Below are 56,235 nucleotides of genomic sequence, written 5' to 3' on the forward strand. Positions count from 1 at the left end.
GCGACCCACACGGTGACAGGTGCTTGGAAAGTCGGGTAGACATGTCGCCGCATCACTCTCCACTCTGCGTCGCTCGACGGTGATATGCTCCCGAGACTCGCCGGACTCCTAGACAGACACGCGCTTCTGCTCGCGGTTGTCGGCATCGCTGGCTGCGCAGACCCGCTCTCGCCGCGCGACGTGGCTGGCGTGTATGCGCTGCGCACCATCCCGCCCTCGGTGATGGATGGAGGCGACGTCCTCCGATTGCTCGCCGACACGCTTGTGCTCCACGCCGATGGAACCGGTGAACGCCGCAGCAGCCTCGAGCGCACGCTTGCGGATTCACCGGTTCCGGTGATCGAGGTGCTTTTCAGCGACCTGACGTATCGCCTCAAGGGACGGTTCGTGGGAGTCGAGCCCGTGCCTGGTCCATGCGAGGCCTGCGCGGGCGGGCCCCTCCCGCCGCTGCGGTTTGAGTTCCTCGGGCGTGCTCTGCGGTTTCGCTCGCTCCCTGGCTTGATGTTCGACCGGGTTGCGGACGCGCCGGCGCCCTAACGACGCTTGCAGCTGACGGTCGCGCTAGGGAAGCGGGAGCGGGGCGCGCGCCATATGCCCTAGGCCGGTCTGGCGCGCGCCCCGCTCCCGCATTTTGTTAGAGCGTCCGCAGCTGAAGCAAACGTTATGCTGACCACACGCACTTCACGCAGAACGCTGATCGCGCTTGGCGTCGCCCTGGTCGCGCTCGCCGGGCTCTGGTTTGGCGTCCGGCGGCCGGTCGAGCTCGTTGCTCTGGCCGATCCCTTCCTGTACAACGGTCCTGCGGCCGTCGGGCTCCCGGTTCGCGCCCGCGACGCGCTTGGGCGCGAAGTCGGGGTCGAGCTTGCCGCGACCGCGATCCGCACCGGCATCGCAGAGGTCGACGGTCAGAGGCTGCGCTGCCTAAGCGCCGGCGACACCGAGGTACGAGTGCGGTCCGGTCGGCTCACCACCTCGTTCCTGCTCCAGTGTCGGCCCGTCGCCGCCTTCGCGCCATTTCAGTCCCTCGAGCTTGTGCTCGGCGGTCCGCCACAGCTGCTCCCCGTGGTGGCCTTTGACACCCTGGGCCAGCTGGTCGACGCGCTTCGCTTCTCCGCCGTGTCGAGCGACACCTCGGTGGTCGTGGTGCACGGTGGGTACGCGGTGCCGCGGGCGCTCGGGCAGGTTCAGGTCACGGTGGACGTCGGTGGTCTTGCCACGCGGATGGCCGTCGAGGTGACCGAAATCGTCGCGCGGGAGGCCGTGCAGCTGGCGGGCGGCGAGTATCGGAGCTGGGAGCTAGGGCCCGGGCGCTATCGAGCGGAGCTGGTCGCCACCGGCTCGGAGCGCATGCGGCCCGCCGCGACGTGGCGCAGCGTGAACGCGAACTGCGCCTACGAGCCGCAGTCGCGCGCGACACTGCATTGCGTGCTGGAGGAGCCCGGTCGCGTGGTATTGCTGGCCGACGCTTCGGTGTCGGCGGCAGTGCGGATTCATCGTCGGCTGCGGTAGCGCGCAGCATAACGACGCTTGCAGCAGATGGCCGGGCTTCGGTAGCGGCCGGGCGGCCACGCCTTGATATTGGGACGGACGGGCGTGGCCGCCCGTCCGCATCTTATTTGAACGGCCACTGCTGAAGCAAACGTTATGCTGGCGGCAGACAGCTGACTCGCTACGGCTTCACCGTTAGTGTTGCCCACGCCGACCCGTTCGCAATCGTTCGAGTCGCCAGCCCGCGGAATGATTGGAAACGTCCGCGTCGAGAGCCACGCGGCTTGGGCGGCTCGGCCCGATCCGAAAGTGTGGTGCAGCGCCCGGCGAGTTCATCGGCAGTGCAGGGAACGTCCTGCCGCATAGGATCTGCAAACGCCGCAGCATAACGACGCTTGCAGCTGACGGGCCGCGGCTAGGGAAGGCCTAGGCCAAGCGGGCTGGCGCCCGCAGGGCCTAGGCCTCTTATTGAACGCGTCCGCAGCTGAAGCAAACGTTAGCCTGATGAGGCAGAGTTCGATGCGACGGCTGATTCTCCGAGTTCTGGTGGCGGTTCTCGCCGCGACGCTTGCGCCGGCCGCCGGAGGCGCCCAAGACTCGCCTGCCGCGCCTCGCGTAGAACGATATTGGCAGTCCGCGATAATGGGGCTTGGCTACGGAGCCCCCAACCGCTGGTTTCTCACAATCGGAGCGTTCGAGGGCAACGCAACCAGTATCTCTGGTCGCGTGGTGATGCTCGAGGTTGGGCAAGCAGGCACGCGCCTCGGCGCCGGGTACGCGGTCCACGCCGAGGCCGTCGGGGCACTCGCACGCGTGACTGCGCTGCGCACTTACGGGCATCCGCGCTGGGCCGCGCCGAACCGCACGATGGTCGGACCTGAGATCCGACTCGCAGTGCTCGGCTCGTTTGGGGTCGCGTGGCTGTGGGATGTCGGCCCGCGGCCGCGATCGGGTGCCCCACTTGTCGCGTACTCAATCAGCTTCTTTCTATAGGGCTCGTCACAGGCTAACGACGCTTGCAGCTGACGGGCCGCGCTAAGGAAGGCCTGGGCCAAGCGGGCTGGCGCCCGCAGGGCCCAGGCCATCTTATTGAATGCGTCCGCAGCTGAAGCAAACGTTATCCAGACGAGTCAATGCCGAGTGAGTTCTTGAAGTGGCGTCATCGCGTCGTCCTCGCAGCTGTGTGTGTAGGCGCGGCTTGTGAGCGCGCACCGAGTTCGACGGCGCCTTCGCTTGCGCTTGTGCCCATCGGCGTGGTCGAGCTCGAGGAGCCGGAGTCGGCACCTCTCGGCATGGCGGGTGGGTTCGCACGCACCGCGGACGGTCGATTCCTCGTCTCCGATCGGCAGCGCGGCACGCTGCTGGTCCACGGACCCGACGGAAGGCGCGAGGCAGAGATCGGGAGGCGCGGTAGCGGCCCCGGCGAGTGGGCGTCTGGGCCGTTCCGAATCTTCCCGTTCGACGATTCCACCGTTGCGGTGAGCGACGGGGGTCTCCTCAAGGTGTTTCCCATCGAGCGGCCAGAGAACGCGTGGATTCGCACGCAGTCTCCGACCACTCCCGCCTTCAGTGCGCGCGGAGGGACGGTTCTCGCCAGACGCATCAACCGTGACCACCGCGCGACCATGATGCGCTTCCGAGGCCCCGCCGATTCCGCGGAACTCGGCGGCCCCTTTCCAAGCCAGTTGGGGCGGAGCCGCACCGTGGACATGATGCTGGTCTTCGTCGCAGCCACTCCGCTGGTGGCAGACTCGTTCGCGGTGTTCACGCAGGGGTCGGACTTTCTGTTCATCGGTCCGTTCGCGGGACCGTATGACAGCCTGTATCTGCCGCCAGTTACCCGCCGCGGCGCCATGGCAGAGATCCTGGGTGCCGTGCGCGACGAGGACCCCGAGTCTGCTATGAAGGCGGCATACCAGGCCTCCTATCCGTTGGACGTGCAAAGGCTTGGCTCACCGGGAGTGGTCGCGGTCCTGACCATTGATCAGGAGTTTCTCGGGAATCGCATGGCGGGCACGTTGCATCTCTCCGCAGCGAACCTTCGCACACGCGTTGCGTGTGGCGAGGTGCGGGTGCCCGTGTACTCAGATCCGCAGCCGTGGGCGGTCATTGGCGGGGATACCCTGTTCGTGTTCTCGCACGAGACCGACACGCTTTCCGCGCGCACGGCGCTGCGTGTGCGGAAGTTCCGCGTGGATCGAGAGGCATGTTGAGGATTGGAGCGGCGCTGGATAACGACGCTTGCAGCAGATGGCCGGGCTTCGGTAGCGGCCGGGCGGCCACGCCTTAGGTTAGGGGCGGTCGGGCGTGGCCGCCCGTCCGCATTTCATTTGAACGGCCACAGCTGAAGCAAACGTTATGCGGATGGGAGCGGCATCATGAGCGAGCAGGCTCCTCGTCGAGGAGTAGTTGCGCGGGTATTCGCCGGCCTGCTGTCACCCCTGCTAGTGGTGGCGGGCGTCTGGTCGCTGGTTCGCGACGGCTGGCTCGGTTTCCTACCAGCACTCGGCGTGATCGCGCTCGGCGTGGCTGCCGCCGCCTTCGCATGGAGCGGCCGTGAACCGAGGTGGTTCCGACCCTCTTAGCGGTGCAGCTCTGGCATGCGGTGGCCACCGCATAACGACGCTTGCAGCTGACGGGCCGCGCTAAGGAAGGCCTGGGCCAAGCGGGCTGGCGCCCGCAGCGCCCAGGCCAGTTTATTGAATGCGTCCGCAGCTGAAGCAAACGTTAGACCGACAGAGACCATGTCGCTGCAACTCCAAACTGTGCACGTGTTCGGCGAGGACTATCCCGGTGATGCTCCGTGGCAGCTCCTCGAGTGGTGCATGCGCCAGGGTGGGACCGAGTTCACCGTCGGAGGCATCCTCGTGGAGGGCGGCTCGCGCGCCGTCTTCGACGCATTCGACCGCATCGCAGATTCTCATCGACTCCCCCGGTCACCTCGCTACGATTTGTGCGCAGGGCGGGTTCTTGTCACAGACCTCTGGCGCCTGAACCCTGACACCGTCTCGGCGCTTCGGGTGGCATTCCCGGAGGGGTACTTCTCGTATCGGCCGGCCGACGCCTGGCACGAAGATCTCAGCGTCTATCGCGCGAGCGGCGAGCTGCTCTTCGCCGTCGTCACACATGAGTCTGAAGGCGTGCTACGCATCACGGACGCCGAGAAGACATCCCTCGTCAGCGAAGGATTCTCGGTGCACCCGGAGGGCAGGTACGTGGGGTACTGATGCGGCTGCGGTCTAACGACGCTTGCAGCAGATGGCCGTGCGTCGGAGGCGGCGGCGGGGCCGCCGCCTGTTGACCTAGGGCAGGGCGTTTGCGGCGGCCCCGCCGCCGCGTCTTATTTGAACGGCCACTGCTGAAGCAAACGTTAGCCGGATGCAGTAGGGTTCGATGCAAGGGGAGGATCCATGACTGACGAATGGGCACCTGAACCAGAACCGGCCGGCAACCTGCAGCCACCGCGTCGGAATCCGCCGACCGCGGTCGGCGTGCTCACCCCGCCACCGCCGCATCGTCCGCAGCGTACTCGGTATCGAGCCTCAAGCCTGCGTCGGCGCCTGGCCCAAGCTTTTCTTGGCGCCTCCGGCGCCTTTGCCGGCATCGCGGCGGCGAGCATCGCCACTCACCCGGTGGCGGTAGCCGCTGGCTCGCTCCTGGCTCTGGCTGGCGCGCGACTGCTCGGCATCTCGGTGCGCAGCAACTCGGCTCCACGTGAGCTGGCGCTGGTCCCTGACCGCAAGTCGTCACGCAAGCGAGCGGCTTGACGCCGCGAGTTCGCCACCGGCACCGGCTAACGACGCTTGCAGCTGACGGCCGTGCGTCGGTAGCGGCCGGGCGGCCACGCCATAGGTTTGGGGCGGTCGGGCGTGGCCGCCCGCCCGCATTTCATTAGAACGGCCGCAGCTGAAGCAAACGTTATGCAGAGAGACCAGCGCCGCGATCACTTCGGCAGCTTGGCCAGGTTCGCTGAAGTTCTTGGGGTGAACTGCAACTGCACTCGGCTAGGTTCGCTCGCGCGCCGCGCTGAGTCCTTCGCGCCGGTACTTCAATCGTGGCGCGGCCCGTGTGGGCCGATGCAGGAGCACGCCGGGATCCCGTTCGCCCCCGGGGTCGCAACGGGCGGCTGTTACGGGTTCGCCGGTGCGGATTCGGTGACGGTCGTGCTCCTGCATAACGACGCTTGCAGCTGACGGGCCGCGCTAGGGTAGCGTGGGCGGGGCGCTCGCTGGTTGCCCTAGGCTGGTCTAGCGAGCGCCCCGCCCACGCATTTTGTTAGAGCGTCCGCAGCTGAAGCAAACGTTAGTACGACGGGGAGGGTCTGGCGGCGACTCATGGCAGCACACGCTTCAGTGCACCTTCTCGACGTCCTGCTCGGTGCGCTCTCCGCCAAGGGGCTGAGCCCTGACGCGCTTGAGCCCTGGAGCGCCTGGGTGGCCTTCAAGGAGTTTGCGCGCGCCGCCGCCGAGGATCCGGATCCGGGTGTGAGCGTTCAGATCGACCCCGCAGGTGATCGCGAGCCCGTCCGCCTCATCTTCGCTCGGCAGGTCGCAGTGCGCCGCGACGACCGTCTGGAGCCGGTGGGTGCTGTCGTGTGCGAGCTGACCTACGCGCCGCGGCGACGACCACCCCTGACGTGGCACGCGTGGAGCTTCGATTACCCGGACTTTGCGCACTTCATCGACTCGGTCGACCAGCATCCGCTTGTCGCGGATCTGTTGGTGACGCGCCCGCTCTCGACATCAGTGTACTGGAGAGAGGCGTGATGCCTTCCGCTTGCCGCGTACTAACGACGCTTGCAGCTGATGGCCGTGCGTCGGTAGCGGCCGGGCGGCCACGCCTTGATATTGGGACGGACGGGCGTGGCCGCCCGTCCGCATTTCGTTAGAACGGCCACAGCTGAAGCAAACGTTATACCGACGGAGCTAGCTATGAGAAGCGGTCGAACCGCACGCGAATGGGCAGCGCGCCGCACTGGCCTCGTCGGCGTGCGCTTCGGAACTGCCTCGATTGCCGCTGGAGGCAGTGTGCTCGGAGGCAGGGATCCCGGGTATCTGACGTCTGCCCGCTTCTTCGGTTCAACGCAGCTGTTGCGAAGTGTGGTATGGGTACTACCGGCGGTCGGCGTGTCCTAGAGCGGCCGCACTGATGACGGCAGCACTTAGCGCGCGAACGAGTAGTTTTGCACAGGCACACGCGCGGTCATCAGTGCGCCGCCCCTCCCTCCCCCGGAGATTGTATGGCTGAAGAGGATCGCCTGCGCGTGCACCCGCACGAGCGATTGGCTGGCAACGCGCAGCACATCGACTTGGCGGCCGTGGCCGCGCAGTTGCGCGCCGAGCCCCACGCAGCGAAGAATGGACACCGTCAGGTCGCGCTCGCGCGGCATGGTTCACTCGCCCATCTGCTGTTCGTGTTCGAGCCGGACGGTAAACTCAAGGCGCACCGCACCGACGGCGAGGTCACCATTCACGCGCTTTCCGGAGAGCTCGTGGTGACACTGGAGGATGGTCCGCGCGTCGTCAGCGGTGGGCAACTGCTTTGTCTCGCAGGGAATGTTACACACTCCGTGCGCGCGACGAAGGCGAGCGAGATGCTCCTGACCATCTGTCACCATACCCGCGCGTAGCTTGGCATCATCATTGACGCCGCCGAGCGAGAGCCGAGCGCCATCGTGAGCCCACTGGTCCGTCGCTATCTCAAGACGGCCATCGCCTTCCTGCTGATCGGGTTGGGCCTGGGATTCTGGATGCTACTCGGCCGGGAGTTCGGTGTACCGGTGGCTTGGCGGTTGCGCAGCGCACACACACACGCGTTGCTAGTGGGATTCGTGCTGATGATGATTGCCGGCGTCGCACTGTGGATGTTCCCGCGCCCTCGCGCCGGTGAGGCCAAGCATCATCCGCTGCTCGCGGAGATTGCCTGGTGGGGTATCGCGGGAGGCACCGGAGTACGCGTGCTGCTGGAGTCGTGGCCAGGAACACATCAGGGCGTAGCGTGGCGCGCGACCATTGTCGTGGCGGCGGCGCTGCAGGTTGCCGGACTCGGACTGTTCTTCGTGGCACTGTGGCCACGGATCCGGAGTTCCGGCGCGAAGACCGAAGTGCGCTAGGTGGACGGACAGGCGACTGCCAGCACGCGCGGCTCGCACAGCGGCGGCGGTTGGGCTGGGCTCTTGGGCTTAGTGCTCATCGGCCTCTTCCAGCCCCAAACTCGGCCTAGTGTGCGTCCATATTCACGCGCCGCCCGCCAGCAGCACGTACCGTTTTGACCTGGTCGGGCGTGACACGCGTGCCGTTGTTTCCCCACTGGCTATACACGTACGTCAGGACGTTGGCGACGTCCTCGTCGCCGAGCGACAGTGCTGGCATCAGGCTGTTGTACTGCGCACCATTGACCGTCACGGGGCCGGAGAGGCCGTGCAGCACCACACCGATGGCGCGCTTCACATCTGCATTCAGGTAGTCTGAGGCGGCGAGCGGCGGGAACGCCCCAGCCAGACCGGTGCCGGCTGGTTGATGGCAGGCGGCGCAATTCTGCGCGTAGACGCGCTCACCCATTGTGATCTGTTCCGCGCGGTTTCGTGCAGCGGCTGGCGCGGGCGAGTCGCTCGTCGGCATCCGTTGCATCGCACCACCCTCGGGCTGGTAGATGCCTTCGTACTGCCGGCCGGAGTACACGCCGCTGTCTGGCGTACCGCCCACCGTCAGCGTGCCGATGGCGCCCTTGTTGAAGGCGCGGAAGATGGAGTGGTCCACCAGGATGTAATTGCCCGTCGTCTCAAGCTTGAACTCCACGATGGCCGCTCCGCCCGCTGGAATCAGGGTGGTCTGCACATTCTCGTTGATGCTCTTGGTGCCTCCTTCCGTGTACACGCGATCGAAGATTTCTCCGATCACGTGGAAGCTTGAGACGAGGTTCGGCCCACCGTTTCCGACAAAGAGTCGCACGGTCTCCCCAACCTCGGCCTTGAGCGCCTTTTCACCCATGAGGGCGCCGGCGGACCCATTGAACACGACGTAGGCGGGGTCCTCGTCGATGGCGCGTTGCATGTCGAAGGGTTGGTGGCCCGTGACGCCGAAGTTCCCGCGTGTGTAGAACTCGCCCTGCTGCACGTAGTACTCGCGATCAACCGCAGGGAGCCCGCCCTTCGGCTCCACGAGGATGAGCCCATACATACCGTTCGCTATGTGCATGCCCACCGGCGATGTCGCACAATGGTACACATACAATCCGGGATTCAGCGCCTCGAAGGTAAACGTCGCCGTCTGCCCTGGAATCACCAGCGATGCCGATGCACCACCACCGGGCCCGGTCACGGCATGCAGGTCGATGTTGTGCGGATTCTTGCTTGATGGATGATTGGCGAGATGGAACTCCACGACGTCACCCTGCCGCACACGGATGAATGAACCCGGTACTGTCCCACCGAAGGTCCAGAATGTGTAGTCTACGCCGTCGGCAAGCCGAGACGTCTGCTCGTGTGCCTCGAGATTGACGATCACCTTGGTGGGATACTGGCGCGTGATTGGCGACGGCACCACGGGCGGCGACGTGAGCACTGCCGTCTCCTCTCCGCGGAGTCGTTCGCCGCCGCAGGCCGCGACCAAGGAGAGGAAGGTCAGAGCCAGTAGCCGGCGCGCTTCGTGAGGAGCGTGGTGCACCTTATACCTCTACGATTTGGGGGATGAACCAATCTATAGGGAGTTCGCACTCGAAGCGGAAAACCGGACAACGCCTGTTACCAAATGCGCGCGGTATAACGAAGCTTGCTGCCGACGAGCGCAGGTGCGGTAGCGGTTGCGGGGCCTCGGCCTCATCTTCTGTAAGGTTTGCCGAGGCCCCACAACCGCATTTTATGGGAGCGCTCGCAGCAGAAGCAAACGTTATGCGAGCCGGTCCGCTTGACAGCCGTCACGTGACACGTTACACTTGGGCGTGATCAAGTCCTTCGCCGATCGGCAGACCGAGGAGCTCTTCCGGACCGGCAAGGCCAAGAAAGTGCCGCCCGACGTGGCGCGGCGCGCCCTGCGGAAGCTCGAGGCCGTGGATGCGGCCGACCAGGTGTCCGACCTCAAGGTTCCGCCTGGCAACCGGCTTCACGCCCTCAGGGGCGACCGTGCGGGGCAGCACGCCATCGCCGTCAACGACCAGTGGCGCATCTGCTTCCGGTTCCAGGACGGCGACGCCTACGACGTCGAGTTCTGCGACTACCACTAGTGAGAGCCTCTCCATGAGCATTCCCAACACTAAGCCGCTGGAGCGGCGGCCGATCCACCCCGGCGAGATCCTCCGCGAGGACTTCCTGCCGGAGTACGACCTGTCGGTCACCGCGCTGGCGGAGGCCGCCGGGGTGTCGCGCCAGTCCATGAACGAGCTGCTGCGCGAGCGGCGGGCGGTGAGCCCCGAGATGGCGCTGCGCCTCGGCCGGCTGTTCGGTACGACGCCGGAATTCTGGCTCAACCTGCAGCGGAAGGTGGACCTCTGGGACGCGGCCCGCGGGCTCAAGCGCGAGATTGCGCACATCCATCCGCTCGCGGTCGCATAACGACGCTTGCAGCTGACGGGCCGCGCTAGGGAAGCGGGAGCGGGGCGCGCGCCATATGCCCTAGGCTGGTCTGGCGCGCGCCCCGCTCCCGCATTTTTGTTAGAGCGTCCGCAGCTGAGGCAAACGTTTTCCGGATGCGCGCCGGTCGTTCCGCTCGGAAGGTGAGTATGGACAACTCCGCATGACTGGTCCAACTGCTGGTTTGATCGCCTGGGTCTTGGCCACAGGCATCGGGCTCGTTCTACTTGGTGTCGCGGTGCGCGCCATCGTGCGCATCACGCGAGGCCCCCGAATCTCCGCAGACGATGCCCGGATTGCGGCACTTCAGCTGCGGGTCGACATGCTGGAGTCGGATCTGCATGCGGTCGACACCGGCCTAGAACATCTCAAGGCGCGAACGGAGTTTGCGGAGCGGCTGGCCCAGAGCCAGGACGCGTGAGCAGTCACGCTTGAAGCAAACGCAAGCTGGGCGCGGTAGGGTTTGATGCACAGGGAGAGCTTATGACGGACGAATGGGCACCCGAACCAGAACCGGCTGGCTCCCTTGAGCCGCCGCGCCAGAATCCACCGACGGCAGTCGGAGTGCTCACGCCTCCGCCGCCGCATCGTCCGCGGCGTTCCAGGTATCCGACATCGAGCCTACGTCGGCGCTTGGCCCAAGCGATTCTCGGCGCCTCGGGCGCGTTTCTCGGCATCGCGGCGGCGAGCATCGCCGCTCACCCGGTAGCTGTCGCCGCTGGTTCGCTCGTCGCGCTGGTTGGTGCGCGGCTGCTCGGAATCTCGGTACGAGGCAATCCGGCGCGGCGTGAGCTGGCGCTGGTCGCTGACCGCAAGCCGATACGCAAGCGAGCGGCCTGACGCCGCGAGTTCGCCACGGGCACCGGCTACCGAAGCTTGCAGCTGACGACCGAGTGTAGGTAGCGGCCGGGCGGCCACGCCTTAGAATTGGGGCGGTCGGGCGTGGCCGCCCGTCCGCACTTCACCAGAACGGCCACCGCCGATGCAAACGCCAGCCAGATGAGCACCGACCGATGAGCACGAAGGCCGCCCAAGCGTCCCATCTGCTGCGCCTCCGCCTTCGCGTGGTCGGCCCGCCCGCGAACGTGAGCTGGGCCGTGCAACTCGGCCGCTCGGAGCTTCTCGCCCCCGTGAAGCGCGGCAAGGATCACATCGAGTTCGACATTCCATTGGAGCTGGTGTCCGCAGCGGGCGGGGAACTCAAGGTTCGTGGCCAGGCCGTGCAGGGCCCACGAGGTGGCCGCTTCCTCTATGTGACTTCCGGCAAGCGTGCGGGGGACGTCATGTCGCCGTGGGATCGGCGCGCCAAGGTCTCCCTCGAGACGCTTCCGCTCGACACGATCCGCAAGCGTCCGCTCGGGACCGTCATCGCGCTTGAAGGCGAAATCGATGGCACGGCCAAGGACGGCGGTCCGGCCTGCGCGTCGATTCCGTTGCTCAGCAAGGCCTGGACAGTGGCCGCGAGCACTCGCTAACAACGCTGGCAGCACTTGGCCGCCCGCCAACAGCACACATCCCATCAATCGCGAGTATGTCGACCCGACGCTCCTCAGTATCAGTCAGCGTGGTGGCTCCGCACGCGTACAGCCGTCGCGTGGCGTGGCGAACCTGGGCCTTCAAGCGCCTCGCCGTGTCGCTCGCCGTTGCCTGCGTTGCCTGTGACGGCGATCCGACTCTGCCGTCGATCGTGGACGTCACCGAGCCCGGGACCTTCTCGCTCCAGGTCCTCAACCCCGTGGAGCCAACGTTCACGGGAATCGCGCTGGTCAACTATTGCGCCGCCGCAACCCAGGACCGTGGATTGCGGCTCCGCACGCCGAGCTGGCCCGGCGAGGACATCACCATGTATCCCCAGGGCGGGATACCGGCCGTTCTAATGCCCGTCCCAACCGGCGAGCATCGGTTCAGTGAACTCGCGGGCGGCAACCAGACGTACACCGTTCGGCACGATCGCCGCGCGCTGAGTGGACTGGCGGTCGAGAACGGCATTCCGACGCCGGACGGGAGCATTGAGATCCTGGAGTCGTCCATGAGCACGCTCCGCGGACGTATCGACCTGCGCTTCAAGTATTACTACGACTCGGCGTCGCCTCCAAAGCTGCGGCGCCTCCGTGGCAGCTTCTGGGCGGTCGCTGACCCCGCCTGTGCCGAGGCTCCCTAGCGTTCAACGACATCCTTGACGGCTTTGAGGCAAGCGCAATACCTGGGTCGCGCGCCAAGGGACGAGCACCCGATTCGCCGTGGTGATTCTCTTCAGAGCTTCAGCCTGTCCCCCGTAGCTTGCTCCTGTACCGAAGCGCATCCATCCAGGACTGACCGACGAGGGGAGTTGTCGTGCCGTACCGTACGATCTGCAAGTTGTTCGCCCTCCTGCTGCTTCTCGCCCGACCTGGCGCGGCGCAACAGGCCGAGTCGCGGTATCACGAGGCGTTTCGGCGGCTGCACGAGGCCGGGATGTTCAATGGCGCCGTGCTCATCGCGAAAGACGACTCGATCGTGCTCGACGCCGCCTTCGGCGAATCGGATGTCACGACGCACACGCCACTGACCGACCGCTCGCTCTACCGCGCGGCCTCCGTGTCGAAGACGGTCACCGCGCTGGCACTGCTGACCCTCGTCGACTCAGGACGGCTGGACCTCGACGATCCCGTGCAGCGCTACCTGCCGCGCTTTCCGTATCCGCAGACGACGCTGCGCCAACTGCTGCAGCACAGCAGTGGCCTCCCGGAGTACATCTTCGGCGTCGGCGACTATTGGTCCTCGCATACGGAGCCGATGACGGACGCGGCCGTGCTCCGGTGGCTCATCGACACGACGCCGGAGCTGGACTTCGCACCGGGGCAGGGCTGGGACTACTGCAACACGAACTACGCCCTCATCCCGCTCGTCATCGAGGCGGTGACTCGCGAACCGTACGCGGTGTACCTGCGTCGGGCGGTGCTCGAGCCGGCGGGAATGCGCAACAGCTTTCATCTGTCCGAGCTCGGGCCGCGCGAACGCGCGCGGCTCGCTGCCGGCCACGGCTTCGACTACGCCACCGGACAAGACCTGCGCATCGATCGGCATCCCGTCCTCTCGGCGGAGTTCAACGCCGACAGTGTCTTCGGCGCAGGGGACCTCGTCTCGACGGCGCGCGACCTGTTCGCGCTGGACCAGGCGCTGAAGGCGGGGCAGGTGATCAGCCTCGAGCTGCAGGCGACAGCCTACACCTCAATGGTGCTGCCTGAGGGCTTCCCCGCGGGCTACGGTCTGGGCTGGCAGGTGGCCGAGTCCGACTTCACCGGCCGCATCATCCATCACCACGGCCAGGGCGATGGCTATCGCACGCGGTACTATCGATTCCTTGACCGCGGCATCACGATCATCACCTTGCAGAACGCGCGGGAGAAGTACGCCGACGATGCGGTGCGCGTGGCCCAGCTGCTCGCGTTCAAGGACAGCGCGGCGATGCCGATGCCCTCGCTGGCGGAGGCGTTGAGCCGGACGATGCACGCGGACGGCCTAGAGGCGACGCGCGCGCAGGTAGCCATGGCGGCGCAAGCGCCGGCCGCCTGGTCACTGAACGAGCGCGACCTCAACAACCTCGCCCTGACGTACTGGTTCAGCGGGCAGCGGGACAGCGCGCTCTCGCTCTTCACCAGCTATCTCTCGCTGATGCCCGATCGTCCCAGCGTCTACGCGACGCTCGCCGAGGCGCTGGCGGATGCGGGGCGCACCGAGGAGTCAAAGGCACGGTATGCAGAGGCGCTTGCGGTCGCACGTCGCGACGCACGGAAGTACGCCCGGGATATCGCGCGGCTAGAGAAGCTGCTCGCGGACGGACGCTAGGGTGATGTTCACCAGACCCATTCCACGACCTCCCGCCTTGCGTTCGAGCCTCGCGCTGGTCGCCTGCGCCGTGCTCGCCACTGCCTGCGGCGGACTAGGGGTCGCGCGATGCGCCTGTAGACCCAGTCGCTGCTTGCGAGAGCACGTACCGCATCAGGGGATCAAGCGTCAGCAGGAACTCGCGCCCATAGATGTCGCCTTCGTAGGTGGCGCGGCGATGATAATCCTCGGCCGTCGGCCGGATCTCGACCTCCACCTCGTTGTGGGCGAAGTCCTCGAGACGTCCCACGGCGAGGAAGTCGAGCGCCGGCTCGACGCGAAACACCAGTCCCGTGTGATCGAGCTTGATGAACAGCGGCTCGATCTGCGATCCGCCCACGAGATCGGTGGCTGCCCCCACCGTGGTGAGCTGTGGGTCGCCGTTCGCGAACACGGCGAAGTTTGCCGCTGACGAGTAGATGTAGGCGTCGCGCAGGACATAGATGGGTCCGCGGAAGTCGAGCGAGATGGAGTCCGGTCCGAACCGGATCTCGTTGTCCAGGTATGGCCAGTAGCGTGCATTGCGCAGCTGTGGGACCGCTGTCGCGGGCCTCGCGTCCGCCCGGCCGTAGCGCGCGCGTGCCGAAGGGTTGTCCTTCATGCGCAGGTCGAGACGCATCGCGAGCTCGCGGCCGAGCAGGTGCCCCAGCACGCCTCGCCAGGTGAGGTCGCTGCCGCCAGGGTTTCCGCGGATGTCGATGGCGATGCGGTCGAACTGGGCGCCGCTGCGCACGAGGGCATCGACGCGCCCGTTAATGCTGTCCGCGAGCTCCACGTTCATCATCGGCAGGCCGATGTAGAGCAGGCGCTGCGTCTCGAAGTACTCGACGCGATGGGTGGACTGCGAGGCGAAGCCAATCGCGTGTGCCCGCGGCGACAGCCAGCGCACGGAGTCCGCCATCTGCATCTCCAGCACGCGGCCATCGGCGAGCCCAAGGTGGAAGCCCTGGCCAGCCGCGCGATAGAACCGCAGGCTGTACGGGATTCCGGCGTTGGACATCCGCAGTGGACGCACGACGTCGAGGTGGCCTTGGATGAAATCCGGGATCGTCTCGCCGTTGATGGTGGTCAGGACGGTCCCGCGCGACAGCCGTTCTCCGCGATACTCGATGTCGGCATAGACCACATACGCGCCGTCCACGAACACCAGTGGCAGGTCCAGGCGCTGCTCGGGCGCCGGACAGTGGCGCACGAGGGCCGCGACTCCCTCGTATGACTCGTCCTCCGCGATGTTGAGACGGCTCTGGTACCGTCCGTACTCGCGGAGATAGTCGTAGGACATCGTCGACGCGTGCAGGTCCTGCACGAGGTTGATCGCGCGGCCGAGCAAAGCACTGAAGGCGCAGAGATCCGTGCCGGTGCCGATGGCCTGCCGCAACGCGGCGAATCGGCGCTCGTAGTCGATGCCAAGCCGCACGGCATTCAAGTCGCGATGGACGGCAAAGGCGTTGATGAAGTCGATTGCTTGGTCGAAGTCTGCCTGCAACTCCGCAGTGGTGTAGGTCGGCTTCTGGTCGGGACGCGTGATCTCTGCTGCCTGTGCGGCCGACAGGCGAGGAAGCGTCGCGAGCAACGCGGCACAGAAGACAATGGGCAGTCTGGGCATCAGGGGCGTGGCGTGGAGGTCAAGGCAGGGTGGGCACGCACTACCGAATGGGCAGGCGACGCATCGTCACCTCAAAGGGCTGCGTCCATTGCCCGTCCCCCGTTCCCGTCTCCACGAGCCAGGTCCAACTGCCATCCTCACGCGGACTGAAGCGCATGCGATTGAAGGCCTTCGCCCCGTCGCTGTCGAGGTAGTGCGTCCCCGGGCCGACGTTCGACACCAGCAGCGAGCCATCAGCCTCCCGTGTGCCCTCGAACACGTCGAGCAGTCCGGAGATCTGGTCGCGGGAGACGATGCGATATCGCGCCTGGACGTGGTCGTACGAGAACATCAGCTGATACTGGTAGCCGGAGGGAGCGGTGACCGTCGCGTCAATGTAGAGCCCGCCGAGCCCGAGCGTGATGTTCGCGTTCTCATAGCGTCCCACGAGGAACAGTAGCGGGCGCAGGCTGTCGCGCACAGCGGCAGTCGGAGGTGGCACTGGTCGCGTTGAGTCGGCGACGATGGTGGCGATCAACGCCGGGAGTTCGAAGCGCGCCATGCCCACGGCACCGATGCCGTAGTCGGCGCGCTGGGCCGTCTGCAGCGCGAGCAGCAGGAGCAACTGCCGCTTTGCGGGCATCGTGAAGTCGCCCGTGGCGCTTCGGTTCGTGGGGTCTGTCCCGACCAGCGCCGCCGCGGCGAGCATCGCGCGCAGCTGTTCGACGTTGTCGCCCACGACGCGGTCCAGCGGACGCGGACCGTAGTGTCCGGAGTACGCCGTGACCTCGCCCGGGTGGTCGGCGAGGATCTTCGGCAACGCGGCCAGGGCAGGCCGCGCAGTGGATGTCCCGACGTAGAACGTCGCGCCGTGGACCGTCGCGTCGCCCGTGAAGGCTGCCTTCATCTCCGGCACCCAAACCACGCTGTTGTTGGCCGCCTCCATCGGGCCGTAGTCCCGGATTACCATCGTGAGACCGGCGAGCCGCAGCGTGTCCCCCGAGGCGACGGTGCGGTCCACGCCGCGAAACTCGGCGTCGTACTCGTCGCCCAAGGCGCGCAGCCAGCCGCCGGGCACCATTCCCTCGTCGTGCACCGCACGCATCGCGTCGGCCGTCGCTTGCGTGGCGATGACCGGCACGCCGGGGAAGGCTGCCCGGATGGTCGGGAGCCCGCCAAAGTGGTCGGCGTGTGGGTGCGTGATGATGACGGCACGCAGCGGCTTGCCCGACGCGCGCAGCGCGGCGACGAGGGCGCGTGCGTCGCGCCGCAGCATCAGCGCGTCGATGAGCAGCAGGCCGTCGGCGGTCTCGATCCACCAGGCGTTGGCGTCGTAGCCCTCAGCGGTCGCGACGGCGCGGTGCAGCAGCGGCCTGTCGCGCGAGGTCGTGTCGTTGCGCGGCGGCTGCTGGGCGGGCAGGGCGTTGGGGAGGAGGAACAGAATCGCGAGCGCCAGGACGCTCAAGCGGCGGCAGAATGGTGTAGGCATGCCGATTCTTACGGGACACGGCGGCGCTCCGCCTCAGGCTGGCGATACCGTGGGATGAACGCCCGTCACTACGGTGCGAGTCGGCCGCCGCGACCTCAACGGCTGCCGCCGTTGCCGCCTACGCGTCGCCCAGCAACTCGCGCACCTCGGCCACGTAGCGCTCGCTCACCGCCACCGTGGCGCCGCCGCGCAGGCGTAGCGCATACGTGCCGTCGCCCGTCACCTGCAGCGACCGACACTCGCGCCGCCGCACGATGTGCCGCCGGTGTACGCGCAGGAACTCGGCGGGGTCGAGCCGGTCGGCCAGCGCCGCCAAGGTCACGCGATGCAGTACCACTCGGCGCTCGAGGTGCAGCTCCGCATAGTTGCCGGCCGCCGAGATCCAGCGTACGTCTGCCACGCGGACCACTTCGAGGTGCCCGACGGACTTCACGCTGAACCGTTGCAGGTAGCGCGAGGGCGCGGGCACGCCGTCCACCGCCGGCGCCGCCGTACCGGCATCGTCGAGGAATGCGCGCAGCGCCTCGCCGTACGCGGCCCCGGTGCGCAGGGCCAGCAGCGACTCCACGCGATGCAAGCCGCTGGCGAGCCGCGCGTCGTCAAAGGGCTTGATGAGATAGTCGATGGCGTGCAGCTCAAATGCCTCGACGGCGTGCCCTTCGTACGCCGTGACGAAGACGACGATCGGCGGCGCCGGGAGCTCGATCAGATGGCGGGCGAGGACCAAGCCCGACGTGCGCGGCATCCGGATATCGAGGAAGACCACGTCCGGTCTCGAGTGCTCGATGGCCGCGAGCGCGGAGGCCGCGTCGGCGCAGGCGGCCAGCACCTGCCAACGCGGGAAGGCATCGAGGGCACGCTGGAGGTTCAGGCGGGCCAGCGGTTCGTCGTCGACGATGAGTGCCCGGATCGGCGCGTCGACAGGCGCCTTGGGCGTCGGCGTGTCAGTCATCAATGCTGTGCGGCAGGATGAGCAGCACCTCAAAGCGGTCGTCGCGCTCGACGGTCTCCAGGGTTGCGCGTCCCCGGTACGCGGCCTCCACGCGTGCCTGCAGTGTGCGGAGTCCGACCCCCAAGCCGGGATTGGGGGGCGCGTCGGTCGGGACAGAGTTCACAAGCCGGATCAGGCAGCGTTCCCCCTGCGACTCGCAGCGCACGTCGATGCTCGCCGTGCCCTCGCTGCGTTCCAGACCGTGCCGGATCGCGTTCTCCGCGAGCGGCTGCAGCAATAGGGGAGGCGACTCGAGGTCGTCCGGGATGCCGTCCAATCCGTCGTAGCGAACCTGCAGGCGCGTACCGAAGCGCAGTTGCTGCAGGCCAAGGTACTCGCGCAGGAACGACACTTCATCCGACAGCGGCACCCAGTCCTTGGCGACCGCCGTCGTCGCGTAGCGCAGCAGCCGGCTCAACTGCTGCAGCGCCGTCAGCGCCAGCGCGCGGTCGTCGCTGCGCACCAGCCCGGCGATGGCGTTCAGGGCGTTGTAGAGAAAGTGCGGCTCCAGTTGCGCGCGGAGGCCCTGCAGGCGCTGCTCCTCGAGCGCGAGCCGCAGCCGGAGATTCTCCTCGTGCAGGCGGCGTTCCAATGCGGCGTCGCGCCGTCGCGTACTCACTGCAACCACGGCGTAGACTACGGCATTCGTCGCGAGCACAAGGCTGGCGTCGAGCAGGATGATCAGCGCAGGCAGCTGCCGCAGCGTGGGGAGGATGGCCGAAAGCGTTACCGTGCCGTCGCTGAGGATCAGCACGGCTTGGTACGTCAACTCAAGCGCGAGGTACAGCGCGCTCACGAGGGCCACCGCCGCCCAGGGGCGCTTTGCCTGGCGATGAATCAGGTACAGCGCCGTCGCGAACGGCACGAAGGGCGCGTAGGCAATCCAGTAGCCGCGCAGCATGCCGGCGAGCGCGGGGGTCTGCCCGCGGTGCACGGCGTCGCTCCACGCCGAGAGGGCGTGGACGCTGGCGACGGCGCCCCAAACGGCCAGGTTGGCGAGCAACGTCCGGCCGAGCGAGGGCAGGCTGAGGGGCGCGGCGTTCGTGCGCGGTGCGGGTGCGGACATCAGGGGTTCAAGCTACGCCATTCTATAGTAGAGGGTGGCGGGGAGACGGGGCCAATCGCCGATGCGGTGGGACGAACGTGCCCGTGCGGGAGTCCTTGGCGTCGGTGGCGGAAGTGTGGCGAGCCCGTAGAATTGCGGGGGTGGGGCGAGACCTTGGAGGGTGGAATGCGAAGAGGGGAGTCGATGCTGCCGGAGTTCGACCAAGAGATGGCCACGACGCGTCGGCTGCTCGAACGCGTGCCAAGCGAGCACATGGCGTGGCGGCCGCATCCGAAGTCGTTCCCGCTCGGCCACCTGGTGCAGCTCATTTGCCGCATGCCGGGTTGGATCACGAATGCCCTCACCGACGACAGTCTCGACCTCGCAGCGGGGAAGGGCTACTCCTTCGAGACCCTGGCCACGCTGCTCCAGGAGTTCGATGGCAACGTGAATCAGGCGCGCACAGTCCTCGCCGAGACTTCGGACGCCCATCTCGACACGGAGTGGTCGCTCCGCATGGGAGACCGCACGCTGTTCACCTCGCTCCGAGGGGCGGTGGTCCGCCAGACCATCAGCCACTTGGTGCACCACCGCGGGCAGCTCAGTGTGTACCTGCGGCTGCTCGACGTGCCGCTGCCGTCGATCTACGGTCCGACCGCTGACGAGCGGACATTTTGAACTCGTGGGCGCGCGAGGCGCCGTGCCCGGTGACCATTTCGTCCGCCGAAGGGTATGGCGGGTATCCCCGGCCGAGGAGAGGCGCCTGCGCCAGCATCTCCAGTTCCCCCCGCGTCAGGTGCGCACGCAGGTCACGCTCCTGTCCGTGATCGTCATGCTCTTCGGGTGCGCTCCAGAGCGGGCCCTGGGTCCGGCGGCTCCGTCGCGCGCCGAGGCGGTCGCGAGTGTGGTCCCGGAGTCGATGCAGGCGCCCGCCCCGACCATCATCGTCTGCCAACGCTTCGCCGTTCGTGACACGCTGCATCTCGTCGACGGGAAGATCGTGTCGGCGAACACCGCGCGCGCACGGATCAAGCAGGGACGGGTGCAGGTCGATACGCTGCGCGGAGCTGCCGCCGTTTCGCTCTACGGGTCGAGGGGCGCGCTGGGGGCGATTGTCGTGACCACGCGCGAGAGCGGGCGCGCAGCGACACGCTGACTCGGCCTAGGCCAGGCTGATTGCGGCAGCTTCGCCGCGGCAGCTTATTTGAGCGGCCACCGCCGAGCAATGCGGTGGTAGGACCTGTCGCCCGGGAGGCTGCCGTGTTCTCGCTCATACTCATCGTCGGTATCATCGCCATGGTGATCAGCGCGCGCCGGTTCGCCGCGCGGAAGGAGCGCGAGGGCACCTGGGATCGCAACGGACCGCTGCATCCGACGACGGGGCCGATGCTGGCCTCCGAGATCTTCGACAGCGGGCTCCGCCGCGCCTGGGAGCACCAGCACGGACCCGAAGGCACGCACTTGCCGTACGCGCGCGAGATGCCGCCCATCGTTCCGCCGCTGGATGACGACAACGCGCCACGCTAGTGGGACGCGCATCCGGAACGCATCCGGACGGAGGTCTGCTACCTCGTGGAACGCGTCGCCCCCGGCCTGGCGCAGTGAATCAACACCTCATGACGCGAACCGGCCACGTCTGGCGAGCTCCACTCGACGCGCAGGGAATCCACGCGAACTGTGAACACCACAAGGACGCCCCACGTGCACGCTGATGTCCAGCGCTACAACGCCACGCAATCGCCCAACCACCAAGTCCTCTGCGAGCTACTGGCCGCGGAGATCGACAAGGCCCTGCCCACGGCCGAGAACAAGATCTGGCACGGCCACCCCGTGTGGTTCCTCGACGACAATCCCATCGTCGGCTACAGCCGACAGAAGCCGGGCATCCGATTGATGTTCTGGAGCGGCGCCGATTTCGACGAGGAGGGACTCGACGTCGTCGGCAAGAAGTTCAAGGACGCCTCGGCGTTCTTCAACGACGTCGCCGAGGTGAGGAAGACGCTGCTGCGGCGCTGGCTCAAGAAGTCGCGCGAGATCCAGTGGAATTACCGGGACATCGTCAAGCGCAAAGGGCGGCTCGAGCGGCTACGCTGACGGCCGTGCGGCGCTTCGGGCGAGTCGCTCTCGCTTGCACTCGCAAGCCGCGCCTCAGCGGATCCCCAACTCCGCGCGCGCATCCGCCGGCAACAATGGAATCAACTGCCGCACCGGCACCGCGAACCCATACTGCCGCTGCCCCTGCGCCAAGGCCTCGCGCAGGCCGGCCCGATGCACCCCGACCACCTCGCCGTCGGCATTGAACAGCGGACTGCCACTCGAGCCACCCACCGAGAAGCCGTTGAATCGCAGCTCGTCGCTGGTGACCTGCGCAAAGATGCCCGCGCTCATCGACGTGCGTACCGCACCGGTCGAGAAGTCGTAGGCCAACGACGCGCCGGCTGGATACCCAATCATCGCCGCCGACTCGCCCTGCTTGGCGCGTGTGCCGCTCCAGTCGATCTTCGGGATCACCGGGCCGCCGTAGTCGCGGATCCTGAGCAGCGCGAGATCGGGTGTATCGCCGGTCGGCAAACTGACGACCTCGGCGCGCAGCCGCTGGTTGGTATCCGCCAATCGCACGAACAATGAGTCCGCCGGTTTCCCGTTGTCCGTCGCCACGTGGCGATTGGTGACGAAATAGCCGGAGCGCGTGAGCACAAAGCCCGAGCCGTCCCAGACCTCGCTGCCGCCGTAGCCGGTGACCATCCCGACGGCCGGCCCCGCCGCTTGCGAGATGGCCGCGAGGTTCACGGACTTCACCGCGCGCACCTGGTCGGAGATGGCGGCGCTGCGTTCCTCCTGACTGCGGATGGCGCTGCGCAGGCTGTCGAGCAGGCCGCGCGAGGCGCGGGCCTCGCGTTCGCTGCCGCTGGCGACGCGCGCGCTCGCTGCGGCCAACTCATCGCGCAGGCGATTGAGTTCGTCGAGCGATTGGCGCTGCGCCGAATCGCCGGCGGCGAGCTGTTGGCTGAGCGCGAGCTCGGCGCGCTGCAGGGCGCCCTCGAGCGCGGTCGTCTTCTCCGACGCTGCGGCCAGGGCGACTCGCTGTTCCTCGAGCTGGCGCGCGGTGAGGCGCTGCTGTTGGTCCGTCCACCAATAGAAGCCCGCCACCGAGGCGGACATCAAGGCGACAAACGACCACACCGTCACGCGCAGGCGTGAGGCGCTCTTGCGGCTCGACTCCTCGATCATGCCGCGCAGCATCATCGTCTTGCCTTGCGGGGCGGCGGCCGCTGCGTTTGCCACGTGCGCGGCGGAGCGCGCGCCTGCGGAGCCGGCAGCGGCCGGGCGCGGGGACTGCGCTGCATCGGCGACTGCCGGAGGGAGCTTCAGGACCTCGACGAGCAACTCCGGCCCGCCAGGGCCCAGCGCGATGCGATCGCGCAGCTTGAGCTCGTGGTCGCCCGTGACGGGCTTCGCGTTGAGCTGAGTGCCATTGCTGCTCTTCAGGTCACGCAACAGCACGCGCCCATCCGGCGCGAGGACGATCTCGGCGTGCACGCGCGAGACGGCCGAATCGCCCGCCTGCCGCGGTTGCACTTCGCACTCCTCGCCGCGGCCGAGGCGGATGCGACCGCCGCGCGCGGGATAGCGGTTCCCGGTGCGCACTTCCTTGAGCACGAGTTCAAGCGTCGGGGAAGCGGGAGACGCCGCGGCTGATGCAGCGGCAGGCGCAACCGCAGGTGCCGAGCGCGCCGCGCTGGGAGCGCCCGCCGGTCCCGCCGCGCCATCCTCGGCAATCGTCTCCGCGATGCGCCGGTTGCGCAGCCCATCGACCCGGAACTCCGGGCCACGCTCTCCGAGCCGCAGCAGCGCGCCGACATCGATTGGCTGCGGCGCGTTCGCCCCCAGCCGCTGCCCGTTGAGCGAGGTCCCGTTGCGGCTGCCGAGGTCCTCGATCATCCAGCGCCCGTCACGCTGGAACAGCCGCGCGTGGAATCCGGAGACGACGCCAGCCCCATCGCCCTCGATGACGACCGCACAGTCCGGATCACGCCCGAGGCGCAGCTCGTCCGACGCGAACTCTTGGACGGTGCCGGTGCGCATATCGCGAAGCGAGAGCAGCGTCACGCGGGGAGGGCTCCGGGGCGGGAAGGGAGGGAGGGGAGCGAGGGGAGGGACGCGGTGGAAGACTGTCCCAAGATGCGGCGCACTGGTCGGAGCGGATAGGGCGGACGGCCGACTGCCCCTCGCCGCCGGATTGGGCCATCTTTCGGGCCACCGCGCGCGAGTGCGTGCGGACCCCCACCTCTGTCGTCCGCACGTGATCTCTCTTCGCTCCCTCGCGGCCATCGCCCTCCTGGCGTTGGCGCTCGGCCCGGCCGCTGACGCCCAGTCGGTGACGATGACCGGCCCCGGTGGCCGCAGTGGCCGCGCGACGGTCGTCAGCGTGGCCCCTACCATAGATGGGCGCCTCGATGACGAGGCCTGGCAGCAGGCCACGGTGTTCACGGATTTCGTGCAGCGCGAGCCCGTCGAGGGCAATCCGGTCAGCGAGCGCACGGAGGTGCGCATCGTCACGGACGGCGTGGCGCTGTATGTGGCGGCCTGGCTCTACGACCGCGAGGCGGCGTTGATCGTCCCCAGCGAGACGATCCGCGACGTGACCCTGACGAACAGCGATTACTTCGCGTTCATCCTCGACACGTATCACGACCGGCAGAACGGCTTCCTCTTCGGCACCACGCCCTCGGGGATCGAGCACGATGCGCAGGTGATTCGCGAGGGTGAGGGCGGGGGCGTGTTTGTGGCGGGGCAGAGCCGCGCGCAGGCGGGCTCGTTGGGTGGCGTGAACCTGAACTGGGACGCCAACTGGACCGTGCGCACCTCGCGCGACGGCGAGGGCTGGTACGCCGAGTTCCGCGTACCGTTCTCGACGCTGCGCTACGGCGGCGGGGCGACGCAGACCTGGGGCCTGAACCTGATGCGCGGCATCCGGCGCCGGAACGAGGAGGCGCTGTGGTCGCGCGTGTCGCGGCAGTTCAGCATCAACCGGCTCTCGCAGGCGGGCACACTGGAGGACCTCGCCGTGCCCGCGCAGCGTATCGCCACCGTGACGCCGTACGTGCTCGGCAACTCGGCGCGCAACTACACCACGCAGTCGGCGTTCCGCGGCACCGGTGAGTTCGGCGTGGATGCCAAGTACGGCATCACGCCCAGCCTGACGCTGGATCTCACGTACAACACCGACTTCGCGCAGGTCGAGGTGGACGAGCAGCGCACGAACCTCACGCGATTTCCGCTGTTCTTTCCTGAGAAGCGGCCCTTCTTCCTGGAGAACGCCGGCGTGCTCTCGGCGGGCACGCCGCAGGCCGTGGACCTGTTCTTCACCCGACGCATCGGCATCGACTCGCTGGGCCAGCCCGTGCCGATCCTCGGCGGCGGTCGGCTTACGGGGCGCGTGGGCGGACTGACGGTCGGCGCCCTGGCGATGGTCACCGACGCGCAGAACGGCGTCGAAGGCAACGGCTACGGCGTGCTGCGCCTGCTGCGCGAGCTCTCGACGCGCTCGCGCGTCGGCGTGATGGCCGTGCAGCGCCAGCGGCGCGGCGACGGCGGCGACTTCAATCGGGTACTCGGCGTGGATGCGCGCGTCGGGATCGGGCAGGACTGGACGGCCGATGCCTGGGCCGGCCACTCGGAGACCCCGGGTCTCACAGGCGATCCCTACTCGTGGAGCGGCCGCGTGGCCTACGAGACGCGCGACTGGCGGCACTCGGTGCGCGTGCTGCAGGTGGGCGATGCGTTCAATCCCGAGGTGGGCTTCATGGCGCGGCCCGCCGGGTATCGCTTCGACGAGTTGATGTTGATGCGGTTGGTGCGCAATCCCTCGTGGCGGCACGTGCGCGAGTGGAACCCGCACATCAGCCTGCGCCGCTACGTGGGCACGGACGGATTCCTGCAGTCGTCGTGGGCGCACATCGACGTCACCGAGGTGCAGTTCAATGGCGGTGGTCGATTCGGGCCCGACATCAATGTGTACACGGAAGGCCTGCAGGTGCCGTTCGAGATTGCGCCGGGCGTGATCCTGCAGCCGGGCCAGTATGCGTTCTCGGTGCCGGGCCTCGACTGGGGCTCGGATCCCAGTGACGCGATCTCCTTCCTCGCGCGCCTCGAGGCCGGCCAGTTCTACTCGGGCACGAAGACCGGCGGCAACGTGGCCATCACGGCACGGCGCGGCGCGGCGTTCTCCTCGACGCTGACGCTGGACCACCAGGACGTGGACCTGCCGGAGGGCGACTTCGTCCGCGATTTGATTGGCCTCAAGCTCGCGTACTTCTTCACGCCGCGGATCTTCGTGCAGTCGCTGACACAGTACAACAACCAGGCGGAGGTGTTCACGGCGAACGTGCGACTGGGTTGGTTGAGCACGGCGAACACGGGCCTGTTTGTGGTGCTCAACGATGGCGAAGAGGCGGAGGGCTTCACGCGGTGGCGGCGACCCTTGGCGCGCTCGGTGACGGTGAAGTATTCGTACCAAGTGGGAGCAGCGAGGTAGCGTCGATGCCGATTCACTATCGGATCGATCCGACGACGCAGACCGTCTATGAGACCTGGACGGGCACGGTCAACGCCGAGCAACTCGGTGCGTACTGGAGCGCGAGCCTGCGCAAGGACGAGTTTCTCACCTGCGGCAAGACGATTGCGGACGTGCGCGCGGCGGACGTCGAACTTGTCGGGGCGGACCTGCAAGTCCTCATCCAGGGCATCGCCGTTCCCCTGCTGGCGGGGCGGAGATGGCTCACGGCCGTGGTGGTGGCGTCGCCCTCTCAGTTCGGCACGGCGCGTCAGTATGAGGTATTCTCCGAAGTGTTCAGTACGGGCGGCATCTTTCATGATCTCGAGAGCGCCGAAGCGTGGCTGGCGGCGCAGTCGGAAGGCAGATGAGAGCGCAGGCTCGCACGAGACCCGGCTGGGCCTTACCGCTTGCGTTGGTGGCTCTCACGGTGACGGCGGGTGAGGCGATGATGGCGTCTCCGGCACCCGCGGCGGCGCCGATGGGCTCGCGCGACGGCGCCGCGGCCGAGGTGCGTGTCGTGATGCGTGGCCAGCGCTTCTTCCCCGCGCGCGTGGAATCCACGGTCGGCGACACAGTTGTGTTCGTGCTGGAATCCGGCGCGCCGCACAACGTGGCCTTTGAGCGGGACTCGATTCCGGCGGGCGCGCTCTCGCCGCTCGCGCGTGCGCTCGGGGGAGACGAGAAATACCTCTTCTCGAAGGACATGGTGCTGATTCCCGGAGAGACGATCGCGGTGGCAACCGCGGAACTGCCGCCTGGCCGCTATGTGTTCTACTGCGCGCCACACTACGGCGGCGGGATGCGCGGCGAGCTCGTACTACGCGCGCGTTGACGCGGATGCATTGACGCGGCTGCATTGACGCGGCTGCCGGTCGCCGCGTAGCAGCAAAGCGGGGCGCGTCGGCGATTCCTTCGCCCACGCGCCCCGCAGTCTCATCCGAGCTCGTGCTACTCCAGCCCCAACGCCCGCAGCACCTCCGGTGGCGGCGGATCCCACTTGGGCAGGGCCGTATTCCCGATGTACCCGATGTCGCGCATGCCCGCATCCGTCGTATAGAACGCCGTGGACACCAGGTTCCGCACCAGCGAGAAGAACCGCGCCCCGGTGCGATGCTCGGGCTTGGCCTTCGGCAGGTAGCAGATGTCATCGCAGATGGCGGTGCGCTGCGCCGCCGTGATGCGATGGAACGGCGCGCCATACCGCTGCTGGCTCTCGATGTTGATCCAACTCACGCCGCCGCGCACCCGTACGAGGTCGCGGGCGTAGTTCTCACCCGGCGCGCTGACGTGCTCGTTGATGTACTGGTGCGCGCCGACCGCCGTGGCGCTCGGCGACTTGGCATCCGCGGGGATGATGGTGTCCGCCAGCGCGGCCAGCGTCGTCATCTCGGCCGCCGTGAGCAGGCGCGGCCAGTCCTTCTTGGGTCGGATGAGGTCCGGATCCCAAGCATCGCCGCGCGGGACGCCGGGCGCCGGCTGTCGTCCTTGCTGGCCCTGCGCGGGACGCGCCGCTGCCGCGCCTTGTCCCTGCGCGCCTGCCTCGCTCGGCGCGCCGAGTACGGGCAGCGCCGCCGCGGTGGCAATGACCTTGAGCGCCTCGCGACGCTTCATGCCGTCCTTCGCGTCCCCGGTTTCCGTGGGGTGCCTCGGAGTGTCACTCATCAGCCGATCTCCCGCGTGCGCAGCTGCTCGAGGATGTAGTCCGTGGTGCGCCAGGCCAGCGCGAGGATGCTCAGCGTGGGGTTCTTGTCCGCGTTCGACACGAAGGGCGCGCCGTCGGTGACGAAGAGATTCTTCACGTCCCACGACTGGCAGTACTCGTTGAGCACGCTCGTGCGCGGGTCGCTGCCCATGCGGCAGGTGCCGACCTCGTGGATGATCTGCCCGCCGCGCGCAATCGCCCGGTTGCCGTCCGTCTGCGGCTCGGAGCTCGGCGTGCCGCCCATCGACCGGATGATCTCGGCGAAGGTCTTCTGCATGTGCACGGCCTGCTTGAGCTCGTGGTCGCTCCACTTCCAATGGAAGCGCAGCACCGGGATGCCCCACTGGTCGACCGTGTCGGGGTCGATCTCGCAGAAGCTGTCCTCGTTGGGGATCATCTCGCCGCGGCCATCGAACCAGACGTAGGTGCCATAGTGGCGACGCGCGGCTTCCTTGAACTTCGTGCCGTAGGAACCCTCGGTGAGGTTCTCGAGGAAGTTGAAGCTGCCGTTGCCCGGCATCCCGCGCCCACCGCCGAACTCGATGTGATAGCCGCGCGCGAAGTCGAGCTTGCCGCTCATCTGATCCTTGTAGCCCCACCACGGCATGTAGAGGTGCATGCCCGAGGCGCCGTCGTTGTTGTGCGGCGGCAGGCCCTCGAGGGCAGGGATGCGGCCGCCCAGTCCGGCGCCGACCGTGTCCATCAAGTACTTGCCGACGAGCCCGCTGGAATTGGAGACGCCGTTGGGATTCCGTGAGCTCTTGGAGTTAAGCAGGATGCGCGCGGTCTCGGCGGCGCTGGCCGCCAACACGACGACGCGCGCCGAGACGTGCCGGTCCTGGCGCGTGCGCTTGTCGATGTAGCTCACGCCCGTGGCCTTGCCGTCGGGGCCGACGCTGACCTCGCGCACCATCGCGTCGGTAATGACGCTGACGTTGCCCGTGGCCACGGCCGGCGGCAGCAGCACCGTGGTGCTCTGGAAGTTGGCCTTGATCGAGCAGCCCCATCCGCAGGGCGTGGCGTAGAAGCAGGCCTGCCGCGAGCGCATCGACTCGGCGAGCACGCGCTGCGCGAGCGGATTGTTGGGGAAGAGGCGGCGGGGAAGGCGATCCGCATCCTGCCGCTGCGTCATGATCGCGAGGTGCGCCGGGATTGTCGGGATGCCCAAGCCGGTGGCGTGCTTGTGTACGAGCCGCTCGACAGCGCGCGGCTCGGGCGCCGGCATCAGGACGCCGGGTGACGAGCGCGGGGTGTTCTCGAGGTCATCGTCGCCGCCGTAAACGCCGATGAGCATCTCGGTCTTGTCGTAGTACGGCGCGAGGTCTTCATATGAGAGGGGCCAGTCGGCACCCAGTCCGTCGCGGGTCTTGGGCTTGAAGTCGTACTCGCCCATGCGCAGCGAGATGCGGCCCCAGTGGTTGGTGCGGCCGCCGAGCATTCGCGAACGCCACCAGAGGAAGGAGCTGCCGGGCGCGGTGGTGTAGGGTTCGCCGGGGACTTCCCAGCCGCCATCGACCGTGGCGTCGTAGAAGCCGAAGGGCTTCTCGCGGCTGCCGGCGCCGCGCAGTGGGGCCTCGCGCGGCAGCTTGAACATCGGCGTCTCACGCGTGGGATCGTAGTTCCGGCCCGCTTCGAGCACGAGGACCTTGAGGCCGGCCACGCCGAGCTGGAAGGCGGCCATGCCACCCCCCGCGCCGGAGCCGACGATGATGACGTCGTAGCTGTCCTGCGACTTCGCGGCACTGCTGGTCACGTCCACTCCGGGGGCAGGTGCGGGCTCTGCGGTCAGCGACCGCGACGGGCGTCCACTCGGGCAACCATTCGGGGACCAACTGCGGCAGCCATCCGGGCCGCCACTCGGGCGAGAACGTAGCATTTGGAAGCGGCGATGTGAAGGCGCGCCGTGGGCATTCCGCGATGCCGCGCGGGACGGTACACTCTCCGCCATGAGGCATCGCAGAGTCGTGGGAATCGGCGTGGCCGCGCTTCTCCTGCCCGTGATGGGACTGGCGCTCGTCTACGGATTGAGCGAGCGCCGACTTCGCACGTTTGCGCCGCCGCCAGCCTTCACGGCAGCGATCCCGACCGACTCCGTGTCGCTGGCGCGGGGCCGCCATCTCCTCCGTACGCGGGGCTGCTTCGGTTGCCACGGCGATCAGTTGGAGGGGCAGGTCTTTGAGGAGTGGGTCTGGGTGAAGCGCGCGGTCGCCCCCAACCTTGCCCGGCACGCGCGGGCGCACGACGCACAGACGCTGGCCAACGCCATCCGCGCCGGTGTGGGCGCCGATGGCCGTGCGCTGTGGTCGATGCCCTCGTACAACTTCCGCCATCTGCCGGACGAGGACATTGCGGCGATCATTGGGGCGCTGCGTTCGGCAGAGGTCATCCAGGTCGAGCATCCAGCGCCAGCGCTCGGCTGGACCGCACGCTGGGCGGTGCTTACCGATGACGCCGGGCACATGGCGGACTGGGCGGCGCGGGTTCCGCCGCTGCAACTCGGCGACTCAGACGACCCGCAACTCGTCCGCGGCGAGCGACTGGCGATGACGACCTGCAATGAGTGCCACGGGCTCGACCTTCGCGGGGCCTGGGTCGAGGGAGACATTGCGCCTCCCGACCTGGCAATCGTCGCGGGCTACAGTCCGGAGGAGTTCACGACCCTGATGCGTACCGGGGTGCCGAAGGACGGACGCGACCTCGGCCTGATGGCGATGGTCGCCAAGGACCGATTCGCCGCGTTTTCGGACGATGAGCGCCGCGACCTGTACGCGTATCTGCAATCACTGCCGTCGCGGCCGATCGCGACGGGCGTCTTCTGGCGGCCGGGGCGGTAGCAGGCGCGCGCAGGATTGGCGCTCAGTCTGCCGATACTTGGGGCGATGCCCCATCTCCACTACGATTCCGCCAGCGCCGCCGCCACGGTGATGCGCGACGCGCGTTGGAATACCACGCGCCTCGCGCGCCGTGTGCTCCTGTGGTTTGGCATCCCGATCACCATCCTCGAGGTCGCGCCCACGGTCGTTAGCCCGCTCGGCGTGGATGGGTGGAACCTGCTGGAGCTGGTCGCCGTCGTGGCCACGGTGATCCTGCTGTATCGGATTCCCGCACGGCGCGTGCGCGATTCGAGCCGCGTGCTCGTCGTCGGACTCGGCGCCGTTGCGGTCTGCGGCATTTTTCATAGCGGTCCGAAGATGGCGACCGGCACGGTGTTGATCGGTTGGGTCTTGGCGACCGTGTTCTATGCCCGAAACGTGTGGTGGCCGACTGCGGTCGTGACGGCCACGATGGTCGTGTCGGTCTACGGTGTGCGCAGCGGCAATCTCGGATTCCGTTGGGAGGACCAGTGGAGCGGCAGCGCCTGGCTGATGTCGGTCGTCACCGTGGCGGTCACGACCTTCGCCATCGCCTCGGCATTCGCGTTTGTCATCGACCGGCTCGAACGCGCCGTGCGCGACCACGCCGAGGCACGGCGCCTGGCGATGGAGGCGCATCACGAGCGCGAACTGGCGCTGCAGACGGCGGCGCAGGCGCAACGATTGGAATCGCTGGGCCGACTCGCCGGCGGCATCGCCCACGACTTCAACAACGCGGTCGGCGTGCTGACCCTCGCGCTCGAGGAACTGCGGCACGATCCCGCTCCAGAGGACCGGGCGCGCCTGCTCGACGATATCGGCCGCGCGGCGCGAGGGGCACAAGCGACGACACGGCAACTGCTCTCCTTCGCGCGGCAGGGCAGTGCGCCTGGCGGCCGCTGTGTGCCGGGCGCCGTGGTGTCGTCGATGGCACCATCCCTCACCCGGCTCTTTCCGGCGCATATCGTCGTGCGCACCGACGCCAAGTCCCGCGAGGCCGTGGACTGCGCGGTCGGGGAGTTGGAGCAGATCCTGCTGAATCTCTGTCTCAATGCACGCGACGCGATGCCCGAAGGCGGGATGCTGACGCTCCGCGTGCGCGATGTGACGGCACTGGAGGGCGGCAAGGCGGCGACGCACCGCGTGTCGATCGAGGTCGTGGACAGCGGTTGCGGAATGGACGAGGCTGTGCGGCAACGCGCGCTCGACCCATTCTTCACCACGAAGCCCGCCGGTGTTGGAACCGGGATGGGGCTGGCGATGGTGGGTTCGAGCATCACGGCGATGGGTGGCTCGATCGAGATCGATTCCGCGCCGGGTGCCGGCACGACCGTCCGACTGCTGCTGCCCTGCGCCAAGGTCAGCGCGACGCCGATGGGCACGGCCACGGTCGAGGACGACTGGCCGGAGGCCGGCGCGGGCGATACGCCCACCATCCTCCTGCTCGAGGATGAACCCTCACTGCGGCGACTGCTTGAGCGAGGGCTCACGAAGGCCGGATTCGCCGTACGGACCGCGGGCAACGTGGCCGAGGCGCTGCGGGAACTCGAGCGGATGCCCAAGGTGAGTCTCGTGCTCACCGACGCGGTGCTGCCGGACGGAGGCCCGCGGCCGTTGATCGAGCGGTATCGTCAGCGCTTCCCGGACGGCCGCGTGCTCGTGTGTTCCGGCTATGTGCCGGAGGACGTCCTCCTCGAGGGCATCGAGAGCGCGTCGCTGGCCTTCCTGCAGAAGCCCTTTGACACCGCGACGCTCGTCGCCAACGTCCGCCAGCAGTTGGACGCGCCGCTGCCTCGCGAAGTGGCCGTCCCGCAGTCCTGAACCGCGGGGCGTCGCGCGCCGTCCTGACGACGCGCTAGCGCAGCCTGCTGAGGACCAGGGCGGCCGCCGCCACCACTGCGGCAATCACCGCCACGATGGCCAGCGCGATGCGCCGCGGCGACGCGTGCCCTTCATAGCGGCGCAGGCTGATGGGGTCGATATCCCCTCGGTTCAGTCGCACGGTGTGCTCGGTCTCGAGCACGCCGGACATCAGTTCTTCCACGGATCGCTGTTCGGTTGCGGGCATCGGTGCCTCCGGTCGTCCCCGGGGCAGCGCCCGCAGTCGCGGGCGATCCCGGTGAGTATCGGACGCGCGGCCGGAGACTGAAGTCACCGGCCGCGCTCTGGGGCACCCGAACAGAAGGCGATGCCGGAGGCGGCCCTACGCGAAGACCCGCTGCGCCTCGGCCAGTGACTCGAACGGCGCACGCTTGGGGATGAACTCGTGCGCCACGTAGCCGGTGAACCCCGTCCCAGCAATCGCCTGCGCGATGCGGCGGTAGTTCAGCTCCTGCGTGTCGTCGATCTCGTTGCGGCCCGGCACGCCGGCCGTGTGGTAGTGCGAGATCAGCGGCGAATAGCGCTCAATTGTGCGAATCACGTCGCCTTCCATGATCTGCATGTGGTAGACGTCGTACAACAGCCGGAAGCGCTCCGTGCCGAGCCCGCGCGCCACTTGCGCCGCCCACTCCGTGCGGTCGGCGTGATAGTCGCGATGGTCCACCTTGCTGTTCAGCATCTCCATCACCAGCGTGACGCCGTGTCGCTCGGCGGCCGGCACGATGCGCTTGAGGCCGGCCACGCAGTTGGCGATGCCCTCGCCGTCGGACATGCCGCGCTTGTTGCCGGAGAAGACGATCATCTGCGGGATGCCCGCCGCGGCCACGAGCGGGAGCAGGCGTTCGCTCTCCGCCACGAGGCGGTCGTGCAGGTCTGGACGGTTCCAGCCATCGACAATCGGGCCTGGGCCGTTGGCGACGGCGCAGCGCAGGCCGTGCGCGATGGGCACGCTCCACTCGTTCTCGGACAGCAGGTCCACCGCGTGGAGGCCGATGCGCTTGGCCTGCGCGCAGAGTTCGTCGAGCGGCGTGTTGGCGAAGCACCAGCGGGCCACGCTTTGGCGAAATGGGACTTCGCGCGCTGGCGTGGGGAGCGCGTCGAGTTCGCGCGCCGCATCGGATCGCGTCGCGCCCATCGCATCGGCTGCGTTCACGAGCGGCGCGGCCGCGGCCGCCGCGAGTACCCCCGCGCCCTTCACCAGCACCTCGCGTCTCGTCGGACTCATAGCTCGCCTCGATTCATACGCTCCACCACGCGGGCCGCCGCCCGCGCCGTCAACGCCATATAGGTAATGCTGGGATTCTGACAGGCCGAGCTGGCCATGCAAGCGCCGTCGGTGACGTGCACATTCGGCACTTCCCACAGCGCGTTGTTGTCATCCAGCACCGATACCTCGGCACTGCGTCCCATCCGGGCGCCGCCCATCTCGTGGATGCACAGCCCAGGGGGAATCTCCGTGCGGTTCTGTCGGATGTTCGTCGCCCCGGCCGCTTCGAGCATCTCCGTCGCCGACGCGGCCATGTCGCGCATCATCGCCCGCTCGTTCTCGCTCCAGCGGCATTCAATGTGAAGCGCGGGGATGCCCCACTTGTCGGTCTTGGTCGGGTCCAAGGTCGCGGCGTTCTCGGCGCGTGGCAGCATCTCGCCCCAGCCGTTGATGCCGATCGACCAGGAGCCCAGCTCGCTGGAGATCCGGCGCTTGTACTCGGCACCGCCGCCATCGCCGCCCCAGCGGCCGCGCCCACCGCCACCCTGCATGCCGTAGCCACGCAGGAAGTCGGCGCTCTGCGGCGAGCGCTTCGTGTTCCGGAATCGCGCCACGTAGATGCCGTTCGGCCGGCTGCCCTGCGTGCGACGGTCCTCGAAGCCGGGCATCGTCCCGCCCGCGCCCCAGAGGAAATGGTGGTCCATGATGTACTTGCCCAAGGTGCCGGAGGCGTTGCCCATGCCCTGCGGATGCGCGCTGCTCCTGGAGTTGAGCAGGATGCGCACCGACTCCAACGCCGAGGCGCAGAGGAAGATCACGCGCGCCTCGAAGACTTGTTCCTCGCGGGACTGCGCGTCGATCACCCGGACGCCACTGGCGAGACCCGTGCGCGGATCGTGCACGACCTCGGCCACCACGCTGTGCGGACGCAGGGTGAGTCGGCCGGTGGCTTGAGCGGCCGGCAACGTCGAGCCCAGCGACGAGAAGTACGAATGCGTGACGCAGCCGCGCTCGCAGGGCCCGCAGTAGTGGCAGGCCGCACGCCCATTGTGGTTGCGCGTGAGGATCGCTGCGCGGCCGATGGTCATCACCCGCTGGCCATTGAACGCGGCGAGGATCTTCTCTCGCGCGTGGCGCTCGACGCAGGTCATCTCCATCGGCGGCAGGAAGTCGCCGTCGGGGAGCTGGTCGAGACCTTCCGTCGCGCCCGACACGCCGATGAAACGCTCCACGTGCGTGTACCAGGGCGCGATGTCAGCGTAGCGGATGGGCCAATCGGTGCCGTGCCCGTCGCGGGCGTTAGCCTCGAAGTCGAGGTCGCTCCAGCGGTAGACCTGCCGTCCCCAGGTGATCGAGCGACCCCCCACGTGTCGCCCGCGGATCCACTTGAACGGTGCGTCGTCCGGCGTCGTGTACGGGTTCTCGATGTCGTTGACGAAGAACTTGTGGCCGAACTCATCGCAGGCGTAGCACTCGCGCTGCACGGGCTGGTCGCGCTCGAAAGCCTTGCGGTCACCGTAGCCGCGGTAGCGCACTTCCCAGGGTCGGACGTGCTCGGTGTAGTCCGTGCGTGGGTCCACCGGGCCGCCAGCCTCAAGCACCAAGGTGTCGAGCCCGCGCTCCGTGAGTTCCTTGGCCGCCCAGCCACCGGAGATGCCGGAGCCGACCACGATGGCGTCGAAGGCGCGGCGCTGGCCGCGGGGCAGTTCGCGCGGCATCAGCGGTCGCCCTCGGACTGTGCCACCGGCGCACATCCATAGTAGGCCTGGTGAAACAGTTGCGAGCGGAACACTTCGCGCTGCACCCGCTCGCTAGTCACCCAACCGTGCACGGTCCAGGACTTGAGGCGTCGGAAGGCGCGCTGACCAAGGCTTGCCGTGCCCACGCGCGACTCAGCCCAGGCGATCTCGGACTGCTGCTGTGCGAGCGTGAGCGCCGGCCAGGCCGCGCCGTGCGTGCTGTTGGCGCGCCGGTCGAGCTCGACGATCCCTACGTGCAGGTCGCTGCGCTCCTCGTCCGTGAGCCACTCCGCGGCAAGGATCTCGATGAACGCGGGCACCTGGACATCGAGCGCGCCCGGCGTCTCCGTGCGCGGCAAAATGGCGTCGGCAATCGCCGCGATGGTGGCGCGCTCGTCGGCGCTCAAGACGCCTTGGCCGGACGGGCCGACCTCGGCTCCGCGGGCGAGCGCGGCGCGCGTCCACTCGGCCGAGGGCAGCTCGGCGCGCGCGGCGCGGGGCAGGGCAGCAACGCCGGCAATGGCGAGGAGGCTGCGACGAGACAGCGACATCGGATGCGTGGATTCGGGGGAGGGGACACCAACAGCGCGCGGGCAAACGTGCCACGTGAGGCAGACCCCCGCCAGAGCGACACGCTGGGCAATCGGTAGTGGCCTCGCGTCCTCGGCCGCCCTCTCACGTGATCGCACGAGATCGCCTCTTGGCGATCCCCATTGCCCCCCGATGTCGGGATTCCCGCCCACCCCGCGCATCCCTTGGTGTTCACCCCCTCACACCACTGGAGCAGACAATGACTTCGACTCGACGTGACTTCCTGGACAAGCTGATGGTAGGCGGGCTGAGCGCGAGCGGTCTCGCGCTTGGGCTCGGTGCACTCCCCGACGTGCTGGCGGCCGCGGACCTCGCCGGCGCGCCCTCGGCGCGTTCGCGCGACTGGGACGTGAGCTGGCCGCAGCAGCTCACCGGCCGCGTGCGCAGCGTGTTCGACGTGCCGGAAGTCGAGCGCGGCTACGGCGTCTGGCGCGCCACCATCTGGGCCAAGCAGTACGAGGGCGTGATGGGGGTGCCCTTCGCGCAGCTCTCCACCGCGCTGGTCCTGCGGCACAACGGCATCGTGCTGGCGATGAAGCAGGAGTTCTGGGACCGCTACGGCGTCGCGAACCCGACGATCGAGCATCCGCTCACCGGCAAGGTGATCACGAAGAACCCCGCGCTGCTCGGCGAGGGCGATGGCGTGCCGGAGCCCTATGCCTCGTTCGCGCTGCCGCACTTCATCGCCCGTGGCGGCGTGGTGCTGGCCTGCGATGCGGCCCTGCGCATGCTGATGGTGCCGCTGGTCGTGGTCAAGGACGGCGTGAGCGCCGAGGAGGCCCGCGAGCGGGCGATTGCCGGGCTGATTCCGGGTGTGCGCCTGCAGCCGTCGGGGATCTTCGCCGCACTGCTGGCGCAGCAGCAGGCCAAGGCACTGTACATCCGGGCCAGCTGAGGCGCGGGGAGGGTCCAGCGCCGCGCGCATGCGGCGTCTGGCCCCAGGGAAGTGAGTCGCCTGATTGAATCGACGGGCGGAACTGGGGAGATTTCCCCCGTTCCGTCCGTTGCTCGTTTCCGCGCCCGCCTCGTCGCGCCGATTCATTCACGCTTGCCGCCTCGCCCTGCTCTGCATTCGATGACCGCCCCCGACGCTGACCGCCGCACCCCGCCGACGCAGGAGTCCCTCCTGGCCCGGCGAGCGCTGTTGCTGCTGGCGCTCTACGTCACCGTGCGCGCGGTCTTCCTCGTCGACAACCGCTCGGCGTTCGCCGATAGCTCGTGGACGGGCATCGCCGGGGCCTTTCTGCACGGCCTGCGCTTCGATCTCTCGGCGATCGCCTACTCGAACCTGCCGTTCGTGTTGCTGAGCCTCGCACCGGCGGCGTTGCTGGCGCGGCGCTGGTATCAGCGGGCGCTGTTCGCGGTCTTCGTACTCGTGAACGCCACGCTCACCGTCATCATGATGGGCGACGTGGGCTACTTCCCGTTCACGGGCACGCGGGTAACGCTGGATGTCTTCGCGCTCAGCAACGAGGCGCAGGCGCAGGCGGGGCAGCTCTTCGTGAACTTCGCGGGCCTCACCGCGATCGGCCTTGCACTGATCGCCGGCTTGGTCTTCCTGTATCCGCGTGCCCGCGACGGTGTGGCGCCGCGCCGCAGCTGGCTTCAGGCCGCGGGCCGCACGCTGGGCGTGGTGCTGCTCACGTTCCTTGCCGCGCGCGGCGGCTGGCAGAAGAAGCCCCTCAAGCCGATCCACGCCTTTGCCGCCGGCGAGCACGCGCTGGGCATCCTCACGCTGAACAGCGCGTTCACGATGCTGCACTCGGAGTCGCGTGGACGGCTCACGCCGCTCGACTTCTTCGCAAGTGACGCCGAGGTCGAGGCCCGGCTGCCGGCGCCGTACGGCGGCGCGGCACGGGTGCCGCCGGCCCCGCGCCCGCAGAATGTCGTGCTGTTGGTACTCGAGAGCTTCGGCACCGAGTACTGGGGTGCGGACGATCGCGAGGCGCCCGAGCTCACGCCCTTCCTCGACTCGCTGGCGCAGCACGGCGTCTTCTATCGCGACGCCTTCGCCAACGGCCGTCGTTCGATGGACGCCTTGCCCAGCCTGCTGCTCGGCGTGCCGCTCTACTACGGCCGTTCAATTGCGGTATCGGCCTACCAAGGCAATGAGTGGCGTGGGCTGGGGCACTTCCTCGCCGAGCAGGGCTACCACTCGAGTTTCTTCCACGGCGCGCCCAAGGGCACGATGTTCTTCGACGCCATCGCGGCGATGTCGGGCATCGAGGAGTTCATCCCGCTGGAGGCGTATCCCGACTCGCTGCAGCGTGCGGCCTTCGACGGACACTGGGGACTCTTCGACGAACCCGCGCTGCAGTACGCGGCCCGCACGCTGAGCACGCACCGCGAGCCCTGGTTCACCACGCTGTTCACCATCAGCACGCACCATCCGTATCGCGTGCCGGAGCGCTATCGCGACTCGCTGCCTACGGGCACGCGCGAGATCCACCAGAGCGTGGCCTACGTGGACCTCGCGGTGCGCCGCTTCTTCGAGGCCGCGCGGCAGCAGCCGTGGTTCGCGCACACGCTGTTCGTCATCACCGGCGACCACACGGCGCCGTTGCGCGCGCCCCGCTACGACACGCCGATCGGCCGCTACCTGGTACCCGTGCTGCTGTATCATCCCACGCAGTCGCTCGCGGGCTTGGACTCCACGCGCATCATCCAGCACGCGGACCTGTTCAAGACCATCCTCGACTACGCTGGCGCGCGGCCCGAGCGTGTGCCGCGCTTCGGGCAGTCGTTGTTCGCTGACGCCGAAGGTGAGGCTGTGCTGTCCAGCGACGAGACCTTCTGGCTGGTGCGGCGCGAGGGCGTGCTGGAGCGGCTGCCCGACGGGCAGGAGCGCAGCGTGGCGTACTCGCGGGAGACCACGGGCGGAACGCCCGCGTCGCTGCCCAGCGAACGCGTGACGGCGATGTCCGCCAAGCTCAAGGCACAGTTGCAGCACTTCGTGAACTCGATGGTGGGCAACTCGTTCTACCGCTCCGAAGGCACACCGTGAGCACCGAGCGACGCTTTGCGCTGCTCGCGTGCTTCGCCTTTGCGCTGCGGGCCGCGCTGATCCTCTGGCTGCGCACCTGGATGGGTGATGCCGGCGCCTACGAGCACGAGGAGATCGCACAGGCCCTGCTGCGCGGCGAGGGCTTTGTCTTTCGGTTCTTCTCGGATGTGCCCGAGCCCACCGGGCACCAAGCGCCCGCGATCCCGATGCTGCTGGCCCTCGGCTACTGGATCTTCGGCTCTGGCTCCGCGATGGGACGCCTGTTCGTCGAGTTGGTCTTCGCAGTGCTGGCGGCTGGCGGCGCCATCGCGCTCGGGCGACTGGCGCTGCGTTGGTGGAGCGAACGTGCCGCCATCGCCGCGATGCTCATCTTCGCCTGTTACCCCGCCTTCATTTACCTGCCCACGCGCATCCAGTCCGTGAACTGGACCGTGCCCTTCCTGTTGTTCGCGCTCGCCGGCTTCGTGGCGATGTCTGAAGGGCGGGGCAGCACACGCACCGCGGTCTGGACCGGCGTCGCCGGCGGGCTCGGCGCGCTTGGCGAGCCAATCCTTGCCGCGCCCTTCGGACTCTGCTGGCTCTGGCTGCTGTGGCAGGAACGCGGCGCGCCGCGGCGACCACTGTTGGTGGCGGCGACTGCCGCGCTCGTGCTCGCGCCCTGGCTGCTGCGCAACGCGGTGGTACTGGGCGCGCCAGGCTTCGTGAAGTCCTCATTCGGCTACGTGGCGTGGCAGGGCAACCACGTCGGGGCCTCGGGCACGGACAAGCGTCCGGTGTCGTCGGAGGTGGCGGACGCTCTCGCGTGGAAGATTGGCGGCGGCCCGGCAACGGAGGCACTGCTCGACGCCGCGCGCGCCGAGGCGGTGAGCGTGGACAGTGCGCTCCGCGCCGCCGACAGCGCGGCGATTCGTGCGTTGCCGACTGAACGCGAACGGATGCACTGGTTCCGCGCTCGGCTGCTCGAGGACCTGCGCCGTGAGCCGACCGCGTACCTGAGGGTCGCGGTGAAGCGGCTTGGGATGCTGCTGTGGTTCGATCCCACCAACCCGCGCGCCTTCGTGGCCGCGTATCGCCTGCCGTACCTCGTGCTGGCCGCGGCGGCGCTCGTTGGCCTCGCCCTCATCGGTCGGGCCGGCCGTCGCGACCGGCGATGGCCGCCCGGCTACGCCTACTGGCTGCTCTCGTTGCTCGGCCTCTCGCTGGTCTTCGTGGGGATCATCGCCAGCGCGCGCTTCCGCCTGCCGATTGAACTCCTGCTCGTGCTGCCGGCGGCGTACGTGGCGCATCGCCAAGTTGTCCCCACTCCGTCCGACCGCCACCTTTAGAGCGTGCAGAACCCCAAGGGCATCCTCGCCGAGGAGCGGGCCAGTCTCGTCACCGTGTCGGTGGTCGTCATCGCCGCGGTGGCCATTGCGTTCGCGCTGGCGTACACGCGGCCGCTGCTGGTGCCCTTCGTGCTGGCGGTCTTCATCTACTATCTCGTCTCGCCCATCGCGGACCTGCTGGAATCCAAGGTGCGCTTCCCGCGCTGGGCGTCCACCGTGGTCACGATGGCGGTGGTGGGCGTGGGCGTGTTCCTCGTCGGCCTGCTCTTCGTCACCTCGGGTCGCGGCCTGACGGAATCGGCCGACATCTATCGCGAGAAGCTGATCGATGTCGCGCGGCAGGTGACGGCGTGGCTCGACTCCCGCGGCGTGCAACTCAGCCAGGACACGCTCGTCGACACGATGCGCAACCTGCCGGTGTCACGCCTCGTGCAGGCCTCGGCCGAGTCGGCGTTCACGCTGGTGAGCAACGGCACGCTGGTGCTGATCTTCGTCATCTTCCTGCTGCTGGGCCGTCGGCGCGAGATGATCAAGAGCCCCGTCTTCCGACAGATCGACCGCGACATCCGCCGCTACCTCGTCATCAAGTTCCTCATCTCGACGATGACGGGCTTCCTGATCTGGGTGATCCTCACGGCCTTCGGGCTGGAACTGGCGCTGGTGTTCGCCGTGCTGACCTTCGTGCTCAACTTCATCCCGAGCATCGGGTCGATCGTCGCCACGCTGCTGCCGATCCCGATTGCGCTGGTGCAGTACGAGACGCTGGGGCCGGTCATCGCCATCTTCGTGTTGAGCAGTGTGGTGCAGATGGTGATCGGCAACGGATTGGATCCGATGCTGATGGGCCAAAACCTTGACCTGAGCCCGGTGACGATCGTGGCGGCCCTCGTCTTCTGGGGCCTGCTCTGGGGCGTGGTCGGGATGCTGCTCGCGGCGCCGCTGACGGCGATCCTCCGCATCGTGTTGGGGCAGTTCGAGACGACGCGGCCGGTCGGTGAACTGCTTGCGGGACGATTACCGCAAGGCGGATTCACCGCCGAGATGCCCGTGGTGCGTCCTGACGAGGCGGGCGCGGGAGGCGACGAGGACGGCGGAGCCGCGGAGAGTGCGCGCGACGGCGCGCCCTCGCGACCGGCGGCTTGACTGGCGCTCCGGCGTCAGTTCCACTAGTTCTGTAGGACAGCCGCCAGGGGTACTTCGCGAGTGCGAAGTTGAGACAGTCCCTTGGAACCTGACCCGGTTCACACCGGCGTAGGGAGCGCGGCGAGTGTCGTGAGTGCCGCTGCATGGGGCCACGCCACCCGCCTGCCGGGTGACGTGGCCTTTGTCGTTTCTGGCCACGCCACTCGGCAGGACTCGCAGCGACGGCGCCCTCACGTCTCACCGAGGACACCGCGAATGTACGACTGCCGCACGATGGACCGATGGAACGCTCGACTGCTTGTTGCCGCAGGTCACGCGGCCGCTGCGGGCTGCTTGGCCCTGCTGCTGTCTTCGCCACTGGACGCCCAGCAATCGCCACGCGACTCGACCGCTGCTCGTGACACGCTCGAGAGCGTGGTCATCCGCGCCCTGCGCGCCGGTGGCGCTACGCCCACCTCGCAGACCACGCTCGACCGCCGCACGATCGAGCGCACGTATGCGGGGCAGGACGCGCCGCTGGCGCTGCTCGGCGCCACGGGCATCACCGCCGCCTCGGACGCCGGCGCGTTTTCGGGTTACAGCTCCATCCGCCTACGCGGCGTGGACCAGACGCGCCTCGCCATCTCGGTGGACGGCGTCCCTCTCAACGATCCTGAAGACCAGGTCCTGTACTTCTCAAACGTACCGGACTTCATGAACTCGATGCACAGCGTGCAGGTGCAGCGCGGCGTGGGCTCCAGCGCCTTCGGCACGGCGTCCTTCGCCGGCTCGCTGGACTTCCAGAGCCTGCCGCTGATGACCACCGAGCGTTTCGCCGAGGGACAGCTCACCGGCGGGAGCTGGGGCACGCAGCGCGTGAGCGTTGAGGGCGCGACAGGTCTCGTGAACGGCTTCGCCGCCTACGGCCGCGTCTCGACGCAGGAGACTGTTGGCTACCGCGAGCACTCCGGCAACGAAGCGCTGTCGGGCTTCGTGAGCGCCGGGTGGTTCGGCTCGCGTGATGCGCTCAAGCTCACCGGCTTCGCCGGCAGATCGAAGATGCAGCTCGCCTACTACGCTCCCAGCGAAGCGGAACTCGAGGCCAATCCTCGCACGAACGTGATGGGACGGGACGAGCGCGACGACTTCCGTCAGGAGATGCTCTCGCTTCAGTACACGCGGGTGCTGCGTCCGGGAGTGACCGTCACCACCACTGGCTATCGCAACTCGGCAGGCGGTTGGTACGACGTGGACGTCGGCGACCCCACGCTGTGGCGCTTCAATCTCGACCACGTGTGGTACGGGCTGCTGTCCACGCTGAACTATGATCGCGAGGGCCTTAGCGTCTCCGCGGGCGCACATCTCAGCCGCTACGCGCGCGACCACTTTCTCAACATCAAGCCGGACACGCGCACGCGCATCTACGACAACACGGGCCACAAGGCGGAGCAGAGTGCCTTCGTGAAGGCGACCGTCACGCGTGGTGCCTTCGACTGGACCGGCGACCTGCAGCTGCGCCGCGCCGCGTTCCGGTACGAAGCGACGCCCGGCAACAGCTTCGACACGCCACGCGTCGACTGGCTCTTCATGAACCCCAAGGTCGGCGTCACCTGGCGGGCGCAGCCCGCGCTCTCGCTGTTCGCCTCGCTGGGGCAGGCCAGCCGAGAGCCCACCCGCAGCGACATGTTCGCCGGCGCCGACGATATGGACGACGCGGCGGCCGCCGACCTGCTGCCGCTCTCGCAGGTAAAGCCCGAACGACTCACCGACGTCGAAGTGGGTGCGCGCTGGCGGCGCGGCACACTGCAGGCAAGCGTGAACGGCTTCGCGATGTGGTTCCAGGACGAGATCGCCGCCATCGGCGCCATCGCCGTGACGGGCAGCCAGCTGCGCAAGAACGTGGATCGCTCGACACGGCTTGGCGTCGAGGGTGAGCTCGCCTGGCAGGTGCATCGTCGGCTCTTGGTCACGGGCAACGCGATGCTCATGCGCGCGCGCATCGCCGAGTACACGGACGAAGCTTCGGCCACGACCTACACGGATGTGGCGCCGGTGCTCTCGCCGGCCGTCATCGCCAACGCGCAGTTGGCCTGGCAGGCCGCGTCGGCGCTGGAACTGACGCTGTCCGGGCGCCACGTGGGTGAGTCACAGCTCGCCAATGATGGCAACGCGGCGCTGGTGACACCCGCCTTCACGCTGGCGGACTTGGGCCTGGCCTACACGGTCGGGCGCTCCGCGCTGCGCGTGCAGGTGCAGAACCTCTTCGATGCCACCGCCTACGCCAGCGGCTACACGGACGGCTCCGTCCGCTACTTCTTCCCAGTGGCGGCCCGCACCGTGCTGGCCACCGTGACCGTGGGATTCTAAGTTGCAGGCATGACGCGTCCGCGCTCGCTGCAGGAGGAGCTGCAGCAGTCCAAGCCCTTTGACACGCCGGCTGACGAGGCCGTGGTGGCCCTGATGCGCACCGCGGCCCTCGTCCGGCGCGCCATCGCGAAGCGCGTGGAGCCGTACGGGATCTCCGTGGCGCAGTACAACGTGCTGCGGATCCTGCGCGGGGCGGGGAAGGACGGGCTGCCCACGCTGGCCGTGCGCGATCGCTTGATCGAGGAGGCGCCGGGCATCACGCGCCTGGTGGACAAGCTCGAGCAATCAGGGTTGGTGCGGCGCGCGCGCACGGGCTCGGACCGGCGCGTCGTGCACTGCGTCATCGCCGAGAAGGGCCTGCGATTGCTCGATGCGATGGACACGCTGATTCGGGAGACAGGCCGGCTCGTCAGTGACGGCCTGCCCCGGGAGGAGGACCAGCGTGCGCTGAACGCCTTGCTCGCGTCCGTGCGCGACGGCGTGCAGGACGACTAGGGCCGCGCGGCCGGCCGCCGCACCTCGCGGATGCTGACGATGCGGTCGCCCTCGAGCGCGGCGTCGGCGATGTCCATCCCCTCCACGACCTCGGCGAACACGGTGTAGTCCCCGACCAAGCGGGCATTGTCGCGCAGGTTGATGAACCACTGCGCGTCGCCGGTGTCGTGCCCGCGCGTGCTCATCCCCACCGATCCGCGCGGATGCGCGATGGTGCCCAGTTCGTCCACGAGGAAGCGCGCGTCGCCCACGTACTCGTTGGCGCCGGCGCTGCCGCCCTGCAGCACGAAGTCGTACTCGGCACGGTGCCAGCTCGTGTTGTTGTAGTGGCCGCTGCGCGCGAGGTCGAGCACGCGCGCTGCCATGATTGGCGCGACGTCGCCGCGCAGGCGCACGGTGAAGTGCCCGCCGCCGTGTTCCGGCGCCATCAGCACCTCGAGGTACCGCTCGGCCCCGAGCGCGAGGGCCACCGCGTCGCGTCCGAGTTGCGCTGGGCGCGCGGGCGCACGGTCGTCGCTCGCGGGGCGGCCGAGCATCGCCAGCAGTGCCACGCGGACATCGCGCTCGGAGGCAATGGCGTGCGCCGTGAAGCGAGCCAGTGCACGCTCAGCGGCGGCGCGGAGCGCCGGATCACCGACTACACCTGCAGTGATCGCGGCCGCACGCACCGCCTGCGCCTCCTCGCGCTCCAGGGCCCGCAGCAGCAATGGCGTTGCGGGAGTCTGTTTCGCGCTGCGCATCGCATCGAAGGCCGCCTCGGCGACATTGGCGTCACGATCGTCCGCGAGCGCGACCAGGGTCGTACTGTCGCGCAGCAGGCCGGCAGCGCGCGCCGCGTACTGCCGCACATTCCATTGCCGATGGGAGGCCAGTCTCGGGAGACGTTGGCGCGCTTCGTCCGGCCGCAGGCGAGCGAGCGCCACGATACCGTGCGCGCCCAGGTGCCAGGAGGCCTGCGCGCGCTGGTGCGTCGAGGTCGCCATCGGCAGCGCATCGACCCATGCTCGCAGCGTCGCGCCGACGGCTTCGTCCGTCGCGCACGAAGCTCGCAGCAGCGCGGCCGCGCGGACCTGCACCGCGACCACCGCGTCCGTCAGCCCCCGCTGCATCGCGGCGCAGTCATCCCGGCTGCCCGCGAGCGCCCGGTAGCGCGCCTTCCAGCCGGGCTCCGGCCAGGTCACTGTAGCGCGCAGGCGCCCGCCGAGCAGGGTGTCGCGCGCCGCAAAGGTCGAGTCGGCGATGCGTGCCCGCGCCCGCGCGGCGAGGCCCGATATCATCGGATCACGATGCCGCACCCCTTCCGCCAAGGCGGCGGCAGACAGCTCGCGCGCGTCCTCGGCGAGCAGAATCCGCCGCACGATAGCCGAGTCGGCAACGGTGTATGCGGCCTGGGCCGCGCCCATCGCCGGCGCCACCGCCAGGGCCAGCAGGGCGGCCGCGGCCGCCGTCACTCGGATCATCCGTCGCGCAGTTCGCATCCGCCGAAGCTACACCGCCTCCCACCACCCTGTCAGTCGCATTTCCGCACCGGTAACTTTCCCCGTATGCTCGTCATCAAGTTCCTCCAGACGCTGTTCAAGGCGCTGAACTCGGACGGCACCCCCGGCCAAGTCGGGATGGGGATGGCCATCGGCCTCGCCTTCGGTCTCACACCGCTGCTCTCCTTGCACAACCTCGTGGTGCTCGCGGTCGCGATGCTCAGCACCGTCTCGATGCCCGGCGTGTTCCTCGGCTGGGCCATCGCCACGCCGCTGGGCTTCATGCTCGACCCCCTCTTTGACCAGCTGGGGATGGCCATCCTCACGCAGGATGCGCTGACGCCCTTCTTCGTCTGGGTCGTGAACACGCCAGTGATTGCGCTCTCGCGATTGAACAACACGATCGTGATCGGCAGCCTTGTGGCCTGGCTGCTCCTGCTCATCCCGGCCTTCTTTGGCTTCCGGACCTTCGTCGTCCAGTACCGCGCACACATCTACGCCCGCGTCCAGCAGTGGAAGGTCGTGCAACTGCTCAAGACCTCGAAGCTGTACCAGCTCTACGAGCTCTTCCGGCCATGAAATACATCCGCTGGAAGGCCCTGCTGCCCCTGAGCGTCACGCTGCTGCTGATCGCCGTGCTGACGTACCTCTTCAAGGACAAGGCGGTGGAGTGGACCGTGGAGCGCGGCGGCACGGCAGCCGTTGGTGGCCGCGTAGACCTCGCGTCCGCGTCTGTCTCATTGGGCGAGGGCAGCGTCACGCTGCGTGGGCTCGATGTCACCAATCCCAACAAGCCGATGACCAACCTCGTCTCGGCCGAGGAGCTGGTGCTCGACATTGGGCTGTTGCCCGCGCTGGAGCGGAAAGTCGTCATCGACACGATGGCCGCGCGCGGCATTCGCTTCAACACGCCGCGTGAGACCTCGGGCGCGATTCCACGCGACCCGAACGCCAAGCCCGACGAGCCAAGTCAGGTCGTCGAGGACTTCAAGCGCGGCATCAAGATTCCGCCGCTCGAACTCAGCACGCTGACCAAGTCGGTGAACGTAGCCGGCATCTCCGCGGAGTCGCTGGCCACGCTGCGCGAGGCACGCCACGCGCAGGCCTACGCCGACACCGCGCGCGACAAGCTCTTGGCGGACCTGCGGGCCGCTGACCCACGCCCTGCCATCGACTCCGCGGAGGCCTTGGCGCGGCGCCTTGGAAGCGCGAACCTCCGGACCCTTGGGATTGCAGGCGCACGGCAAGCGGTAACCGACGTCCGGCGCACGCTACGCGACCTCGAGCAGATCGACGACCGCCTCCGACAGTTCGAGGCGGAAACGCGCGGCAACGCCGCCGGCCTGCAGGACCGCGTGAACGCCATCTCCGCGGCGCGCACGCAGGACTACGCCTACGCCAGATCGCTGCTGCAACTGCCGAGCTTCGACCTGCCCTCCATCGGCCCGCAGCTGTTCAGCGACCTGATTGCCGAACAACTCGGTGACGTGATGTACTGGGTGGCCAAGGCCGAGCAGTACCTGCCGCCTGGTCTGGAGCGACAGTTCCAACCCGGCCCCAAGCGTGTCCGCGCCTCGGGCACGGATGTCATCTTCCCGAAGGCTACGGTCTATCCGCAGTTCCTGCTGCGGCTCGCCGAGCTCTCGTTGGCGGTCGGTGGCACGGGCGCGAGTGCGGGGGACTACGACGCGCGCATCGTGGGCCTCACGTCCGAGCCCAGCGTCTACGGCGCGCCGACCACCTTTTCGGTGAATCGCGCGGCCGGCCAGCGCGGGCCGTCCGACGTCGGCGTGGTTGGGATGTTTGACCATCGCCAGCAGCCGGTGCGTGACACGGTCGCCGCGCGCTTCCGCGGCATTACGCTGCCGACGTTCCCGCTCGGCGGACTCGGCGGCGCGGTGCAGCTCAATGCCGGCTTGAGCGACCTCGTGATCCGTCGTACCGGAGATGCGCTCGACGGCCGCTGGCTCTGGCGCGCCCCGAAGGTCACCTGGGTCCGCGATACCACGCGCCCGGCCGCGGCTGACGCCAAGATCCGTATCGTCGAGGACGCGCTTTGGCGCGCACTCGGCCGCATCGACTCCGTTGAAATCGAGGCCCGCATCGGCGGTACAATGCGCAACCCGACCCTCGGCGTGCGCACGAACATCGCCAACGCCGTCGGCAACGCCCTGCGCGACCAGCTCGGCGACGAGGTGCGGCGCGCCGAACAGCAGGTGCGTCAGCGCGTGGACCAGCTGGTGGACAGCAAGGTCGCCGAGGCGCGCGCCGCCGCCGACCAGGCGCGGAGCCAGGTCAGCAGCCGCATCGCCGAGGAACGCCAGCGGCTCGAGACGCAGAAGCAGGCGCTGGAAGCTCGGCTGCGCGAGCTGACGCGCATCCCCGGCATCGGATCACTCTAGGAGCCCCACGCGATGGGTATTGGACGTTCCCTCCTCCTGGCCGCAGCCAAGAGCGACGCGCTCAACCGCTTCGCCACGCGCAGCGCCGTCGTGCGCCGCGCCACCAAGGCGTTCATGCCCGGTGAGAAGATGGATGACGGACTCGCCGCCGGCACCGCCATTGCCGACAGCGGGCGCAAGCTGCTCTACACGCGACTCGGCGAGGCGCTGACACGCGCCGAGGACGCCGTGCCCGTGCGCGAGCACTACCTGCAACTCTTCGACGCCATCAAGGCGCGCGGGCTGCCGGCCGAGGTCAGTGTGAAGCCCACGCAGCTCGCGCTCGACCAGTCGATGGACCTCTGCGTCGAACATTGCCTCGCCCTGGCGGCCAAGGCTGAGTCGGTGGGCTCGGCGCTCTGGCTGGATATGGAAGACCACACGTATGTGGACCGCACGATCGACCTCTATCGCCGCGTGCGCGCCGTGCACGGGCGCGCCGGCCTCGCGATGCAGGCGTATCTGTATCGCACCATGGACGACCTCGAGGCATTGCTGCCGGTGAAGCCGACGATTCGCCTCGTGAAGGGCGCCTACGCCGAGCCGGCCAACGTGGCGTATCCCAAGAAGGCCGACACCGACGCGGCCTTCGAGCGTCTGGCGCAGCGGATGCTGCAGGCCGCGCGTGAGGAGGCCTGCACGCCGATCCTTGGCACGCACGACATCCCAATGCTGCGGCGCATCGTGGCGCAGGCGCGCACGCTTGGCGTCCCGCAGGGCCGCTACGAGGTGCACATGCTCTACGGCATCCGCGAGCGCGAGCAGATGCAGCTGCGCGGCGAGGGCGAGACGGTCGCCACGCTGATCTCCTACGGCGACGCCTGGTACCGCTGGTATATGCGTCGCCTCGCCGAGCGCCCGGCGAACGTGGGGTTCGTCGTGCGCTCGATGTTCAGCTGATCGCTACCGCGGGAACACGAAGGTCCGGTAGCTGATCTTCCGCTGCGCCACCGCCTTCACCACGTCCGTGGTGGAGATGATGCCGACCAGCTTCTCGCCCTCCACCACCGGCAGGCGGTGGATGTTCGATTCCTGCAGCACCTCGGCCACGCGGTTCGCCGGCGCCTCGGGATCGATCGTCGTCAGCGGCGCGCGGGTCATCGCTTCCTCAACCGTGTGATCATCGAGGATGCCGTGCTCCATCCCGCCGCTCACGGCCTCGGGGTCGGCCGGCAGCGAGGAGATGAACTCCAGCAGATCGGCCGCGCTGACCATCCCGACCAGTTTGCCGAGCCGCACCACCGGTGCGCCGCTCACGTGTTCGGTGGCGAGCAGCTCCGCCGCCTCGCGGACGCTGGTGTTGGGGGCGAGGGTGAGCACCTCGCGGGTCATGAGATCCTTGACCTTGAGCATCGTTCCTCCGGCGTCGAGGGCGGGCCAGCGACCCAGTGGCGATGAACTGCCGCCGGCCGTGGCGAAACACGCAGTACCACTGTTGAATATCGGAGCGGGGCAGGGCCGTGCAGTCGGGCGCTGCCGCACCCGCGCTGCGGGTTCCCCTGACGTGGTGCTTGCCGATGTCGACCTACCATATTACTGTATCGGCGTAAGGTGCAAGGCGATGCCCCCTCTTCCCGACACGAGGTCTTGAACGGATGCGGATGACTCTCTCCTGGCCCGCGGCGCTCGCGATGGCCGCTGCCCTCACCGCCTGCGGTGGTGCCGACCCCGCGGCCGATGGCGCGGCCGTCCAGTTCTCCGAAGCCAACTGGAAGCCGCTGCGCGAAGCCGACATTCCCAATGACTCGATGGGCGCCTCGATCCGTCGCGGCCTTACCTTGATGCGCTTCACGCCGGAGTCACTGCCGCAGTATGCCACCTCCGGCCTGCGTTGCACCTCCTGCCACCAGGAAGACGGGCTCAAGGTCACGGCTGCCCCGCTCACCGGCTCCCACGCGCGCTATCCCAAGTACATGGGACGCACCGGCGCCGTGGTCGACCTCTCGGACCGCATCAACTACTGCTTCACGCGCTCCCTGGCGGGCAACGCGCTGCCCAAGGAAAGCCGCGAGATGACGGACCTGCTCGCGTACATGAAGTTCATCTCCACGGACGTGCCCGTCGGCGTGCAGATCGCCGGCACCGACGGCCTCATCAAGATGCCGAACATGCTCGATGGCAACGCCGAGCGCGGCAAGGCGCTGTACGTGGAGAAGACCTGCTCGACCTGCCACGGCCCGAACGGCGAAGGTCTCGGCATCCTGCCGCCGCTCTGGGGCGCGCGGTCGTACTCCATTGGCGCCAGCATGTCGCGCCTCGAGCGCGCGGCGAGCTTCATCTACCACAACATGCCGCAGACGATGCCGGGCACCCTGACCGAGCAGGAGGCCTTCGACCTCTCGGCGTACATCAACAGCCAGCCGCGTCCCGACTCGCCCGGCAAGGAGCTGGACTTCCCGGCCGGCGGCAACGCGTCGGACGTGCCGTTTGACCTGAACTCCGGGCACAAGGGCTTCCGTCCGCCGCCGCTGCTGCCGCGCGCGACCCCGCAGAAGAGCCTCGTGCCGGCGCCACCGCGCGCCGCGGGAATGGGGCGCTGATGGCGCGAAAGCTCACGCGACGTGAAATGATCGCGGGGACGGCGACGGCACTCGGTGCCGCCGCCGTCGCGAACGTCGAGGCCCAGCAATCGGCATCGCCGACCGCTGCGGCCGCGCCGACGGTGCCTGCCGATCCCACCAAGCTGCAGGGCCAGCCCACCAGCGCGCTCGGCGCACGCTCGCCCTTCGTGAAGCCGATGCGTGGTCCGCGCACTGGCGAGACCACGGGTTCGTCGTACACGCCGCTGCAGGATCTCACGGGCCCCATCACTCCCGCCGACCTGCACTTCGAGCGGCACCACGCGGGCATCCCGGTCATCGACCCGGCGCGCCACCAGCTGATGATCCACGGCCTCGTGGACCGTCCGGTCACGCTCTCGCTCGACGACATCAAGCGCTTTCCGCAGGTCACGCGCACGCACTTCATCGAGTGTTCGGGCAACGGCCGCAACGCGTTCCGCCATCCCAAGCCGGACCTCACCCCGCAGCAGGTCTCCGGGATGCTGTCCACGTCGGAATGGACCGGCGTGCCGCTGGCCACCCTGTTCCGCGAAGTGGGCGCCAAGCCCGAGGCCAGCTGGTTCCTCGCCGAGGGCGGCGATGCCTGTATGATGACGCGCTCCGTGCCAATGACGAAGGCCTGGGACGATGCGCTGATCGTGTGGGCACAGAACGGCGAGCCGCTGCGCCCGTCCCAGGGCTATCCGCTGCGCCTGCTGCTGCCGGGCTGGGAGGGCAACATCAACGTGAAGTGGCTGCGCCGCCTCGAACTCGGCACGCGCCCCTGGCGCACGCGCTGGGAGACGAGCAAGTACACGGACCCGGTGCCGGGCAACAAGGCGCGCGAGTTCACCTTCGAGAACGACGTTAAGTCGATCATCACGATGCCGTCGTTTCCCGGCAAGCTCACGGCGCGCGGCTGGCACTCGGTGCAGGGCCTCGCCTGGAGCGGACGCGGGCGCGTGACGCGCGTGGAGGTCAGCGCGAACGGCGGACGCTCCTGGGAGGACGCCGAGCTGATGGGTCCGGCACTGCCCAAGGCCGCCGTGCGCTTCCAGTACATGCTCGACTGGCAGGGTCGCGAGACCGTGTTGATGAGCCGCGCCACCGACGAGGCCGGCTACACGCAGCCCACGCGCACCGTGCTTCTCGAGGCGCGCGGACTCGGCACCGACTACCACTTCAACCAGATCGTGGGCTGGAAGGTGGCCACGGATGGTGCGGTGACCTTCCACGGGGAGAGCTGATGCGTCGCACCGCGCGAGTGATGCCCGTGGCCGTGGCTGCCGGTCTGATGTCGATGGCTTGCTCTGCATCGGAGTCCCGGCCAGCAGCGTCGGCGGCCGATGCGACCGTTGCCTACGCTGCGCCGCGCGAGTACGCGGCGGGGCACTTCAAGATCGGCAGCACGCCGAGTGCCGCACAGCTCGCCGCCTGGGACACCGACATCGGGCCCGAGGGCGCCGAGTTGCCAGCCGGCCGCGGCAGCGCCCGCGACGGCGAACAGATCTTCAAGGCGCAGTGCGCGGCCTGCCACGGCGCCAACGGGCAGGGCATCGAGCCGGTGTATCCGCAACTCGTGGGTCGCGACCCGCGCGGCGAGGACTTCAACTTCTCCGCCGATCCCTCCGTGCCGCGCACCATCGGCAACTACTGGTCGCACGCCACTACGCTCTACGACTACATCCGCCGCGCGATGCCGCTGTTCACCCCGGGCTCGCTGACGGCGGACGAGACCTACGCCGTGACGGCGTACCTGCTGGCCGCCAACAAGGTCATTCCCGATACCGCCACCTTGGACGCCGCCACCCTGCGCGCCGTACAGATGCCCGCCCGTGATCGCTTCGTTCCCGACGACCGTTCTCCCTCCACGAGGTAGCTGATGAGCGCACCTGCCGTTCCATCCACCGCCCCCGCGGCCGCCACGCGCAGTGGCCTGCCGCCCTGGGCATCGTTGGGCATCATCTTCGGGCTCGTCGGCGCCGCGTCGATCGTGCTCTTCGGCCCCATCGGCGTCTCGAGCACCTATCCGCGTTTCGTCGGCGAGGTCGCCCGCGCCCTCGACCCGGCCTTCGCTGAGTCGAATCCGTACCTCGTGCGGATGGGCGCGCTGCTGCGCCCCGAGACCTTCCTCGTCGTCGGCCTGCTGATCGGCGGCTTCCTCGGCGCCCGCAAGGACACCGTGAAGGCGCCCAAGGTCGAGAACCCGCACGCCGGCGTCGAGACCAACACGCGGCGCTACACGGAGGCCTTCCTTGCCGGCTTCCTCATCCTCTTTGGCTCGCGCCTCGCGGGCGGCTGCACCAGCGGCCTCATCATCTCCGGCATGACGCAGTTGAGCATCGCCGGCTTCGTGTTCGCCGCCGGCGTGTTCGCCACCGGCATCGGTACCGCCAAGTTGATGCACGCCATGCGCGTGGGAGGCAACTGAGATGATGGCCAACATCTATGGCTTGCTCGTCGGCATCGCGATGGGCGTGCTGATCCAGCGCGTGCGCGCCTCCAGCCCGGCGATGATCCTCAAGAACCTCCGGCTCGAGAACATCGCCGTCATCAAGTTCATGGCGATGACCATCGCCGTGGGCATGATCACGGTGTACACGCTCAACCTGTTCATCCCGAACCTGCTGCACTTCGACATCAAGCCCACGTACCTGGTGGGCGTGCTCGTCGGTGGCCTGATCTTTGGCGTTGGCTTCGGGTTGGGTGGCTATTGCCCGGGGACCTGCGTGGTCGGCATCGGCGAAGGCCGGCGGGATGCCTGGTTCGCGGTGGCCGGCGGCGTGGCCGGCGCGCTGGTGTTCTCGCTGGTCTATGCCAGCGCCATCCAGCCGATCATCCAGCTGATGGACTTCGGACGCATCACGCTACAGGACGTGCTGCACGTGCCGGCCATCGTGGCCGCGCTCGGCGTGGGCATCCTCTTCTTCGTGGTGCTGCGGATGCTGCCCACGGAGATCAAGAAGGCGTGAGTACCAAGAGAACCGCGGCACGGCGTTCGGCGACCCCCGAGTTGTTGACGGAGGTCGCCGCGCGCTTCCGCGCCCTGGCGGAGCCGGCGCGCCTGGCCGTGCTGCACGCGCTTGAGCACGGCGAACTCACCGTGAGCGAGCTGGTGGAGGCCACGGGGCTGGCGCAGGGCAACCTCAGCAAGCATTTGCAGCAGCTGCACGCCGGTGGTTTCGTCTCGCGGCGCCGCGAGGGGATGTTCGTCTACTACGCCCTCGCCGACGACGACGTGCTGGCGCTCTGCGAGTTGATGTGCGGCCGCCTCGAGGGCGAGGTCGAGGCCGTGCGCGCGCTGCTCAGCCGTCGGCGCGCGTAGCGAGATCGGCGGCGCGGCGACCAGGCCGCGCCGCCGCGATGGCTAGAGTGGCCGCCGGAGCAGCGTCGAGAGCCAGTCCTCGGGCAGCGGATCCGTCAGCCCGTAGATGCAGCGCACGGCCAGTTCTATTGCCATCGCGTGCGCGCGCTGGAAGTCCTCGTCGCGCAGCGGCTGTTCGCGCATCGCGCGCGGGACCAGGTCGCGGCCGCGCCGGCTGGGCACGATGACCCGATAGCCCTCCTGCACATCACCCGTCGGCAGGAACCGGATGGTCACCGCATCGGTACCGCCGCCCAGTGAGTCGGGGCGGGGGATCCGCAGCTGCAGCATCCGCGGGCGCTGCACGGCATCGAGTGTCAGCGTCGCCGACCGGTTCCGGCTCGACTCGATGCGATAGTGCCGCGACAGGTTCTCGTCCCAGCCCGCCGCCGGATAGTACCAGCCGGGCCCCCGGCGCTGGATCGCAAACTCGTCCTGCATCCGGGTACGCGAGCAAAACAGGCGCTCGGGGAGGCTGGAGGCGTAGAGCCGCCCCATGGGGGCCGGCGGTGCCAGCGCGGCAATCACCTGCGCGGCAGACGCCGTGGGTGCCTGCGCGATCAGTCCAAGGGCGGCGGTGAGCTGCAGCAGCGTCCGATGCACGGGGCCTCCGGGCCAGTCCACTTGATGCTACCCGGCGTGGCAGCGGATTGCCACCGGCGGGGACCGTCCACAGCTTCCCGCCATGCCAAACGCCGCTCGCTTCCGTCTCCCGCCGCGCCTGTGTCCCGCGGCCGCGCACTCGTTGCGTGCCGCGCTCGTTGGCGGTGCCCTGCTCTCGCTGCCCGCGCTGCTCGCGCTGCCGCTCGTCGCGCAGACAGCGACTGGCCGGTCCGCCACGCCGGCAACGACCACGCCCGCGACTGCAAGCTTCGCGCAGCGCGCCGCCGTCGACTCGATCTTCGCGCGTTTCAACTCCACGGCCAGCCCCGGCTGCATCGTTGGCGTCAACCGCGCCGGCGCGCCGCTGCTGCGCCAGGCCTACGGCATGGCGGACCTCGAGCGCGGCATCGCGCTGCGCGACGGGATGATGCTCGAGATCGGCTCGGTCTCCAAACAGTTTGTCGCCGCCCTGCTCGTGCTCCTCGAACAGCAAGGGCGGCTGTCCCTCGATGACCCCGCTGCCCAGTACCTGCCCGGCTTCCCAGCATTCGCGGATGCCGGCGGCCCCATCACCATCCGGCACCTGCTCCAGCACACCAGTGGCCTGCGGGACCAGTACACGCTGCTCGAACTCGTCGGACGGCCCTATGGCGAGGTCGCCCACGACAACTTCGAAGTCCTGCAGCTGATCAACCGGCAGCGCGGCCTGAACTTCCCCGTCAACAGCCGCTACCTGTACAGCAACACCGGCTACACGCTGGCGGCCATCATCGCCCAGCGCGTGACCCGGGAGTCGTTCCAGCCGATGTTCGAGCGGATGCTCTTTCAGCCGCTGGGCATCGAGCGCGCTAGGTGGCGTACGGATTTCCGCGACATCATTCCAGACCGCGCCGTGCCCTACGCCTTCGAGCACGGGAACTGGACCCTCGACTGGCCGTTCAGCAACCTCTTCGGCGCGGGCGCCCTGCTCACCACCATCGACGGGATGATGACCTGGACGGAGGCGCTGCACGCCGGCCGCGTCGGCAATGGCAGCACGCTGGCCACGATGACGCGACTCGGCGTGCTCAGCGACGGCAGCACGACGGAGTACGGCCTTGGCTTGATGGTGCGTGACTGGCGCGGCGTCCACGAAGTGGCACACAGCGGCTCCACGGCAGGCTACCGCGCGTATCTCGCACGCTATCCGGCGCAGGACCTGACCGTCGCGATGCAGTGCAACGCGGGGAACGGCGACTACGTGGTGTTGGCGCGCGCCGTCGCGGCGGTGTTCCTCGGCAGTGCGCTCTCGCCGGCGCCGACGCCCGCCGTCGCCACCGCCGCGCCAGCGCGCGCAGCCGTGGCAGGCACGGAGTTCCGCGCGCTGGTTGGTCGTTGGCAGGACGCCGAGACGGGCGGCGTGCTGGAGATTGCCGCGGCAGACTCGGGGGTTACCGTGACCACGCTGCGGGGCCGGCGCATCCCGATGCGCGGCGACTCGCGCGACCGCCTCGTGGGTGGCGGCTGGAGCTTCACGCTGGAGCGAGATGCACGGGGCCGCGTCCGCGCCCTGCGCCTCGACGCCGGCCGCGTGCTCGGCGTGCGCTTCACCAAGCTCGACTGATGGATCCCATCACGCACACCCTGGCCGGCGCGGCGATGGCGCGCGTCGGCGCGGATCGGACCACCCCGCTGGCCACCGCAACGCTGATGCTCGCCGCGAATGCGCCCGACGTGGACATGGTCACGGTGTGGACGACGACTGGCTACGGCAGCATCGCGTTTCGCCGAGGGTGGACGCACGGGCCGCTGGCGTTGCTGTTGTTGCCCCTGATCCTCACGGCGCTCGTTTGGCTCTGGGATGTCGCGGTCCGCCGGCGCCGCGCGCCGGACGCGCCGCCGCTGCGCCTCGGGTGGATCCTTGCGCTCGCGTACATCGGCACGCTGAGCCACCC

The 56,235-nt window shown here is 68.4% G+C and carries 57 protein-coding genes and 1 riboswitch (1 of these 58 only partly in view); of the genes, 42 read left to right on the plus strand and 15 right to left on the minus strand.

Annotated features, from left to right (window positions below):
* Positions 1-84 precede the first annotated feature (84 nt).
* From KF709_12920 to KF709_12960, 9 genes are all read left to right on the plus strand, one after another.
* On the plus strand, positions 85-537 hold the full coding sequence (locus KF709_12920; protein ID MBX3175309.1) for a hypothetical protein: 453 nt from the start codon (positions 85-87) through the stop codon (positions 535-537).
* 126 nt (positions 538-663) lie between these two features.
* Positions 664-1,509 (plus strand): hypothetical protein, encoded by an 846-nt coding sequence (locus KF709_12925; GenBank protein MBX3175310.1) that lies wholly within the window; start codon positions 664-666, stop codon positions 1,507-1,509.
* A 705-nt stretch (positions 1,510-2,214) separates the two neighbouring features.
* Positions 2,215-2,481, plus strand: a complete 267-nt coding sequence (locus KF709_12930; GenBank protein MBX3175311.1) for a hypothetical protein — start codon at positions 2,215-2,217, stop codon at positions 2,479-2,481.
* Positions 2,482-2,729: 248 nt separating this feature from the next.
* On the plus strand, positions 2,730-3,701 hold the full coding sequence (locus KF709_12935) for a hypothetical protein (GenBank protein ID MBX3175312.1): 972 nt from the start codon (positions 2,730-2,732) through the stop codon (positions 3,699-3,701).
* A 531-nt stretch (positions 3,702-4,232) separates the two neighbouring features.
* The gene (locus KF709_12940; protein MBX3175313.1) at positions 4,233-4,715 is read left to right on the plus strand and encodes a hypothetical protein; all 483 of its coding nucleotides are present in this window, start codon (positions 4,233-4,235) and stop codon (positions 4,713-4,715) included.
* 183 nt (positions 4,716-4,898) lie between these two features.
* Complete coding sequence (locus tag KF709_12945; protein MBX3175314.1) at positions 4,899-5,255, plus strand: hypothetical protein; 357 nt, start codon at positions 4,899-4,901, stop codon at positions 5,253-5,255.
* Between the two features lie 585 nt (positions 5,256-5,840).
* Entirely contained in the window at positions 5,841-6,254 is a 414-nt protein-coding gene (locus KF709_12950; protein ID MBX3175315.1) for a hypothetical protein, read from the plus strand.
* Between the two features lie 473 nt (positions 6,255-6,727).
* Positions 6,728-7,117, plus strand: coding sequence for a hypothetical protein (locus KF709_12955; GenBank protein MBX3175316.1), 390 nt, complete (start codon positions 6,728-6,730; stop codon positions 7,115-7,117).
* Between the two features lie 45 nt (positions 7,118-7,162).
* Positions 7,163-7,600 carry a cbb3-type cytochrome c oxidase subunit I gene (locus KF709_12960; protein ID MBX3175317.1) on the plus strand — a complete coding sequence of 146 codons (438 nt, stop codon included), beginning with the start codon at positions 7,163-7,165 and terminating at the stop codon, positions 7,598-7,600.
* A gap of 106 nt (positions 7,601-7,706) precedes the next feature.
* Here the strand turns inward: KF709_12960 and nirK are convergent, their stop codons facing one another.
* Positions 7,707-9,050, minus strand: coding sequence for a nitrite reductase, copper-containing (nirK, locus tag KF709_12965; protein MBX3175318.1), 1,344 nt, complete (start codon positions 9,048-9,050; stop codon positions 7,707-7,709).
* 376 nt (positions 9,051-9,426) lie between these two features.
* On the opposite strand from nirK, the gene KF709_12970 reads away from it, so the two are divergent.
* From KF709_12970 to KF709_13000, 7 genes are all read left to right on the plus strand, one after another.
* Positions 9,427-9,708 carry a type II toxin-antitoxin system RelE/ParE family toxin gene (locus KF709_12970; GenBank protein MBX3175319.1) on the plus strand — a complete coding sequence of 94 codons (282 nt, stop codon included), beginning with the start codon at positions 9,427-9,429 and terminating at the stop codon, positions 9,706-9,708.
* A 13-nt stretch (positions 9,709-9,721) separates the two neighbouring features.
* Positions 9,722-10,036 (plus strand): HigA family addiction module antidote protein, encoded by a 315-nt coding sequence (locus KF709_12975; GenBank protein ID MBX3175320.1) that lies wholly within the window; start codon positions 9,722-9,724, stop codon positions 10,034-10,036.
* A gap of 202 nt (positions 10,037-10,238) precedes the next feature.
* Positions 10,239-10,475, plus strand: coding sequence for a hypothetical protein (locus KF709_12980; GenBank protein MBX3175321.1), 237 nt, complete (start codon positions 10,239-10,241; stop codon positions 10,473-10,475).
* A 212-nt stretch (positions 10,476-10,687) separates the two neighbouring features.
* Positions 10,688-10,894 (plus strand): hypothetical protein, encoded by a 207-nt coding sequence (locus KF709_12985; protein ID MBX3175322.1) that lies wholly within the window; start codon positions 10,688-10,690, stop codon positions 10,892-10,894.
* Between the two features lie 173 nt (positions 10,895-11,067).
* Positions 11,068-11,529, plus strand: a complete 462-nt coding sequence (locus tag KF709_12990) for a hypothetical protein (protein ID MBX3175323.1) — start codon at positions 11,068-11,070, stop codon at positions 11,527-11,529.
* 56 nt (positions 11,530-11,585) lie between these two features.
* The gene (locus KF709_12995; GenBank protein ID MBX3175324.1) at positions 11,586-12,215 is read left to right on the plus strand and encodes a hypothetical protein; all 630 of its coding nucleotides are present in this window, start codon (positions 11,586-11,588) and stop codon (positions 12,213-12,215) included.
* Between the two features lie 173 nt (positions 12,216-12,388).
* Positions 12,389-13,882, plus strand: coding sequence for a serine hydrolase (locus KF709_13000; protein MBX3175325.1), 1,494 nt, complete (start codon positions 12,389-12,391; stop codon positions 13,880-13,882).
* Positions 13,883-13,976: 94 nt separating this feature from the next.
* Here KF709_13000 and KF709_13005 read toward each other — a convergent pair whose 3' ends face one another.
* The 4 genes from KF709_13005 to KF709_13020 form a co-directional block, all read right to left on the minus strand.
* Entirely contained in the window at positions 13,977-15,527 is a 1,551-nt protein-coding gene (locus KF709_13005) for a hypothetical protein (GenBank protein MBX3175326.1), read from the minus strand.
* Between the two features lie 40 nt (positions 15,528-15,567).
* Positions 15,568-16,995 (minus strand): MBL fold metallo-hydrolase, encoded by a 1,428-nt coding sequence (locus KF709_13010; GenBank protein MBX3175327.1) that lies wholly within the window; start codon positions 16,993-16,995, stop codon positions 15,568-15,570.
* Positions 16,996-17,113: 118 nt separating this feature from the next.
* A complete protein-coding gene (locus KF709_13015; GenBank protein ID MBX3175328.1) occupies positions 17,114-17,947 on the minus strand; it encodes a response regulator transcription factor in 834 nt (277 codons plus the stop codon).
* Positions 17,940-19,052 carry a histidine kinase gene (locus tag KF709_13020; protein ID MBX3175329.1) on the minus strand — a complete coding sequence of 371 codons (1,113 nt, stop codon included), beginning with the start codon at positions 19,050-19,052 and terminating at the stop codon, positions 17,940-17,942. Before KF709_13020 ends, KF709_13015 begins: the two co-directional genes overlap by 8 nt.
* 165 nt (positions 19,053-19,217) lie before the next feature.
* Here KF709_13020 and KF709_13025 point away from each other — a divergent pair, with 165 nt between their 5' ends.
* The 4 genes from KF709_13025 to KF709_13040 all read left to right on the plus strand — a co-directional run bounded on the left by KF709_13025 (position 19,218) and on the right by KF709_13040 (position 21,125).
* Positions 19,218-19,709: a DinB family protein gene (locus KF709_13025; GenBank protein MBX3175330.1), complete on the plus strand. Its 492-nt coding sequence runs from the start codon at positions 19,218-19,220 to the stop codon at positions 19,707-19,709.
* Positions 19,710-19,827: 118 nt separating this feature from the next.
* On the plus strand, positions 19,828-20,187 hold the full coding sequence (locus KF709_13030) for a hypothetical protein (GenBank protein MBX3175331.1): 360 nt from the start codon (positions 19,828-19,830) through the stop codon (positions 20,185-20,187).
* 104 nt (positions 20,188-20,291) lie between these two features.
* A complete protein-coding gene (locus KF709_13035; GenBank protein MBX3175332.1) occupies positions 20,292-20,558 on the plus strand; it encodes a hypothetical protein in 267 nt (88 codons plus the stop codon).
* 174 nt (positions 20,559-20,732) lie between these two features.
* Positions 20,733-21,125 (plus strand): DUF1801 domain-containing protein, encoded by a 393-nt coding sequence (locus KF709_13040; protein ID MBX3175333.1) that lies wholly within the window; start codon positions 20,733-20,735, stop codon positions 21,123-21,125.
* Between the two features lie 54 nt (positions 21,126-21,179).
* On the opposite strand, the gene KF709_13045 is transcribed toward KF709_13040, so the two are convergent.
* Positions 21,180-23,141 carry an FHA domain-containing protein gene (locus KF709_13045; protein ID MBX3175334.1) on the minus strand — a complete coding sequence of 654 codons (1,962 nt, stop codon included), beginning with the start codon at positions 23,139-23,141 and terminating at the stop codon, positions 21,180-21,182.
* Between the two features lie 193 nt (positions 23,142-23,334).
* Between KF709_13045 and KF709_13050 the strand changes: the two genes are divergently transcribed.
* The 3 genes from KF709_13050 to KF709_13060 are packed head-to-tail and all read left to right on the plus strand — an operon-like array spanning position 23,335 to position 26,422.
* Positions 23,335-25,569 (plus strand): carbohydrate binding family 9 domain-containing protein, encoded by a 2,235-nt coding sequence (locus tag KF709_13050; GenBank protein MBX3175335.1) that lies wholly within the window; start codon positions 23,335-23,337, stop codon positions 25,567-25,569.
* 5 nt (positions 25,570-25,574) lie between these two features.
* Positions 25,575-25,958: a hypothetical protein gene (locus tag KF709_13055; GenBank protein MBX3175336.1), complete on the plus strand. Its 384-nt coding sequence runs from the start codon at positions 25,575-25,577 to the stop codon at positions 25,956-25,958.
* A gap of 47 nt (positions 25,959-26,005) precedes the next feature.
* Positions 26,006-26,422 carry a hypothetical protein gene (locus tag KF709_13060; GenBank protein ID MBX3175337.1) on the plus strand — a complete coding sequence of 139 codons (417 nt, stop codon included), beginning with the start codon at positions 26,006-26,008 and terminating at the stop codon, positions 26,420-26,422.
* A gap of 116 nt (positions 26,423-26,538) precedes the next feature.
* Here KF709_13060 and KF709_13065 read toward each other — a convergent pair whose 3' ends face one another.
* Positions 26,539-27,252, minus strand: a complete 714-nt coding sequence (locus KF709_13065; protein MBX3175338.1) for a gluconate 2-dehydrogenase subunit 3 family protein — start codon at positions 27,250-27,252, stop codon at positions 26,539-26,541.
* On the minus strand, positions 27,252-29,168 hold the full coding sequence (locus KF709_13070) for a GMC family oxidoreductase (GenBank protein MBX3175339.1): 1,917 nt from the start codon (positions 29,166-29,168) through the stop codon (positions 27,252-27,254). The genes KF709_13065 and KF709_13070 overlap by 1 nt, the downstream gene beginning before the upstream one ends.
* A gap of 70 nt (positions 29,169-29,238) precedes the next feature.
* On the opposite strand from KF709_13070, the gene KF709_13075 reads away from it, so the two are divergent.
* Together KF709_13075 and KF709_13080 are read left to right on the plus strand one after the other, a co-directional pair.
* Complete coding sequence (locus KF709_13075; GenBank protein ID MBX3175340.1) at positions 29,239-30,126, plus strand: c-type cytochrome; 888 nt, start codon at positions 29,239-29,241, stop codon at positions 30,124-30,126.
* 45 nt (positions 30,127-30,171) lie between these two features.
* Positions 30,172-31,965 (plus strand): response regulator, encoded by a 1,794-nt coding sequence (locus KF709_13080; GenBank protein ID MBX3175341.1) that lies wholly within the window; start codon positions 30,172-30,174, stop codon positions 31,963-31,965.
* Between the two features lie 34 nt (positions 31,966-31,999).
* On the opposite strand, the gene KF709_13085 is transcribed toward KF709_13080, so the two are convergent.
* From KF709_13085 to KF709_13100, 4 genes are all read right to left on the minus strand, one after another.
* Complete coding sequence (locus KF709_13085; GenBank protein MBX3175342.1) at positions 32,000-32,212, minus strand: hypothetical protein; 213 nt, start codon at positions 32,210-32,212, stop codon at positions 32,000-32,002.
* A 135-nt stretch (positions 32,213-32,347) separates the two neighbouring features.
* Entirely contained in the window at positions 32,348-33,160 is an 813-nt protein-coding gene (locus KF709_13090; protein ID MBX3175343.1) for a TIM barrel protein, read from the minus strand.
* Between the two features lie 86 nt (positions 33,161-33,246).
* Positions 33,247-34,950: a GMC family oxidoreductase gene (locus KF709_13095; GenBank protein ID MBX3175344.1), complete on the minus strand. Its 1,704-nt coding sequence runs from the start codon at positions 34,948-34,950 to the stop codon at positions 33,247-33,249.
* Positions 34,950-35,522 carry a gluconate 2-dehydrogenase subunit 3 family protein gene (locus KF709_13100; protein MBX3175345.1) on the minus strand — a complete coding sequence of 191 codons (573 nt, stop codon included), beginning with the start codon at positions 35,520-35,522 and terminating at the stop codon, positions 34,950-34,952. Before KF709_13100 ends, KF709_13095 begins: the two co-directional genes overlap by 1 nt.
* A 239-nt stretch (positions 35,523-35,761) precedes the next feature.
* Between KF709_13100 and KF709_13105 the strand changes: the two genes are divergently transcribed.
* The 6 genes from KF709_13105 to KF709_13130 all read left to right on the plus strand — a co-directional run bounded on the left by KF709_13105 (position 35,762) and on the right by KF709_13130 (position 43,875).
* Entirely contained in the window at positions 35,762-36,457 is a 696-nt protein-coding gene (locus KF709_13105) for a hypothetical protein (protein MBX3175346.1), read from the plus strand.
* Between the two features lie 180 nt (positions 36,458-36,637).
* A complete protein-coding gene (locus KF709_13110) occupies positions 36,638-38,566 on the plus strand; it encodes an LTA synthase family protein (protein ID MBX3175347.1) in 1,929 nt (642 codons plus the stop codon).
* Positions 38,563-39,891, plus strand: a complete 1,329-nt coding sequence (locus KF709_13115; GenBank protein ID MBX3175348.1) for a glycosyltransferase family 39 protein — start codon at positions 38,563-38,565, stop codon at positions 39,889-39,891. Before KF709_13110 ends, KF709_13115 begins: the two co-directional genes overlap by 4 nt.
* 3 nt (positions 39,892-39,894) lie before the next feature.
* Positions 39,895-41,034, plus strand: a complete 1,140-nt coding sequence (locus KF709_13120; protein MBX3175349.1) for an AI-2E family transporter — start codon at positions 39,895-39,897, stop codon at positions 41,032-41,034.
* A 35-nt stretch (positions 41,035-41,069) separates the two neighbouring features.
* Positions 41,070-41,167, plus strand: a riboswitch (TPP riboswitch).
* A 122-nt stretch (positions 41,168-41,289) separates the two neighbouring features.
* Entirely contained in the window at positions 41,290-43,380 is a 2,091-nt protein-coding gene (locus KF709_13125) for a TonB-dependent receptor (protein ID MBX3175350.1), read from the plus strand.
* A 9-nt stretch (positions 43,381-43,389) separates the two neighbouring features.
* Entirely contained in the window at positions 43,390-43,875 is a 486-nt protein-coding gene (locus tag KF709_13130; GenBank protein ID MBX3175351.1) for a winged helix-turn-helix transcriptional regulator, read from the plus strand.
* Here KF709_13130 and KF709_13135 read toward each other — a convergent pair.
* Positions 43,872-45,353: a peptidylprolyl isomerase gene (locus KF709_13135; GenBank protein ID MBX3175352.1), complete on the minus strand. Its 1,482-nt coding sequence runs from the start codon at positions 45,351-45,353 to the stop codon at positions 43,872-43,874. The genes KF709_13130 and KF709_13135 overlap by 4 nt on opposite strands.
* Before the next feature lie 66 nt (positions 45,354-45,419).
* Here KF709_13135 and KF709_13140 point away from each other — a divergent pair, with 66 nt between their 5' ends.
* The 3 genes from KF709_13140 to KF709_13150 are packed head-to-tail and all read left to right on the plus strand — an operon-like array spanning position 45,420 to position 48,694.
* On the plus strand, positions 45,420-45,932 hold the full coding sequence (locus tag KF709_13140) for a TIGR03546 family protein (GenBank protein ID MBX3175353.1): 513 nt from the start codon (positions 45,420-45,422) through the stop codon (positions 45,930-45,932).
* Complete coding sequence (locus KF709_13145) at positions 45,929-47,755, plus strand: TIGR03545 family protein (GenBank protein ID MBX3175354.1); 1,827 nt, start codon at positions 45,929-45,931, stop codon at positions 47,753-47,755. Before KF709_13140 ends, KF709_13145 begins: the two co-directional genes overlap by 4 nt.
* A 12-nt stretch (positions 47,756-47,767) precedes the next feature.
* Positions 47,768-48,694 (plus strand): proline dehydrogenase family protein, encoded by a 927-nt coding sequence (locus KF709_13150; protein ID MBX3175355.1) that lies wholly within the window; start codon positions 47,768-47,770, stop codon positions 48,692-48,694.
* 3 nt (positions 48,695-48,697) lie between these two features.
* Here KF709_13150 and KF709_13155 read toward each other — a convergent pair whose 3' ends face one another.
* Positions 48,698-49,147, minus strand: coding sequence for a CBS domain-containing protein (locus KF709_13155; GenBank protein MBX3175356.1), 450 nt, complete (start codon positions 49,145-49,147; stop codon positions 48,698-48,700).
* Between the two features lie 242 nt (positions 49,148-49,389).
* Between KF709_13155 and KF709_13160 the strand changes: the two genes are divergently transcribed.
* The 6 genes from KF709_13160 to KF709_13185 are packed head-to-tail and all read left to right on the plus strand — an operon-like array spanning position 49,390 to position 53,659.
* Positions 49,390-50,334 (plus strand): c-type cytochrome, encoded by a 945-nt coding sequence (locus tag KF709_13160; GenBank protein MBX3175357.1) that lies wholly within the window; start codon positions 49,390-49,392, stop codon positions 50,332-50,334.
* Complete coding sequence (gene soxC / locus KF709_13165) at positions 50,334-51,581, plus strand: sulfite dehydrogenase (protein ID MBX3175358.1); 1,248 nt, start codon at positions 50,334-50,336, stop codon at positions 51,579-51,581. Before KF709_13160 ends, soxC begins: the two co-directional genes overlap by 1 nt.
* Positions 51,581-52,213: a cytochrome c gene (locus tag KF709_13170; GenBank protein ID MBX3175359.1), complete on the plus strand. Its 633-nt coding sequence runs from the start codon at positions 51,581-51,583 to the stop codon at positions 52,211-52,213. The genes soxC and KF709_13170 overlap by 1 nt, the downstream gene beginning before the upstream one ends.
* A 3-nt stretch (positions 52,214-52,216) precedes the next feature.
* Complete coding sequence (locus KF709_13175) at positions 52,217-52,765, plus strand: YeeE/YedE family protein (GenBank protein ID MBX3175360.1); 549 nt, start codon at positions 52,217-52,219, stop codon at positions 52,763-52,765.
* A gap of 1 nt (position 52,766) precedes the next feature.
* On the plus strand, positions 52,767-53,306 hold the full coding sequence (locus KF709_13180; GenBank protein ID MBX3175361.1) for a YeeE/YedE family protein: 540 nt from the start codon (positions 52,767-52,769) through the stop codon (positions 53,304-53,306).
* Positions 53,303-53,659, plus strand: coding sequence for a helix-turn-helix transcriptional regulator (locus KF709_13185; GenBank protein MBX3175362.1), 357 nt, complete (start codon positions 53,303-53,305; stop codon positions 53,657-53,659). The genes KF709_13180 and KF709_13185 overlap by 4 nt, the downstream gene beginning before the upstream one ends.
* A 42-nt stretch (positions 53,660-53,701) precedes the next feature.
* Here KF709_13185 and KF709_13190 read toward each other — a convergent pair whose 3' ends face one another.
* Entirely contained in the window at positions 53,702-54,301 is a 600-nt protein-coding gene (locus tag KF709_13190) for a hypothetical protein (protein MBX3175363.1), read from the minus strand.
* Between the two features lie 82 nt (positions 54,302-54,383).
* Here KF709_13190 and KF709_13195 point away from each other — a divergent pair, with 82 nt between their 5' ends.
* On the plus strand, positions 54,384-55,904 hold the full coding sequence (locus KF709_13195) for a beta-lactamase family protein (GenBank protein MBX3175364.1): 1,521 nt from the start codon (positions 54,384-54,386) through the stop codon (positions 55,902-55,904).
* Positions 55,904-56,235, plus strand: partial view of a metal-dependent hydrolase gene (locus tag KF709_13200; GenBank protein ID MBX3175365.1) — the 5' end (the start) only. The gene runs 616 nt beyond the window's last position; 332 of the gene's 948 nt are visible here — the first part of the coding sequence; its start codon is at positions 55,904-55,906; its stop codon lies beyond the right edge, outside the window. Before KF709_13195 ends, KF709_13200 begins: the two co-directional genes overlap by 1 nt.

Source organism: Gemmatimonadaceae bacterium (assembly GCA_019637445.1).
Lineage (GTDB): Bacteria > Gemmatimonadota > Gemmatimonadetes > Gemmatimonadales > Gemmatimonadaceae > Pseudogemmatithrix.

What these genes read in the sequence shown, in the direction of transcription:
- KF709_13150 (MBX3175355.1), top strand. Translation starts at nt 47,768, where the DNA reads ATGGGTATTGGACGTTCCCTCCTCCTGGCCGCAGCCAAGAGCGACGCG.
- KF709_13100 (MBX3175345.1), bottom strand. Translation starts at nt 35,522, where the DNA reads ATGTCGCTGTCTCGTCGCAGCCTCCTCGCCATTGCCGGCGTTGCTGCC.
- KF709_13095 (MBX3175344.1), bottom strand. Translation starts at nt 34,950, where the DNA reads ATGCCGCGCGAACTGCCCCGCGGCCAGCGCCGCGCCTTCGACGCCATC.
- KF709_12990 (MBX3175323.1), top strand. Translation starts at nt 11,068, where the DNA reads ATGAGCACGAAGGCCGCCCAAGCGTCCCATCTGCTGCGCCTCCGCCTT.
- KF709_13195 (MBX3175364.1), top strand. Translation starts at nt 54,384, where the DNA reads ATGCCAAACGCCGCTCGCTTCCGTCTCCCGCCGCGCCTGTGTCCCGCG.
- KF709_13110 (MBX3175347.1), top strand. Translation starts at nt 36,638, where the DNA reads ATGACCGCCCCCGACGCTGACCGCCGCACCCCGCCGACGCAGGAGTCC.
- KF709_12940 (MBX3175313.1), top strand. Translation starts at nt 4,233, where the DNA reads ATGTCGCTGCAACTCCAAACTGTGCACGTGTTCGGCGAGGACTATCCC.
- KF709_12975 (MBX3175320.1), top strand. Translation starts at nt 9,722, where the DNA reads ATGAGCATTCCCAACACTAAGCCGCTGGAGCGGCGGCCGATCCACCCC.
- KF709_12995 (MBX3175324.1), top strand. Translation starts at nt 11,586, where the DNA reads ATGTCGACCCGACGCTCCTCAGTATCAGTCAGCGTGGTGGCTCCGCAC.
- KF709_12925 (MBX3175310.1), top strand. Translation starts at nt 664, where the DNA reads ATGCTGACCACACGCACTTCACGCAGAACGCTGATCGCGCTTGGCGTC.
- KF709_13125 (MBX3175350.1), top strand. Translation starts at nt 41,290, where the DNA reads ATGTACGACTGCCGCACGATGGACCGATGGAACGCTCGACTGCTTGTT.
- KF709_13010 (MBX3175327.1), bottom strand. Translation starts at nt 16,995, where the DNA reads ATGCCTACACCATTCTGCCGCCGCTTGAGCGTCCTGGCGCTCGCGATT.
- KF709_13160 (MBX3175357.1), top strand. Translation starts at nt 49,390, where the DNA reads ATGCGGATGACTCTCTCCTGGCCCGCGGCGCTCGCGATGGCCGCTGCC.
- KF709_13070 (MBX3175339.1), bottom strand. Translation starts at nt 29,168, where the DNA reads ATGCTACGTTCTCGCCCGAGTGGCGGCCCGGATGGCTGCCGCAGTTGG.
- KF709_13105 (MBX3175346.1), top strand. Translation starts at nt 35,762, where the DNA reads ATGACTTCGACTCGACGTGACTTCCTGGACAAGCTGATGGTAGGCGGG.
- soxC (MBX3175358.1), top strand. Translation starts at nt 50,334, where the DNA reads ATGGCGCGAAAGCTCACGCGACGTGAAATGATCGCGGGGACGGCGACG.
- KF709_13170 (MBX3175359.1), top strand. Translation starts at nt 51,581, where the DNA reads ATGCGTCGCACCGCGCGAGTGATGCCCGTGGCCGTGGCTGCCGGTCTG.
- KF709_13175 (MBX3175360.1), top strand. Translation starts at nt 52,217, where the DNA reads ATGAGCGCACCTGCCGTTCCATCCACCGCCCCCGCGGCCGCCACGCGC.
- KF709_13140 (MBX3175353.1), top strand. Translation starts at nt 45,420, where the DNA reads ATGCTCGTCATCAAGTTCCTCCAGACGCTGTTCAAGGCGCTGAACTCG.
- KF709_13065 (MBX3175338.1), bottom strand. Translation starts at nt 27,252, where the DNA reads ATGAGTGACACTCCGAGGCACCCCACGGAAACCGGGGACGCGAAGGAC.
- KF709_12920 (MBX3175309.1), top strand. Translation starts at nt 85, where the DNA reads ATGCTCCCGAGACTCGCCGGACTCCTAGACAGACACGCGCTTCTGCTC.
- KF709_13025 (MBX3175330.1), top strand. Translation starts at nt 19,218, where the DNA reads ATGCGAAGAGGGGAGTCGATGCTGCCGGAGTTCGACCAAGAGATGGCC.
- KF709_13130 (MBX3175351.1), top strand. Translation starts at nt 43,390, where the DNA reads ATGACGCGTCCGCGCTCGCTGCAGGAGGAGCTGCAGCAGTCCAAGCCC.
- KF709_13135 (MBX3175352.1), bottom strand. Translation starts at nt 45,353, where the DNA reads ATGCGAACTGCGCGACGGATGATCCGAGTGACGGCGGCCGCGGCCGCC.
- KF709_13055 (MBX3175336.1), top strand. Translation starts at nt 25,575, where the DNA reads ATGCCGATTCACTATCGGATCGATCCGACGACGCAGACCGTCTATGAG.
- KF709_12945 (MBX3175314.1), top strand. Translation starts at nt 4,899, where the DNA reads ATGACTGACGAATGGGCACCTGAACCAGAACCGGCCGGCAACCTGCAG.
- KF709_12955 (MBX3175316.1), top strand. Translation starts at nt 6,728, where the DNA reads ATGGCTGAAGAGGATCGCCTGCGCGTGCACCCGCACGAGCGATTGGCT.
- KF709_13180 (MBX3175361.1), top strand. Translation starts at nt 52,767, where the DNA reads ATGATGGCCAACATCTATGGCTTGCTCGTCGGCATCGCGATGGGCGTG.
- KF709_13090 (MBX3175343.1), bottom strand. Translation starts at nt 33,160, where the DNA reads ATGGGCGCGACGCGATCCGATGCGGCGCGCGAACTCGACGCGCTCCCC.
- KF709_13005 (MBX3175326.1), bottom strand. Translation starts at nt 15,527, where the DNA reads ATGCCCAGACTGCCCATTGTCTTCTGTGCCGCGTTGCTCGCGACGCTT.
- KF709_13075 (MBX3175340.1), top strand. Translation starts at nt 29,239, where the DNA reads ATGAGGCATCGCAGAGTCGTGGGAATCGGCGTGGCCGCGCTTCTCCTG.
- KF709_13155 (MBX3175356.1), bottom strand. Translation starts at nt 49,147, where the DNA reads ATGCTCAAGGTCAAGGATCTCATGACCCGCGAGGTGCTCACCCTCGCC.
- KF709_13145 (MBX3175354.1), top strand. Translation starts at nt 45,929, where the DNA reads ATGAAATACATCCGCTGGAAGGCCCTGCTGCCCCTGAGCGTCACGCTG.
- KF709_13020 (MBX3175329.1), bottom strand. Translation starts at nt 19,052, where the DNA reads ATGTCCGCACCCGCACCGCGCACGAACGCCGCGCCCCTCAGCCTGCCC.
- KF709_13015 (MBX3175328.1), bottom strand. Translation starts at nt 17,947, where the DNA reads ATGACTGACACGCCGACGCCCAAGGCGCCTGTCGACGCGCCGATCCGG.
- KF709_13080 (MBX3175341.1), top strand. Translation starts at nt 30,172, where the DNA reads ATGCCCCATCTCCACTACGATTCCGCCAGCGCCGCCGCCACGGTGATG.
- KF709_13085 (MBX3175342.1), bottom strand. Translation starts at nt 32,212, where the DNA reads ATGCCCGCAACCGAACAGCGATCCGTGGAAGAACTGATGTCCGGCGTG.